The sequence below is a fragment of the Corynebacterium sputi DSM 45148 genome, from assembly GCF_000427865.1.
In the GTDB taxonomy this organism is placed as follows: domain Bacteria; phylum Actinomycetota; class Actinomycetes; order Mycobacteriales; family Mycobacteriaceae; genus Corynebacterium; species Corynebacterium sputi.
The window spans coordinates 1-57,671 of record NZ_ATYV01000004.1; the positions used below are offsets into that span (position 1 = coordinate 1).

Below are 57,671 nucleotides of genomic sequence, written 5' to 3' on the forward strand. Positions count from 1 at the left end.
CTGAAATCTTTGGGTGTGTCACCCATAGTGCTTTCCCCTTTGGTGGTTGGAGTGGGACTTTGTGGTCTTCTCTCCAACTTTTGGGGTTCACTTCAGTAGAAGAGGGCTCCATCCGCAACTACTGGCAAATAGAAGGTGGATCCGGACCCCAGATGCCTGATGTCGATATTGCCGCCGCCAAGTGTTGGCGGGATCGAGTTCCGGCTCTCATCGGTCAGATCGCCTTCGCTGGTGGTGGCGACGCCCATCATGCCCATGAACGGCCGGAGCGGGAACGTTAGCTCCAAGTCTCCCGAGCGCATGATACCGCGGTCATTTTCAGCGCGAGTGAATACCGAGACGTTCTCATCGGAGCCGATTGGAGGCATGACCTCGTCCTCAGAGATGCCGTCCGGGGCTCCTCCCTCCGGGGTCTTGCGCAATGCGCCCTTGCCGTGGCGGCTGGAGACGACTCCGTAAGGAACGCGCAGCGACGTTTCGAGAGTTTCGATCTTCAGCACATCCCCGGGTTCGGCGCCTTCCACATAGACCGGACCAGTGACGATGTGCGGACCGTCCTTGTCGAAGTCGCGCTCGGTGCGGTCGTAGTTCGCGGCGATGTCTCGGGCGTCGTCGAGCACCTCAGAAGGGTCCACACCATGCTCACCAAACCAGGCATCTGGGTCTCGCCCTTGGTCCTCCATGATTCCTTCGTGGCTGACGGTGTCCACAGTGACGGTCTCGCCCGAGCGCATTCGCAGCACCGGTGTGCTGTCCGTGGAGGGCACATATCCCCACAGCACCTTGTCCGGCTCCGACGCGAGGTAGTGGTCCGCCTGTATCGTCCCGACGCCTGATTGCAAGATCTGGCCTGCAGAGGCCGCTCGTGTGGGCGTTGACGCAGTTGCTGCCGCGTTGTGTCCGTTGTGCCCGCAACCGACCAATCCTGATCCGGCACCTGCGGCGCCCAGGGCTGCGGCCATTTGAAGGACGCGGCGTCGCCCGAATCGCCTAGCCAGAAGGTTTGCAGTGTCTTCGCCGGAGAGGTTGATCGATGATTTTCCCATGGAAAGAAACGCTATTGTGGATCGATTTCCCAGCAGTGTCTCGAAAGTTCCCGGGCCGTATAGATTTCCACAGCGAACGCTCACTTCGCCTCTGCACTGGTGACTCTGAGCCTTCCTGACATGACGAAAGACCCGGCCCCATCACTCGGTGTTCCGAGATCAAGGGCCAGGCCTCCAGCAGTCCGGCAGGCGAACTACGAGCTGCCGTCGATCGTCATCAGCGACATCCGCCGGTCGGGTTGAGCACACCATCGACCAGGCGAGCATCCGGGTTGAGGATGGCTGCCTTCTCCAGTTCCGCGATGGACTTGTAGCCGGTGCCGTCACCGAGCCGGCGGCCTTCCGGGCGCTCGTAGAGCGAATCGCCACCGTAGATCGCGTGGTCGATGCGACGCAGTCCGGAGATCTCACGGGCCTCGGCGAGGACGCGCCACTTGTCGGAGGCGTCCTGACCATCGAACTTCGCGACGGATGCGTAGAACGCCTCTGGGTGCAAGATCGCGACCAGTGCCGAGACGTGACCGAAGCCGAGAGAGGTCACCAGACCGGCCTTCAGCGGCAGGGTGTCGCCGAAGTTCAGCGGAGTCCGGGACCAGACCAGACGGCCGTGCTTGGACAGCACCGGGTCGACACAGTCCAGGGAGCGGTTCGCCGGGATGAGGCCGGAGCGCAGCACCTGAGTCAGACCGATCATCTGGAAGGCAGCAGCGCCACCCTTAGCGTGTCCGGTCAGGGACTTCTGGGAGACGATGAACAGCGGGTTGCGCTCATCGCGGCCGATGGAATCGGCCAGACGCTCGTGGAGCTCGGACTCGTTCGGGTCGTTGGCGTTGGTGGAGGTGTCGTGCTTGGAGATCACCGCCACCTCGTCTGCGCTGACGCCGTGCTTGTTGAGAGCACGAGCCAGTGCCGACTTTTCACCACCACGAGCGGCACCAAGTGCGCCCAGTCCCGGGGCCGGGATCGAGGTGTGTGCGCCGTCCGCGAAGGACGAGGCGTACGCCACGACACCGAGGACCGGAAGTCCCATGTCCCGAGCAACGGAACCGCGGGCCAGCAGGACCGTGCCGCCACCCTGCGACTCGACGAAGCCACCGCGACGGCGGTCGTTCGGACGCGAGAAGAACCTGCGGTCGATGCCCTTTCCGTCCATCGTTGCCGAGTCCGCAGTGGCGCTCATGTCGCCGAAGCCGGTAATGCCCTCAGTGGACAGGTCATCGAAGCCGCCGGCGACGACGAAGTCAGACTTGCCCAGGATGAGCTTGTCCAGGCCTTCCTCGACGGAGACCGCCGCAGTCGCACACGCGGCGACCGGGTGGATCATCTGGCCGTAGCCACCAACGTAGGACTGCATAACGTGCGCTGCGATGACGTTCGGCAGGGCCTCCTGCAGCACATCGCTGGCGCGCGGCTGGCCGAGGATTCCGTCGATGTACAGGCTGCGCAGCGACTCCATGGCGCCGATACCGGTGCCCTGCGTCGAGGACACCAGGCCCGGGTGGACGTTCTCCAGCAGCTCCGCCGGGGAGAATCCGGAAGAGAGGAAGGCGTCCACGGTGCAGACGATGTTCCACAGGGAAACGCGATCGAGATTCTCGACCATCTCCGCCGGGATGCCGTAGACCGTCGGGTCGAAGCCCTCAGGGATCTGGCCACCGACATAGCGGGACATCGCCATGCGGCGCGGTACCTGCACGTTGGTGCCGGACTTGCGGGTGACGATCCACTCGGCGTTGTCCTCGTCGTAACGCGCGGTGGTGTTCTCCGGGTCGGAGGAGACGAAGGTCTCCGCCTCGGAGCGGTCACGCACCGGGAAGGACAGGTCGCGGTCGAGGTAGACGGTGGTCAGCTCGGTCATGGTGTTGTCGACCAGGTCGCCGTCGTTGCCGTAACGGCGAACGCCCACGCGGGCGACAACCTCGTCGCGGAAACGCTCAGCGATGTCTTCCTCGTCGAGCTCGTTGCCCTCAGCGTCGAGCCAGCCCTCGTCCCAGGTGACCAGGCCCATGTTCCAGGCCAACTCGACGATGCCGGCGGCAGACAGGTCGCCGACCTCAGCCTCGAAGCGGGTACGAGAGGAACCGTAGGGTCCCAGCTCGCCGGCGCCAACGATGACGATCATGTCCTCAGGGGCCACGTCGACGGTGCTGAAATCCGGTGCCGTGGAGGTCAACGGCTTCAGTGCATTCGGCAGTGCGCGCAGGGCGCGGGTGGCCTCTGCCTCATCCTCAGAGTCTGCGGCGGCAGCCTCAGCGGCCTCTGCAGCTTCTGCGGCCAAAGCGGACATGTTCAGGTCCACGTCACCGAGACCACCGGTCAAGTCCACGACCACCGGGTCAGACGCAGCGATCAGGCGGGTACGTGCGGAGGTCTGACGGAGCAGCTGAGCAGCCATCTCGTCGGTGGACCAGGTCTGCACGCCCTTGCCCTCGACGATGTCGACCAGCGGGTCGTTGCCGCCCATCAGGCCCGTGCCACGGACCCAACCGATGAGGGCGTGGACCAGCGAAACGTTGCCATTCCAGGCATCCTCAACGTGCCAGCGGGACACCAACGCGTCAAGGGCAGCCTTCGACTCACCGTAGGCACCGTCGCCACCGAAGCGGCCACGGTTCGGGGAGCCTGGCAGCACCACGTGGAGGCGGCGGCCGATGTTTGTGTCTGCGTTGATCGCAGAGAGTCCGGCGACCAGGCGCTCAACGCTCCACAGCAACAGACGCATCTGCATCTCGGCAGCGGAGCCTGCATCGGCCAGGGTTCCCATGACGCGCGGCGCGGCGAACGGGAACAGCAAGGTCGGCTTCATGGCCGGCTTGAGCTCCACAGTGTCTGCACCAACGGTGGTGGTCCAAGCGTTACCGACCCAGTCGATAACGGCGTCCAGGTCCTGGTAGGAGGTCAGGTTCGCGGGGACGACCCACAGGGCTGCGCCCTCGGAGGCGTTGTCGCGGAAGAGCTCCTTGTAGAACGACAGACGATCATTCGACAGTGACGAGGTCGTTGCCACGACGGTCGCGCCACCGGCCAGCAGGCCTGCGGTCACGGCGGCTGCGATGGATCCCGGGGAACCTCCGGTGACGACGGCGACATCGCCGGCGTACTTGGTGGACTCACCGGACTTATCTGCGGCAGCAGCCTCGTCAGCCAGGGCACGGTAGGCCGCAGCCAGGCCGGTGTGGCCTGCCTTCTCGGCGCGCTCGGCCCACCAGGTGGCCTGACCGATAGCGGCACCGGTCACGCGCTTCGGAGCAGCGCCACCGGTCCACATGCGAGCAAGGTCCTCGCGCTCAGTGGCCCAACGGTCATCGATGAGGACCGTGCGGTTCGCATCGAAGGACGGGGTAACCAGGCGGGTCCAATCAGAGCCGAGCTCGGCGGTAACCAGGTCGACGATCTGGTCGTCGGCGTCGTCGGCAAGCAGGTCCACCGAGTCGGTGACCTGGTGCCCCAGCTGCTCCAAGATGTTGCGAGCGACAGTTGCCAGGACACCGGACTCACCGGTGACCTGCTCTGCGAACTCGCCGAGTGCTGCGGAGTCGACGACTCCACCGGCGGCTCCGCCGGCAGAGGGCATGGCCACGGTGATGCCGCGCTTGGAGCCGACGGACTGGACGGCGGCGTCGATAAGCGAATCAAGCTCTGCGCTTGACGACGGCACCGTCGTGGTCAGGTGGCCCAAGTCTCCGCCACGCAGCGACGCGCCTTCGCGCGAGCCCATGACAACCTCTGCGGTGACAGCGGCAACCCAGCCTTCGCCGAGCTCCCACGTCTTGGAGACTCGATCAGAGATCGCCGAGGCACGCGCACCGGCGGGACCGGTGATGCGGCGGATGCCGTCGGTCAATGCCTCGCCCAGGACCGGGCCCCACGGGGACCAGGAACGGACCATGCCGGAGACCTTGTCCTTCAACGAGGGCAGGTCGGCGTCGGCGGCACCGTCAATGGCGCCCAGTCCGAACTCCGTGCCCAGATCCAGCAGAAGCTGGTTCCGGCGGGAGGAGACACCGTCAACGAGGGTCTCGATGGAATCGGCGGCACCCATCTGGTCCGGGCGGACCTTGGTCCACAGAGCGATAAGCAGCTCAGTGGCGTCACCCGGGGTGATGGTCAGATCAGCAGGGCGCTCAGCACCTGCTGCGGCGACCGGAGCAGCCGGGGCTGCCTCGACCGGGCGGGACATCGGCTGTGCCGGGACGGAGGTCTCCTCCGGGGACTCGGTGAGGACCTCGTCCTCGTCAGCCTCCGGGCGGATCTCGTCGCGAGCGAAGACAGCGTCGGCGTCGCGCTCAACGTTGAGGACGGTGATGTCCAGGTCAGAAAAGCGCTCCAGACCTGCGGTGCGTGCGGCGAGGTTGGCGATCGTCGGTGCGGTAGCCACGCCGACCTCCACGATGCGGGTGACGTTGAGGTCACCGAGGACCAGGTCCTGGGTCTCGATCCAACGCACTGGGGAGCAGAACTGCCATGCGAGCAGTTCCATCAGCAGGGTGCGAGCGAGCTTGCCCGGCTTCTTGAGCTGCTTGTCGAAGTTGTTGAGAACCTTCGTGATAATCGGGGAATCGACAACCTCGTTGATCTGCTCCACGAACTCGCGGGTCAGCGCGAACTGAGTCGCGGTGAGGTTCGGGATGTAGCGGCCGACGAGGGCCTCCGGGTCGACCTCAGCCGGCAGAAGGCGGTCGAGGTGGTCGCGGAAGGCGTTGACGCCGTCGCGCAGGACTGCCGAGTGGAACGGCACGTCGATGCCGGGAATCCGGACCAAGCCCTTCTTACCGGCAACATCTGCCAGAGCCTGCAGGCCCGCGACAGTTCCGGCAACGGCGTACTGCTTGCCTGCCAGGTTGAGGTTAACGACCTCGAGGAATTCACCGGACTTCTCAGCGACACCGTTGACGAAGTCGACAACGTCTTCTTCAGCGACACCAATCTTGTCCGGGCGCAGTGCGGACAGGCCGTAGTTGGAGCGGCCGTTCTCATCGCGCGGCACCAGGGAGTGCATGGTCAGGCCGCGGTAGTACACGACCTCCAGGACCTCGTCCTGGCCGACGACACCGGCAAATGCTGCCAGTGCGTTGTACTCACCGACTGAGTGACCGGCGAAGTATGCCTCTTCGTCTAGAACGCCAGCCTCGCGCATCTGCGCGGTCTGAGCCATACCCAGGGTTGCCATGGCGACCTGGGTGAACTGGGTCAGGTTGAGGACACCTTCGGGGTGGTAGTAGCGCTGACCACGAACGTAGACCTCGGTCGGGTTGTCACGAACGATCGCGAGGACCGAAAAGCCCAGCGCGCTGCGGGTGTAGGCGTCCGCGGAGTCCCAGACCTTGCGAGCTGCGGCGGACTCGGTGCGAGCAGCCATGCCCATGCCCTGGGCCTGGATGCCCTGGCCCGGGAAGGCGTAGAAGGTCTGCGGTGCAGCGATGATGGCAGTGGCGGTGAGCACCAGGTCGCCGTCGACGGTGGCGGTGACCTCGCGGGCCTCGCCGTTGCCCGGGCGCGAATCCAGTCCGCGGCGCTCGACGGTGAAAGTCACGGTCTGGCCCGGCAGGACCGGCGCCAGCATCGTGGCGGTGAACTCGGTGATCTCCTCACCACAGGCGGCAGCGTGCTCAGCGGCGGCGGACAGCCACATGCCGTGGACGATAACGCCCTCCGGCAGTCCTGCCAGTGCTGCAGCGCGGTCGTCGACGTGGATCGGGTTGCGATCGCCGGAGACGGTCGCGAACGCCAGCATGTCCTTCGGTGCGTCAACGGTGACGGTAGCGCGGTGCGAGCGCGGGGTCTCGGTGACGGTCGGGAACGGGGTGGTGTTGGTCTTGGCAGTGTGTGCGCCGTTGCGGCCACGGATGGCAAAGCGCTCCGAGAGCGTTGCGACGTCCCGATCCACACCGTTGAGCTCACCTGAGACCTCAGCACGCACCACCACGAGGCGACCCATTTCGGTGTCGGCGACCTCATCGCAGTGAGCGGTGACGGTGAGAACCTCGCCGTCGGCGGGCAGGTCGCCCAGGAGCTTCACGTGGTGCTCCAGGTGGACCAGAGAGAGCATGCCCTCGACCACATCGATGCCGTCCTCGGTGGTCGCTGCGGCGACAGAGGCGAAGATGGCGGGCCAGGCGTAACCGACCAGCACGTCCGGTGCGGTGGCGCCGTTGGCACCGGTGACGGTGTCGTAGTCAGCGGTGTCCGCGGTGGACCAGGTGCTGGTCCAGGTGGCGATGCCGTCGGTGATCTCTGGCAGCTGCCCACCGGCAGCGATACGGGTGAGCTCACGCATTGCTCGAACGACGTCCTGGGAGGAGATCACAGCGGAGCGGCCGATCGACGCCGGGGCGCTGATGACAAGTTCCAGGCTGGCCGGCTCACCGACGCGTGCCAGCGGCACGGTCAGCAGAGCGGTCTTGGAGGAGTCGCGAGTTAGGGTCGCGCCGGTGTCCGGGTGGGTGGCGGAGCCGTCGGACTGCACGTCCCACTCCTCCAGTGCGCCGAGGCGATGCACCGGGTTGATGGTCTGGCGACCGGCCCAGGAGACGACGGGCTCTGCGAGCACGGCGGCGACCGGGTCTGCGTCGACCTCAGTGGCGGACTCACCGGAGGCGGTCAGCGCCTCGACGGTGGCGTCCTCGAAACGTCCGAGGATCTCGGCGACGGGCTCGTCGACCTTTGTGATGCCGGCGACCGCAGCGGTGCCGGGGATGATGCAGACGCCGTCGGCGTCGTAACGCTCATCGTGTGCCTGCCACAAGGAATCCGAGCGCCACCAGCGGCGAACCTCACCGTCGATGACGGGCACGAAGTTGACCGGCTTGCCGGGGATGCGGCAGGCGCGGAGGAAGAATCCGACGTCAGCCGGGTGCATGCGCACGTCGAGGTCATAGGCCTCGCGCACGGCATCCGCAGAGACCGGGGTGACCGGGCCTGCTGGACGCACGGAGGAGAATTCACCGGAGTCGGTATATGCGAGGCGGGACTCGAAACGGTCCAGCAGCGCGCCGAAGCGAGAAGCCCAGGAGGGATCGACCCACTCGCCGGTCGGTGCGGCAAGCTCGACGTAGCGGTCGATGATCTCCGCGTAGGTCATGGTCTCGATGTCACCGAAGTACGGCTTGGCGGTGCGGTTGATGGCCTCGATGATCTCATCGCGACGCTGTGCGACAGCCTCGTCATCACCGGCAACCTCATCGAGGAGGCGGCCGGCAACTGCGGCGGCATTGTCGATCTCATGGATGTCAGCACCGAGCTGGGAACGGCCCGAGGCCATGCCCTGGTTGGCGCCACCGGCGGCGACCCACTCCGGGGTACCAGCGGTGTCGACCAGCAACTGCTTCACTCCGCTGGATGCGGTGGACTCTTTGGCGGCCATCGCGGCGGTGCCGATGATGACGGCGTCGACCGGCATGGCCGGGAGGTTGTGGTTCTCAGCCCACGTACCGGTGAGGTAGTCCGCTGCCTGCTCGGACTCACCGATGCCGCCGCCGACTGCCAGGACGGCATTGTCGCGCTCGCGGATCTCGCCGTAGGTAGCAATCAGCAGGTCATCGAGCTCTTCCCAGGAGTGGTGTCCGCCGGCGCGGCCGCCCTCGACCTGGATGATGACGGTCGCGTCAGTGGAGTCAGCAATTTCCAGTACCTGGCGGATCTGCTTGACGGTGCCCGGTTTGAAGGACACGTGCGGGATGCCGGTGGCTTCAAGTTCCTTGATGATGGCAACAGCCTCATCGGTCTCCGGGACGCCGGCGGAAATGGTCACGCCGTCGATCGGGGTACCGGCGGCGACGGTGCGCTGCACCAGTCGGCGGTTACCCATGTGCATGCCCCACAGGTACGGGTCCAGGAACATGGTGTTGAACTGCGCGGATGCGCCGTCATCCAGCAGGTCCTTTAGGCGGGTCACGTTCTCCTGGAAGATCTCCGGTGTGACCTGTCCACCACCGGCGAGCTCGGCCCAGAAGCCAGCGTTCGCAGCGGCGGCGACGATGGCCGGGTCGACCGTGGTCGGGGTCATGCCACCGAGCAAGATCGGGGAACGGCCGGTAGCGCGGGTGAAGGAGGTCTCCACGCGGGCGCGACCGTCCTTCATCACGAGCTTCGGAGCGAACTCCGACCACGGGGTCGGCTTGACCGGGGCGCTGCCCGGCTCGAAGAGCTCAGCTTGGCCCTGGTCGACTGCTGCGGTGACGACGACACCGTCAGTGCCCTCCAGCAGCTCACGGGTCAGCGGGGCAACGCCCTCGCCGGGGCCCATCTCGATGATCCAGTCAGCGTCGAGGGAACCGATCTCGGCGGGCCAGTCGATCTGGTCCTGCAGCACGTGCTGTGCCAGCGGGCGGACGAAGTCCTCGTCCAGGCCAGCGGCGGTCGCCAGCTCGACGGACTCTTCAACAGCGGAAGCCATCACCGGGTGGTGGAAGCCGGAGCCGACCTTCAGCCACGAGGTACGCGGAGCGAACGGCTTTCCACCGCGCTCCTTGTTGTGCAGAGTCTCAGCGTCGGCCTCTGCGGCCTTGTCCAGGTTCTCGCGGGTGGCCTCAAGGTCGGCGGGGGTGCCGACGATGACGACGCGCTCGCGGCCATTGACCAGTCCGATGACTGCATCACCGGCCAGGTGCGGGGACACCGCTGCTGCGTCAGCACCATTGACAGCCAGCATCGGGGTGCGGCCGGCATTGTCAGCAATGAGTCCGTGGACGCGCCCGTGGCGTGCCACGGTGACACCGAGGATGCGGGCGAGGGTGAGGATCTCACCAACGCGCTCCGGGTTCTTGGCAACTGCCGCACCAAGTACGCCCTGCGAGTGGCCAATGGCGTCAGTGGCGCGGGAGGCGTCGATGCCTTGTGCGTCAAGCAGGTCGATCATGCCGATCTGAGCTGCGACGATGCCCGGGGCGGAGACAGCCGGAGCTTCCAGGTCCGGCAGGCCCGGAACCGGGATGAACTCGGGGGTTCCGGCGTCCTCGGTGAGGTCAGCGGTCGGATCCGCGACGGGGTTCGCGGCAGCGGCCTGAACACCTGCGGCCTCAGAAGCCCAACGGATCGGCTCGAAGCCGTCCGGGAGCTGTCCGGCCAGACGGTCAGCGACCGGCTCCAGACGACGGTCAGACTCACGCAGTGCATCACGGAGGCGTCCATCGACTCCGGCGGTCAGACACGTGGTCAGGGTCTGCAGCCACGGGTAGCCCTGTCCGGAGAAGACGAAGGCGAACGTCTCGCCCCCGGCTAACCGCTGTGCCAGCGTCGGTTCGATTCCGCGCTCATTGCCTTCGTTCCTCGAGGCCGAGCGGAAGACGGACAGCGCATCGGCTGCGGTACGCGAAGAGGGGGTGACGGTCACGCGGTGACTCCTTAGATCGGATGTAGCGACTGGGGCGACTCGCTTTGGTACGTATGTGCGCCTGCGAAAACACGCAGACATGGCGAAGCGCCCTAACACTGTTACTTCGGGGACCCAATATGCCACATAAATCGTGAGGGTTCCGTCATGTTTTGGATCACATGGCACCCCAATGGCCCGGAATCGCTACATTTTCATCTACACAACCGAATAACCCGCAGGTCACAGCTCGGCGCCGGAGGTCCCAATGTCGGACCACCTGTGATTAATGTCACCCCACGAAACTTATGCTGTTATCCGGTCTTATCGTGAAGTCATCCCCGGTCAACGCTGTTTCCCCGAACTCCGCGCCATCAGAGCCCCGAGCCGATTACCCCAACAAGTCTCGAACTCGCGCAGCCGTGTCATCCACTTCCCTGCGCAGTTCACCCTCAACCCTCCGAGGAAGCGAACCGTCGGCACGCTCCGCCAGGAGGCGCTCATCATGTTCAGTGGATCCGTCGAAGACCGCGCACGGGTCATCCACCACCACGGTGTCGTCCGGCTCGATCCCACGTTCTTCGAACCAGATGTCGATGTGCTGGGAAATGCTCATGCAAAAAGACTACGCCCGACCGCCCGGCGCGATCGTCCGATTTACCGCAACGGTGCGCCCGGCCCCAGCGGGATACCCGCCAAGTACCAGAGGACGAAGAAAAGGAACCAGCCCAGCATCATCGCGATCGAGTACGGAATGGCCAGCGCCATCAAGGTGCCGACTCCTGCTCCCTTGTAATACTTCTGCAGGAACGTCAGTGCCAGCGCGAAGTATGGCGACATCGGGGTGATGATGTTGGTCGGGGAATCTCCAATTCGATACAGCATCTGGGTGACCTCTGGGCTGATTCCCACATACATAAGCATCGGCACCACGATCGGTGCCATCAGTGCCCACTGCGCCGACCCCGGGGTAATCACCAGATTGATGAGGGCCACCATCAGGACGAACGCGGCAAACAGCACCAAGGGAGGCAGATCTGCCCGGGTGAGCAGCTCCGATCCCCTGATGGCAGTCCACTGCCCGAGGTTGGACCAATCGAAATGGGCGGTGAACTGGGATACCGCGAAGAACAGCACCATCATCGTCGTGAGGGTGCCCAGGCCCTTCTCCATAAACTTCGGCACGTCCGAGGAATTCCGGATCGACCCGTACGAGAGCCCGTAGGCAATTCCGATCGCCGCGAAGATCGCCGCAATGGACACGACAATGTTCTCCAGCAGCGGAGAATTCAAGATCCCGTCGCCCTCGCCACGCATCGGCGAGCCCGGAATGAGCAGGAGCGCAAACCATGCAGCCATGAAAACAAGTGCAGTCAGCCCCGCAATTTTGAGTCCCCGCTTCTCCGCATCCGCCAGCGCGAGTTCACCGGTGTCTGAGTGCGGTTTCCCGTCTTTATCGCCTGGCTCGGCGTCCACTACTCCGTGCTCTCCGGACTTCTGAGGCATGGTGAAGACCGCAGCCTCATGGTTGACCAGCTCATCAGGGATTGTCCTGCGGGTGTACTTCACAACGAATAGCTCGGTCACCGCGGTGATGATCGCTGCGAGCACCACCGAGGACGCCATCGAGAAGAAGTAGTTCGCCAACGGCGAGACCACATAGTCCTCCTCCACGAACTGGGCCGCGTTCGTGGAGATTCCTGCCAACAGCACGTCGGTGATGTTCAGCAGCAGCGAAGCATTAAATCCGGCCGAGGAGGCAGCAAAGGCGACCATGGCTCCTACGATCGGGCTTCGTCCCACCACACGGAAGGCTGCGGCGCCGAGCGGGATGATGATCACGTAGATCGCATCGGATGCCACCGAACCGGTTACACCAGCCAGAGCCAAGACGAACGTCAGCCACACCGGCGACTTCACCTTCGAGACCGCTCCCCTGATCGCCGCGCCGATGAAGCCGGAATACTCCGCAATCGCAACACCAAGCATGCAGACCAGAATTAGTCCGAGCGGGACGAAGCTGACGAAGTTGTCGACAGCATCGGTCACCATCCGCTGCAGGTTCGCGGTGGTGAGCAGACTCTCGACTTCAATTGTCTCGCTTTAGGACGGATCTTCCGCCGACATCCCCGCCAGCGATCCAATCCAGGATGCGACGATCACAATCCCTGCGAATATGACGAACAGCCAGAATGGGTTTGGCAGCGCATTGCCGACTCGCTCCAACGTGGCCAGCATCCCCTTCGGTTTGTCCGGCTTTCCCGACGCGCTACGGCCGGGTCCTTCATCCTTTACTTCAGTGTCTGAACCCATGCCATCTTCCGTTTCTCAGGGATGCCCTGCCGGAACGCAGGAACGGACGGAGGCATCCACCGGTCAGTGTCCGGCGCCGTCGCTGGCGCCGTGCGATCGGCGGAAGCCAATATCTATCGCAGATTCAGAACTGACGAATGGGTATAGCCTGATGCGCACCAGATACGCAGACCAGTAGATTCCCTGAGAAGCGGATACGATTCCCGGATGCGGATCGGACTGTTCACCGACACCTATCACCCAGCGACGAATGGCATCGTCACAGTCGTCGACATCACCCGGAGTCGACTGGAGGACGCCGGACATGAGGTGTAGGTGTTCTGCCCAGGCACCCGGGCGGATCGGCGGGCATGGACTGCGCATAACGACGACCACGTGATCTGGTTACCCGGCCTACCCGCGGGGATCTTTGAGGGAAGTCGCCCAGCTGTTCTCTTCCCTCCTCGGGAATTGCGGGATCCGGCACTGAAGCTGGACGTCATCCACTTTCTCACTCCCACCCAGGTCGGTTTGCTCGGTGTGTATGCGGCTCAGCGGACCGGTGCGGTGTTGGTCGTCCAGCACTGCACCGACCTGAATAGGTACGCGGCGCATTACCCATCGGCGCTGCCTGGTGTCCTCGCTCTCAGTGCGATGCTGCCATTTGTCTTCAAACTCACCGGCACGGATGTACGCACCCTGTTGTCGATGTACCGCCCGCGCCGTCGGATCAGTGTGTGGAACGCGGAGATCGCCTCCGCCACGTTGGCAATGGTCTACAGCCGCTGTGACCGGGTCATCGCATTGTCTCGCAAGAGCGTGCGCCAATTGGGGTCCACCACCGGCCCCTACGGCTTTGACGTGGAGCTGCTTCCTACCGGAGTCGATCCCCTGGCGGAGCCCTCCCTGGCGCAGATCGCTGAATTCCGTCAAACCTGGGGAATCGGTGGGGAGGATGAGGTGATCGGGTACGTCGGGAGGCTTGGAGCTGAGAAGAACCTCGAACTTCTTATCCAGACCTTCGCCCACCTCGCGCCCCAGCGGCCGAGGCTGAAGCTCCTCTTCGTCGGCGACTTCAATCACCGCGACAGACTTGAGGAATTGGCGCAGGACACCGGCCACGGAGACCGGATCATCTTCACCGGGAGGCTGCCGCGGAACACCCTGGGAGTCGCGTACGCCACGCTGGATGTGTTTTTGTTCCCCTCCGTCACGGGCACTCAGGGGCTGGTCCTTCATGAGGCAGCCGCAGCGGGATGTCCGCTCATCATCGTCGACGGAGAACTCAGTGAGGTCCTCACCGAGGGCGAAAATGGATACGTGGTGAGGAATGACAGTTCAGAGATGGCAGAGAAAACTGCCTCGCTTCTCGACGCCCCCATCCTCATCCAGAAATTCTCCCACCACAGCAAAAACCTGGCCGCCCGATTCAGCGAAAAGAATCAGGTGGCCAGGCAGATCGCCCTGTATGAGCGGCTAGCGTCAGTTGGATGACGCCGAAGAGGTGTCCTTGTCGTTCGAGGACTTCTCATCCGGCTCCGGAGAAGTTGCCTCGTCGGCAGCGGACGCTGCCTGCGGTTCACCGGTGAGTTCGTTGCTTCGACCGGCGGTCAGACGCAGTGCGCGAGCCTTCTCGGCTTCCTTCTGACGCTTCTCTTCCTTCTTCTCATACGCACCAGAGTCACGCACCGGAAGCTGGATCTCCCACTCTGCGGGCAGGCCTGCCTGCAGTTGGCGGCCGCGCTCGATCTCACTGTCCAGCACTGCACCGAAGAGCAGGATTGCGTTGATGATGTAGATCCACAGCAGCAGGATGATGACACCGGCCAGGGCACCGTAGGTGGCGTTGTAGTTGCCGAAGTTACGGACGTAGAAGAAGAAGCCCAAGGTCGCGAGCAAAGCAACAACAATTGCCAAGACGGCACCGGTACTGAGCCAACGGAACTTCGGCTGCTTCACGTTCGGAGTGGCGTAGTACAGCAGAGCGATCACCAAAATGACCACGCCACCGAGGATCAGCCACTTGCCGTAACCCCACACGTACTCAGCGGTCGAGCCGAGGCCCAACGCGTCCAGGGCCGCCTGTGCAATCGGGCCGGAGACCACGAAGATGATCAGCGCGATGACACCGAGGAACAGCAGGATGAACGTGAGGATGTACATCTGGATGGTGAACTTGATCGGGTTACGGCCCTCAGGGACCTGGTAGATCAGGTTCATCGACCGACTGAACGCCTTGATGTAACTGGACGCGGTCCACAGTGCAGTCAGCAGACCAAGGAACAGACCAAGGCCTGCCGCCGGCGCGGTCAGCACCGAAGACAGCGCAGGTTCAATGGTCTCGAACATGCTCGGGGAGGCGATCTTTCGGACCTCATCCATGATGGCCTCGACAGAGGACTCATCCTGGCCGAAAAGGCTCAGCATTGAGACCAGCGCGATCATCGCGGGGAACATGGCAAACAGGGAACGGTACGTCAGGCTCGATGCCAGGTCAGTGCACCCACGGTCGGTGTACTGACGGACGGTACCGGCGAGAATAAACTTCCACGACGGCCCGGTGATCTGCCGCAGGTTCTTCGGCTTCCGGCTGTCGTTGGGGTCCGCGGCATCCGCGAGCCCCTCCATGCGCTGGGATTCTCTTGACGGCATCGCGCGGTCCTCTCACTTCTGAGGGCCAGCCAGTTGGCTGACCCGGCGAGCAGCTGCTCAATCTGTCACGGCAATTCTTACTTCAGCCTAAACGACCCCTCAGCATAATGCCCTTTCCACTCACAGGATGTGTGGTGTTGGCTGGGGACGTCGGGAAGCGTTTATTCAAAAACCTTGGTATCTACTTCCTCAATCCTCGAAGTACGACCAGCGCTGAGCCGCAGCGCGCGGGCCTTTTCCGCCTGGATATCGCGCTTCTTCTCTTCCTCCTGATAAGCCGCCTTCGCACGAACGGGCAGCTGGATGTCCCATTCCGCGGCCAGCCCCGCCTGCAGTTCGCGGGCGCGTTCAATCTCACTATCAATGACGGCACCGAACAGCAGGATTGAATTGGCGATGTAGAGCCACACCAGGAAGATAATGACGCCAGCTAAGGATCCATAAGTCGCGTCATAGTCGCTGAAGTTACGCACGTAGATCGAGAAAATCAGCGTGGCGACGATGGTGATCACAATTGCGATGAATGAGCCGGTGGTCATCCAGCGAAACTTCGGCTGCTGAACGTTCGGAGTCAGCCAATACAACACCGCGGTCACGAGGACGATCACACCTGCCAACACGAACCATTTGAGGTACATCCACACATCCGCGGCCGATTCGCCAAGTCCAAAGTGACTGAACAACACATCAACCCACGGCCCCGACAGCACGATCGACAGCATTCCCAACGCCCCAAGCAACAGCAAGAACGCGGTCAATGCGTACATCTGGATGGTGAGCCTGATGCCTTTGCGGCCCTCCGGGACCCCGTAGATCCGATTCATCGCTTCACTGAACGCGGTGACCCACTTTGACGCGGACCATAGCGCCGCCGCTAAGCCCACCACGAGGCCAAAACCTGCTGCCGGCGCCGACAGCACCCCGCGCAGGATGGGTTCCACAATGTCCCAGGTGTCCTCCGAGGCAAGGCGCTGCAGATCATCCAAGAACAGATCCACCGACCGTTCGTCCTGCCCCACCAGGCTCAGCATCGACACCAACGCGACCATGCTGGGGAAGATAGCGAACAGCGCGGTATAGGTCAGGCTGCCAGCTAGGTGCGAGCATTCCTTCGCCTTGTACTGCGGGTAAGACGAACGGATGATGAATGCCCACGATGCTCGAGTGATCTTCTGCAGGTGCGCCGGCTTCCTCGCATCATTCGGCGCTGCCGCGTCAGCGAGTTCCTCAAGGCGTTCCCGGTCCGGCGATGGCATTGGTAGACCTCCCAGGTGTGGCTGTTGGATTCAGGATACGTAAAGAAAGTTTTGCCTAACGACGTTTACCTACCCACCAATTCCCCCCCACCCACGGGGCAAAGACACAAAACGCGGCACCTGGATAACTCCAGATGCCGCGTTGCTATGTGGTGCGCCCGGGGAGACTTGAACTCCCACGTCCTAAGACACTGGAACCTAAATCCAGCGCGTCTGCCAATTCCGCCACGGGCGCAAACAAACGGATCCCGAGACCGGGGTCCATTTACCAGGACTCAGTATAGGGGGTTAGGCTGGCGGCGTGACACCCAGTACCGGAAAGTCAGATTCGTCCCAGCAGACAACCGAGCAAAAGCACCCGATCAGCACACGCGTGCGGGTGGTTCAGCTCGTGTTCCTGACCATCGCAGTCGGCATCACGATGGGCATGGCCTACTGGCAATTTAGCCGGTGGGACTCCACGAACTCCTGGCAAAATCTCGGTTACGCCTTCCAGTGGCCTGCCTTCGGCATTTTCTTCATCTGGGCGTACCGCAAGTACATGGAGTACGAAAAGGAACGCGCCGCCGGCACCATCGACGCCGCCTACATCGTCCCCGAAGGCACGATGACTGAGATCCCGGACGACTTCCTCCCCGAGTCCAAGGCTGCGACCGCGGAAGTACCCACCGCAGTCGATGAACGACGCTCGTCCCGCCGTGGACCTAGCGCCGATACTTCTGGCCAGTCCGGAGCAACCGGAATCACCGGGAACTCCGCGCCGGATTCATCCGACCACTAGGCAGCACTCTCCATAACAGCCCGAGTATGTCGGGCCGCGAATTTTCAGGAGTTCATACCCGTGACCCACCCATCCTCCGACACCCCGGACGCAAGCGCAGGAAACCCTCCTACCGCTGACGGCCCTCCGCTGGACTCGCAGTCCGCTGCTCTCGGATCAATTCCGTCGGGAACGCCGACCGGTCCGTCGTCGATCAGCATCGTCCGCCGCCGCAGGGTGAAGTTGGCACTGATGTTCTTCTCGCTCACCGCGTACCTCACGGGTGTGCTGCTGCTGTCCCTGCTCGGTGCGATGATCGCCGTGTACGGATTCATGGGATTCAGCTTCGCCGACGGCCAGCAGAAGCCTTTCTGGTTCGCCCCGATCGCTATCTCCCACGGGTACGCCTACCTGGCGTTCATCATCTCGATCGTGAACCTCGGTGTGAAGGCCCGTTGGACTCCATCGAAGTGGATCATCACCGCTCTCGGTGGTGTCGTGCCGTTCCTGTCCTTCTACGTTGAGGCGAAGCGCCGCAAGGAAGTGGAAGTGCAGTTCGGAGTCAAGGAACTCTAGCCGCCCCGCTGCCCTACTACGGCAACTCAAGGCGACAGCCGACGACGCCCGAGCGAACCTGGATTGCGATGGTTCCCTCGGGCTTTGTCATGTGTGACGAGGTATCCTTGCCACTTTTCGACATGACGACCCCCCTTCCAACAGTTATCGATGCTGTTGGCAGGAGGGTCAGGGAAATCAGTTGCCGTCGGTTTCGACCAAGCGCTGAATCGTCGGGATCAGCTGACGCAGCGCGCGGCCGCGGTGGCTGAGCTCGTCCTTGTCCTCCGGATCGAGCTGTGCGGCGCTGCGGGGCTCCGGGAACTTGTCAGTGTCCCGGCCGGCCTTGACTCGCTGGTCTTCCTCGTGCGGAATGAACAGCGGGTCGTATCCGAATCCGTGCTCACCACGGAGTTCATCGGAAACGCGACCGCGCCATTCACCGCGGAAGGTGTAGATGCTGTCGCCGTGCCCGTCGTCAGTCGCGATGCCGTCGCCGGCGCTCTCCCCACCCGGGTTAACCAGGACCACGGCGGATACGAAGGCCGCGCCTCGGCGACCCGCAGGAATGTCGCGGAGCTGCTTGAGCAGGAGGTTGTTGTTCGCGGAGTCATCACCGTGGCCCCCGGACCAGCGTGCGGACAGGACGCCGGGCATTCCATTCATCTCATCGACCGAAAGGCCGGAGTCATCGGCGAAGCACGGCAATCCGGTCGCCAGAGCCCCGTCGAGGGCCTTAATCAGGGCGTTGTCCTCGAAGTTACGGCCGTCTTCCGGACGCTCGGGAAATTCCTCCACGTCATTCAGGCTCAGAAGTTCGATTCCTTCGATCTCTGCAGATTCCAGGACTCGCCGAAGCTCGATGAGCTTCTTGTCATTCCGCGTGGCCACCAGCAGTTTCATCGGAGTTCCTTCCATAATCTTTTCGTCTCGGTTGACCCGGCGCCTGAGGCCCCGGACCGAACGTCGTTAGTCAATGGTAACGAGAACAGGGCCTACTTTGCGTGAGGCAGGTCACCCGGGTACGGGGCGCGGAGAGCTTCCTGCTGCGCAGTAACGAGCTCCTTCAAGCCCTTTTCTGCCACATCGAGCATGGCGTTGAGCTGATCGCGGGAGAAGGTGTCCTGCTCACCGGTGCCCTGAACCTCAACGAGGCCGCCCTGTGCATTCATGACGACATTGAGGTCAACGTCTGCGCGGGAGTCTTCTTCGTAGGGCAGGTCCAGGCGGACTTCGCCGTCGATGATTCCGACAGAGACAGCTGCGACCGGGGACTGCAGCGGGTCGCCCGGAACGGCGCCGGCGGCCTTGAGGTAGGTCAGTGCGTCGGCAAGCGCGACGTAAGCCCCGGTGATCGCCGCGGTGCGAGTGCCACCGTCGGCCTGCAAGACATCGCAGTCGATGTTTATGGTGTTCTCACCGAGGGCCCGCAGATCCACGGCGGCACGCAGTGCGCGGCCGACGAGGCGGGAGATCTCCTGGGTACGACCCTTGACCTTGCCCTTGGTGGCCTCACGCTGCATGCGCTCGTGAGTCGACGCCGGGAGCATGGAGTACTCGGCAGTCAGCCAGCCCTCGCCGGAGTCCTTTTTGAAGCGCGGAACACGCTGTTCCACCGAGGCGGTGCACATCACACGGGTGTTGCCGAAGGTGACCAGCACCGAACCGGCCGGGTTACTGGTGAAGCCACGGGTGATGGTGACGGGGCGCATTTCATCGAAGGCGCGACCGTCCTTGCGCACGCTCGTACCGGATTTGTCGTTCACATCAGTCATGCGTCAAACGGTACATGGCGTGAGCGCCGTCTCAAGGCGGTACCGCAGGACCAGCTGAGGTACCCCTCTGTGCTAAAGCAGACTAGGGCAGATCGATGACCATGCCACGCTCGGCAACGATGATCTCTCCGTCGTAATGCCGCGATGCTGCTTCCACTGCGCCCTCAGGATCCCCATAAGGAGGGATGTGAGTGAGCACCAATGTAGTGACACCTGCCCGGCTTGCAGCCTCGCCCGCTTCGGCGCCGGACATGTGCATCTGCGGCGGAATCGTCGGGTCGTCGCTGTCCTTCGCGCACCACGTCGCCTCACAGATGAGGACATCCGCGCCACGGGCCATCTCGATGACCTCATCGGTCTTGGCAGTGTCACCGGTGTAGGCGAGAGAGCGGCCACCGACGTCGAGTCGGAAACCGTACGCCTCGATCGGATGCACCATCGGGAAGGGCGTAACGGTCACTCCAGCGACATCGAATGATTCGTGCGAAACCAGACTCCGCAGTTCCAAAGAGTCAGAGAGGTCATCAATGCCCTCCCCGATCTCTGCAGAGGCGTGTCCCACTCGCAGCGCGGTGTCTGCCGGGCCCCACAGCACGTTGCGGCTCTGAGCGGCACCGGTCGGGTGATAGCGACGCCAGATCATCAGGGCGGGGATGTCGAGGCAGTGGTCTGCATGCAAGTGAGTAAGCAGCAGGTCCACGGTCGACGGATTCGTGTACTTCTGCAGTTCGCCGAAAGTACCGGGACCCAGGTCCATGACGAACTGACCCGTGGGGCCGTCCACCAGATAGCCCGACGCCGGACAGTCAGGACCGCTCACGCTCCCTGAGCATCCGAGAACTGTGATCTTCATGCCTAACACTTTGCCACGCTCAGGCTTGGTTTACCTTGATCTGGGTCTATGGAAACCAAAATCACTCTCCGAAACCAGCAGTGACTTCGGTCACTGAGGGCCCTAAGAAACGGGTGGCCAGCCGGGTAAACGGCGCCGGATCGCCCGTCGATTCAAAGAGACGGGTCGGAGGAGTGGGGGGTGTGTCGGTGTCGATGGGGACGTCGTTAAGCAGGTCTTTTTCATACAGCACCCGCAGCACGTCATTAGCCGTCTCCTCTGCGGAGGACACCAGCGTGACTGACTCCCCCATTGCCAGCTGAATGACTCCGGAGAGCAGTGGGTAGTGCGTGCAGCCCAGCACCAAGGTGTCCACGCCCGCATCCTGCAATGGCGCCAAATAGCCCTCGGCCAAGCCAAGGATCTGCCGTCCAGAGGTGATTCCTCGTTCAACGAAGTCCACAAACCTCGGGCAATCCGCAGCGACAACCTCAACTCCGGGAACCGCCTCGAAGAGGTCCTGATACGCGCGGGAGCGGATCGTCGCGGAGGTGCCGATAACTCCAATCTTCCCATTGCGAGTGGTAGCCACAGCCCGACGCACCGCCGGCAAAATCACCTCAACCACAGGAACGGGATACCGCTCACGAGCATCGCGCAGGAACGCGGCAGAAGCGGTATTGCAGGCAATGACGATCATCTTGCACCCACGCTCAACCAGCTCATCGCCAATCGCCGTGGAAAACGTCCGCACGTCCGCGAGCTTGCGAGGCCCATACGGGCCGTTCTCGGTGTCACCAACGTAGAGCAGCGATTCGTGCGGCAGCTTCTCCGCGATCGCCCTGGCAACCGTTAGCCCGCCGACACCGGAATCGAAGATGCCGATCGGCGCGGTCCGGTCCGGGGTGCCGGCTGTGGTTGCGCCGTGCTCGCCCGTCTCCGTGTGCAGAATATCCATGCCCAAAGACTAACCAGGCTCGCCCTAACGCACGCCGGTGGCCACTCTCGGCCGCTTCGCTACCCGTCCGCGACCGGTCCGCAGGATCGATGCCGCCAGCACACCGCCGACCGCGCCGAACAAGTGCATCTGCCAGCTCACGCCCTGCTGAGTCGGGAACACGCCCCACAGCAGACCGGAGTAGAACACTGCCAGAACCACGCCAAGTGCCAGCTGCAGGAAGGACCGGTTCCAGATACCGCGGGCAATGAGGAACGCCAACCAGCCGTAGACCAGGCCCGATGCGCCGATGTGATTAGTTCCCAGTCCGCCGAGCAGCCAGGTCAGTACGCCGGAGACAATCATGACGATTGCCGTGACCTGGAACCACAACTTCTTCGAGGTAAACGCGATCAGACCACCGAGCACCGCCGCCGGCACGGTATTTGCCGTCAGGTGCGCGAAGTCACCGTGCAGGAACGGGGCGAAGAAGATTCCCAACAGTCCCCACGTGTCCCACGGGCGCACGCCTCCGAGTTGGGTCAGCATGCCACCGGTGAGATACGTGTCAATGAAATACACCAGCCACGTCACCACGGTGAATCCGATGGCGACAGTAATCGCAGAGCGGAAACCCCCGTCCGAGCTTTCCGGCAATGCGGGTTTCTTCGGGTTGTTCCTCTGCGGTACGTACGTCATGGCGGTGTCCCTTCGGGTTAGCCGTCTGTCTCGGAGATGTCCCGCCAGGCGGGCACTCCTCCTACTTCGGTGGCCGAGCTTACTGCGTCGACGATGGCGAAACGTGTGGCGTCTGCTGTGGCTGCGCTGAGAATCGCCAGTTCAGGGTCGGCCACGGTGCCGTCCTCGCCTGTCGCGAGTGCGAAGAATGTGTCCCCGTCCATTGGTAGGTGAGCCGGCCGCACGGCGATCGCCAGTCCGTCGTGTGCGGACATGGCCAGGCGTTTCGCCTGGGATGCGGTCAGCGGAGCGTCGGTGAGCACGGCGCCGATGGTGGTGTTCAAAGATTTCTTGCTTCCCGACGTCTCCGTCACCACCGGAAACTTCATCATCCCCACGAAAAACCGATCAAGTTTCTCGCGCGCCTCCGGTTGGATCGTGCCAGCATCAGGGTCCCCGTAGAGCCGACCGTCTGGGCCGACCACTGCTCCTGCTGGGTTCGCCACGACGATCACTGAGACTTCATAGCCGCCGGCCGATTCGAGCAGTTTCACTGAGGCCCGACCCACGCCGCCCTTGATCGCGCCAGCCATTGCCGCGGTACCGGCTCCGACGGATCCAGATGCGAGGGGCTCCGCCTGTACACCGGCTTCTCGGGCGGCGACGGCTGCGTCATACGCAGCACGTCCGGTCCCAGAATCCGGCAGGTCCGGCTCGCCGACGAGAAGATCGAAGATGACGGCAGCGGGAACCAAGGGAACGCGGATCTCAGGTCGAAGGTCGGATACTTGGATACCGAGGTGGGCGTCGGAAAGCGAGCGCATGACACCATCCGCCGCAGCGAGCCCGAACGCTGAACCACCGCACAGCGCGATCGCATGAACCTTGTCCATCGTATTCCACGGATCAAGCAGATCAGTCTCCCGGGTACCGGGGCCACCGCCGCGAACATCAACGGCCGCGGTAGTCGGCTGATCGCACAGAAGCAGGGTGGCACCGGTGTCCCCCACCTGCACCTGGCCCACCGACACCCCACCGGAGGAGCCAGGATCAAACAGCGTGTCACCGCCGACGCTCAACTGGCCTCCGAAGGGCTGGGTGGACCAGGTTCGTGTCATTCCCTCATCAACTCCTCCAGGAGGGACTCCTGGTTGTAACCGAGCCACTGGTACATCGCGTCGACTTGCTGGGACTGTTCCATCGGGCCTGCGAGGTTCTCCAAGGTCACATGGAGGTAGAGCCGGAGGTCATTGAGACCGGCGATCCAACTCTGGGCTTGCTCAGCGGTGAGGACGACCTCGCCATTGCCGGACGAATCCGCCAGGGCATCGAGAACAACCCGAAGCTGCTCGAGCTTGGCCTCAGTGATCTCCGACTCATTGAGCATCCGCAGCATCGCATTTTCACCGTCAGTCGGCTGATCGCTGTCCTGCTCGAAGTCCGGGAGCAACCGCGCAAGGCGAGGATCTTCCGGCGGCTCCGAATGTCCCGAAGGCATTCCGGTCAACTCCGCCAACTCGTCCTTGGGTCCGGACTGGACTCGTTCCATCAGGGCATCAGAGACACTGGCGGCTAGTTCACCAAGGAGCTGGACCTCCTGCATCTCCATTACGGTGTGGTACTTCGGCGTTCCGCGGAACATTCCCCGCTTGCGTTTCCACGGCTGCATGTCTTCTCGCTGTCCTTAAGTTCTGTGGATCGGGTGGTCCGGGCTGCGGCGCTGACTAGTCCGAGCGCTGCATCGTCGCCCACAGACCAGCTTTGTGGAGCTTCTTCACATCCGACTCAACCTTGTCGCGGTCGCCAGAGGTGACTACCGCCTTACCGTCGTTGTGCACCTTGAGCATCAGGTCGTGTGCCTGCTGCCGGCCCATCCCGAAGAGCATCTGGAACACGTAGGTGACGTAACTCATCAGATTCACCGGGTCATCCCAGACGAGGCACAGCCACGGCTTGTCCGCTTCGGTCGCCGTATCTGTCTCGGCGATTTCCATGGGCGAAGCGGCGGGTGTGGTCATGCAAACAAGGATAACGGCATCCTCAGACAGCCGTGCATGAACCCGACCTCGGACCGTGCCGGATAGACTCAGTCGGGTGACCGATTCGACTGCCCTTCTCACCGACAAGTACGAGCTGACGATGCTCCAGGCCGCACTGCGCGACGGCACCGCGCACCGGCGCTGCGCCTTCGAAGTTTTCGGCCGTCGGCTTCCCAATGAACGCCGGTATGGCGTCGTCGCCGGAACCGCCCGGGTCCTGGACGCGATCATGCGTTTCCGGTTCACCGAGGAGCAGCTCGCAACCCTTAACTTCCTCGATGCCGAGACCATTCAGTTCCTTCGGGACTACCGGTTCTCCGGTGACATCGATGGCTACCGCGAGGGTGAGATTTACTTCCCCGCCTCTCCATTGCTGACGGTCCGCGGCTCGTTCGCTGAGTGCGTCATCCTGGAGACGCTCATCCTGTCGATCCTCAACGCTGACTCCGCGATCGCCTCTGCCGCGACCCGCATGGTCACCGCTGCCGATGGCCGTCCGATAATCGAGATGGGCTCTAGGCGCACCCAAGAACAAGCAGCCGTGAGCTCCGCACGAGCAGCCTATCTCGCAGGTTTCGACGCGACCTCCAACTTAGAAGCTGCCATGCGGTACGGGATCCCGGCCTCGGGCACTTCTGCCCACGCCTGGACTCTGCTGCACACCAACCCGGATGGCACCCACAACGAAGCCGCCGCGTTCCGAGCGCAGGTCGAGTCCCTTGGCATCGGCACGACGCTTCTGGTGGATACCTACGACATCACCAATGGCGTTGCTACCGCTATCGAGGTTGCTGGTCCCGAACTCGGCGCCGTCCGCATCGACTCCGGTGACCTGGGTGTGCTGGCCCGACAGGTTCGCCAGCAGCTCGATTCCCTAGGTGCTCACAACACTCAGATCGTGGTCTCCTCTGATCTCGACGAATTTGCCATCGCCGCTCTTCGCGCTGAGCCTGTCGACGTCTACGGAGTCGGCACCTCCGTCGTCACCGGCTCCGGCGCCCCGACCGCTGGACTGGTCTACAAGCTTGTGGAGGTCGACGGCACCCCGGTCGCGAAACGCTCGCTCGACAAGCGCAGCCACGGTGGCGCCAAGTCAGCCGTCCGCGCCTGCCGACGCTCCGGTACCGCCGTCGAGGAAATCGCCTTCCCGATTGGCACTCCGATTCCCGATGTCGGACACCTAGAGATCACCGAACTGACCGTTCCGATGGTCCGTGACGGTGACATTGTCGATGGCCAGCCGACCCTGCGCGAGTCCCGCGAGCACCTCGCCAGAGCTCTGGTTTCCCTGCCGTGGGAGGGCCTTGCTCTCTCCCGCGACGAGCCTGTGCTGCACGTGCGTTACCACAATGTCTGAGTCGACGACCGACAGCACAACCGAGTCCACCCCGGCTGATGAGGCTGCGGGAGGTGGAGCAGGGAACGTCGAGAAACTGCTCTCTGAAGCGGTAAGCGCTCTTGGCGGTTCGCGCCGTGACGGCCAGGTCCGGATGACCCGCGCCGTGCACGGAGCCTTCGCGAACGAACGGCACCTGGCTGTCCAAGCCGGCACTGGTACCGGCAAATCGCTGGCATACCTGGTGCCAGCGATCGACCGGGCGATGTCAACGGACTCGACAGTGATCGTTTCCACGGCGACCATCGCGCTGCAGCGCCAGTTGGTGGACCGAGACCTGCCCAGACTTACCGAGGCTTTAACGCCGCACCTGAAGCGCAAGCCGACTTTCGCGATCCTCAAAGGCCGCAACAACTACCTCTGCCAGCGCAAACTCGGAGAAACTCCTGAGGATGATGGGCAAGAGGAGATCATCGATGAGGCCCAACTGAGCCTCACCGCCAAGCACGTGATGCGGCTGCGCGAATGGGCGCAGGAGACCGAGACCGGCGACCGCGACTCCTTGGAGAAGGGTGTGCTCGACCAGGCCTGGCGGCAGGTGTCGGTGACCTCCCGCGAATGTGTCGGCGCGACTCGTTGCCCGTTCGGCGATACCTGCTTCGCAGAGGTCGCGAAGATGGAGGCGTCCGAGGTAGACGTGGTTGTCACCAATCACGCGATGCTCGCCATTGACGCCATGAGTGACAGCACTGTCCTGCCTGAACACGACTGCGTGGTTATCGACGAGGCCCATGAGCTCGAGGGCCGCATCACTTCCATGAGCACCGAGGACATCTCCCCCGCCGCTGTCACCGTGGCGGTGCGCCGTGCCCGCAAACTCGGTGCGGACGAGCAGATCGCCGATGTCGAAGAGGCGATGGACCTGCTTCGGGAAACCCTTGGATCGCTTCCCGACGACCACATCGGCCGTTGGATCCACCTGCCCGACCGGGTCGGAGACGCACTTGTAGCTGTTCGCCAGGCACTGTGGAACGCCCAGACGGCACTGCAAACCTCCCAGCAAGGTGATGCTTCCGAGCGCCAAGCCGTGCGAGTGACCTTCGAGAATCTCCATGACACTGTGGTGCGAATTCTCGCCCAGGTCGGCGGCGACGACTCAAAGAAGAATGGCACCGGCCCGGACGTGGTGTGGATGACGGACAACCGGGTCATCTCCGTGGCTCCACTGTCGGTGGCCGAGATGCTTCGCAATCGACTATTCAGTGAGTCGACTGTTGTGTTGGCTTCGGCGACGCTGGCACTTGGCGGCAACTTTGGGGCGATGGCTGCCTCTTGGGGGCTGCCTAAGAATTCGTGGGATTCAATGGACGTGGGTACCCCATTTGAACCAGGAAAATCCGGGATCCTCTACACCGCGCGGCATCTGCCTAAGCCAGGGCGCACCGGTGCTGACCCGGCTGTCTACGACGAAATCGAGGCTCTCATCCGCGCCGCCGGCGGCCGTACCCTAGGCCTATTTAGTTCCCGCCGAGGTGCCGAAATGGCTGCCGAGGAGATGCGCAAGCGCCTGCCGTTCGACGTCCTTTGCCAAGGCGAAGACTCCACCGGCAACCTCGTCGATAAGTTCGCCGCCAGTGAGAACACGTGTCTCTTTGGAACTTTGACACTCTGGCAGGGCGTCGATGTGCCGGGACCATCGTTGTCCCTGGTCCTCATCGACCGAATCCCGTTCCCGCGGCCGGATGACCCGCTTTTATCTGCACGCGCCGACGCCGCCGATGCCGCCGGCCGCAGCGGATTCATGGAAGTCTCCGCCACCCACGCTGCTTTGCTGCTGGCGCAGGGAGCCGGGCGGCTTCTTCGCTCCGTCGGAGATCGTGGTGTCGTGGCGGTGCTTGATCCCCGGCTATCGACTGCCCGCTATGGACCCTGGCTGGCCGCGTCGATGCCTCCGTTCTGGCGAACCACGAACAAGAAGGTGGCCCTCGGGGCCCTGGAGCGGTTGGTCCAAGCGCGCCACAAACGCTGACGCACTGTCCGGCCCTCCACGGATCAACGCACCTTGCCCTCGCCCTCCGGTCTTCCGTCCCACCCAGCCCCCTCCGTTCGTAGGTCTCAAACCTCGTTTTCCCAGGTAGCCGATTCCCTTCGGCTACATACGGGGGTATTCAGTGAGTGCCCGCACGGCCCTCTGGGAACCGAAGGGCTAATTCGATGCGTCTAACTAGGTGTGAAGGGGAACTCCAATAATCAGGTCCATCCAACGACGACCACATCACACCACGACGGCATTGCCGGGCTGCACAAGTCCGGGGTCATAAAGATTGCTTCCGCAGATGGCAAGGGTCGTGCACGATGGGCCAACAAGGTCAACAATGGTCAAGCAATTCGACTCCTGCCCGGTTGCTTCATTCGGACCAGGTTGTGGTCCGGCGCGAAGCCATGGGAACGGTTCCGTTATCTCTGCATCGCAGCTTCTCTGAAGTATCCGACGAGGTTTCTCACTCTCGATGCAGCGGCGTCACTTCATGGCATTCCCCTAATCCGCACCCCACGCCGAATTGTCCTCGGATCTGCGAACAGCAAACGTTCCTAATCCACTCCAACCCATGATCCGTTGGTCCGAGTGGACCTTCGCCGGAGGACGGTACCGGGTGGAGAGGTGGTGGTCGTGGATGGATTCGCGACGACATCGCTGCCATGGACCGCCGCCGCAATCGCAGGAAGAGCGATCACCGGGCCGAACGCTGACTACGGAACAGCGCTGGTTGCCCTCGAAGGAGCTCTGCGGAATCTGTCACCGACGGGCAACATAAAGCAGGCCATACTCGACTGCGTCGCGAAGATGCATCGAGGTCGGGCTGCTGCAACCATCAACCAACTGGTTAATCTCGCCGATTCGCGTTCAGACAGCCCGGCGGAATCACTCATGCGTCTCGTTCTGTTCGAACTTGGATTCATCGACCATAAGCAGCAGGTCATCATCGGTGATGACCATGGCAACTTCATTGCTCGGGTCGATTTCATGCTCATCGCCTACAACATCGTCATTGAGGTCGACGGCGAAGGTAAGTACAACGGCACATTCGGCGATCCGTTTGAGCAACTCAACCGAGAACGAAGGCGCCACAACGCCATAACGAATCTCGGGTACCAAGTGATCCGAATCTCCTGGAAGCAGCTGCAAAGCGGAGAGGCGAAGCAATTGATCATGAATGCGGTTAATGCACCGAACTCGACCAGCCGAACGATCCGTGGGACCCGGCGTCTCGCCGAAAAGATCCGAACGATGTCCGAGTATGGGAAAGAAGAAATCCGCTGGACGAACATGCCATGAGGCCACAACCCCCTATCGATACCTCGGTTCGTGGGAGTTAAACCCCCGCTACGCAGAGCCTGAACCGAATTTCCCCAGGTAAAGAGGCGCTCTGGTCTACGACCAGGGGTGGCGCACTCTTTATGTCTCGCCGGAACCGTCATAACCAACCCCTGATGCATGCATTAATGCATGCAAGAGCGTAGCGTCCGATCACATGAACTCGATTACGCGGTCAGCAGCACCTGCAAACCACCCGGATTCTCCAACGAGCCTGCCGTGGGCAGCGGAACAAACGGAATCGGCAACCACTCCCATCGCTGTAGTCATCGCCGCAACTACCGCCCGTCGGATTGTCGAGGGTGAGCACCCACCCGGCACGATCCTCACGGAAAAGGTCATTGCTGAGGCCGAAGGAGCGAGCCGGACACCTGTGCGCGAAGCTATGCTCCAGCTGCAGAGGTGGGGCCTCGTTCGACTCGCTCCAAAAAAGGGTGCCGTGGTCACTGCCCCGACGCCTAAGGAGAAGAGTGAACTACTGCAAGTCAGAGTGATGCTTGAAGAATCGGCGTTCCGCGAAGTTGTGAACGGCGACGCGAACCTCACCGCCGAACTTCTTCAGAAGCTCCGCATCGAACTCGATAACCAGCGATCAGCCGCGGACAATGGCGATCCCCTTGCTTTCGCCGAAGCGGACCACCGTTTCCACTCGCACATCATTCACGCTATGGGCAACCGAGTTGTCGATGACATTTTCCTCAACCTCGCACCCCAGTTGGCCAGACTCACCCATGAAGTGATGTCGAACCAGCCAGAGAAGCACTTCAGCGTGATCGAAGAACACGAGAGCCTGTTGGTTCAGTTGTCCAATGGCAGCCCGGAATCCTTCGCCAAGCAGCTGCGCCATCACATCACTGCCAGCCACGACACACAATTCACCAGAGCAGAGAAGAGCAGGACCTCACCGAGACAATGACTTTCAAGTCCAAGAAACAAGGCACGAGAGCCAACCGCACTTCACGGAAAATGACGCCGGGAGCAGAACAGAAAAGTCCAGCCAGCGACACTGTGAAGCGATTCCCTTACTGGGCACTCGTCGTACCCGGCACCTTCATGATGGCGTGGGGAGGCAATCACTTCACGCCACTTCTGCACATGTACCAAGAGCTCGGCGACTACGCCCGTTGGCAGGTGAATCTACTGCTGGGCATGTACGTGTTCGGCCTAGTTCCGGGTCTGATGATGGCGGCGAACCTGTCTGACCGACATGGCAGGAAGATCGCGTTCATCGGCGGGTTACTCACCACGATCGTGGGCAACCTCATTCTCGCCCTAAGTCTCGAATCGTTCACCCTGATGTGTATCGGACGTGTCATCGCTGGCGTCGGAGTTGGAGTCGCGATGTCCGTGGGGACTACGTGGGTCAAGGAATTGTCGTGCCCTCCTTTCGACATGAAAGCTGGCGTCGCAGAAGGGGCCCGCAGGCCGTCACTGACGCTGACGTTGGGTTTCGCCATTGGCGCCGCAGTTTCAGGTATTTGCGCCCAGTACATCCAGTTCCCCCATCTGGTCCCGTATTTCGTACTCATCACGATCACCGCCCTATGCATTCCGGCGGCTCTAGCCGCTCCAGAAACTCGCGGCAGAGTCAAGGAGTCCAATTCACTGTGGAAGGCCTTTCATGTTCCTTCCGCGCTGGACAAAAGGTTTACCCGGGTACTTCTTCCAGCTGCTCCGTGGGCGTTTGCTGCGGCCGGAGTCGCCTACGCGGTCATTCCATCCAGTGAGGAGAATGAACTCGGGGACTCCACCACGATCTACGCCACTGTGCTCACGGTCCTGACTCTGGGTACTGGTGCGGTCATACAGGGCGTCGCGATGCGGATCGACAGGGCCTGCGGAGGACGCGGACTGCAACTCAGCTTACTGGTTATGACCGTTGGCATGGCGCTAGCGGCAGTGGCGACCTGGTGGAAAAACCCCTGGTTGGGCGTATTTGTGGCGATGCTCCTCGGCTCCGCATTTGGATTGTCCGTGATTTGTGGGTTGGGCCAGGTGCAGAGGATCGCGACTCCCGACAACCTTTCAGCATTAACGGGCGCGTACTACGCCGTGGCATACACCGGCTTCCTTCTGCCGACAGTTCTCGCCGCGCTGCTGCCGGTAGCCCCTTATCCCGTGAGCCTCAGCGTCGTCACCGGTATCTGTGCCCTGTGTTTGGTGCTGTCCCACCGAGCGATGCGGACTCAAAGAGGGCGGGCATGACCGTCCCCTCTGCCGCCTAAATCCTTTGTTCCAGGAAGTCCTTGAATTATTCAAAGTTGAGCCTCCCCCATCCGTCAAAAACCCCGCGCTGTAGTGGGTTAGGTCACTACGATGGCAAAAGATTCACAGATAGTGACCGCCCATAAACATGGAGGCCCCATGCCGCTGAAGAGCAAGTTCCAGAACATCGAGATCCCCGAGTGCTCCATTTTCGACCTTCTGTTCTCCGATCTCTCCGAGGAGGATGCAGGGCGGAACGCAATCGTCGACTCTGGTTCGCACATCACCTTCGGGGAGTTGAAGGAGAAGGTCGAACTCTTCGCCGGTGCACTGGTGGCCCGCGGGGTCACCCCCGGTGACGTAGTCGCGCTTCATTGCCCGAACTCCACCACTTTCGCCGTCGCCTTCCACGGAATCCTCCGTGCGGGCGCGACCGTCACCACGGTGGCAACGCTCTCCACGGCCGATGACATTGCCAACCAGCTGAAGGCCTCCGGTGCTTCCAAGCTGCTGACCACCTCGTCCATCGGCTGGGGCGGCGCTGTGGGCGCAGGTCGAGCTGGGCTGGCTGAGGATGATGTCATTGGACTGACGGGCATCGAGGGCATCGCAACTCTCATCGCTGAAGGGCACGCCGCTCCGGACGTGGAGATCGACCCGTACTCCGTCGCCGTGATTCCGTTTAGCTCCGGTACGACCGGCAAGCCGAAGGGCGTCCAGCTGACGCACCACAACCTAGTCTCGAACATTCTGCAGACCGCGGCTGCCCTGGGTCCGAACATGGACCGCGACACTCGCGTCATCACGATCCTGCCGTACTTCCACATCTACGGAATGAACACGCAGCTCAACCATTGCCTGTACCAGCGTGCGACGCAGTACACCTTCGGCAAGTTCGGTCTGCCGGAGTTCCTCTCGGTGATCCAGGAGGCGAAGATCAACTTCGCATTCATCGCCCCGCCGATCGCGGTCGCGCTGGCGAAGCACCCGGTGATCGACAAGTTCGACCTCTCTTCCCTGCAGACGATCATCTCCGGCGCAGCGTCGCTGCAGCTGGAGCTGGCGTCCCAGGTCGAGCAGCGTATCGGCTGCACCGTCGGACAGGGCTTCGGCATGACCGAATCCTCCCCGGTTACCCACATCCGCCTCGGCATCAACGCTCCGCTGAACTCCATCGGTCAGGCTGTGCCGAACACGGAGTACAAGATCGTGGACGTCGCCGATGATTCTCTTCCGGAGATCCCCACCCCGTCCGAGGGCCAGTCTGAGTCCGGCGAACTGTGGGTCAAGGGCCCGCAGGTCATGAAGGGCTACTTGAACAACGAGGAAGCTACCTCGGAGACTCTCGTCGACGGTTGGCTGCGCACCGGTGACATGGCTGAGCTCGATGCTGATGGCAATGTCTACATCGTTGACCGGCTCAAGGAGCTCATCAAATACAAGGGCTACCAGGTCCCGCCGGCGGAGCTCGAGGACCTGCTGCTGCAGCACCCGGGTATTGCGGACGCCGCTGCTGTCGGTGTTATCCGTGAGCACGATGGTGAGGAGATCCCGAAGGCGTTCGTCGTGACGAACCCGAACACCGAGCTCGCTGAGCAGGATGTCATGGACTACATCTCGGACCGTGTCGCTCCGTACAAGCAGATCCGTATGGTCGAGTTCATCGATGAGATTCCGAAGTCTGCGACCGGAAAGATCCTCCGTCGCTTGCTTCGTCAGAAGTAAAAGACGTCGCTTTCCGACGTCCTAAACCACACCCCGCCCTCCCCATTCGGGACGGCGGGGTGTGGTGTCTGGTGGACCGGAATTAGTTTGGCATCGTGGCGCACACGGTAACCGATCCGGGCCGGACTTCCGTGAAGCCAGCATCGCGGACGCTGACTACTGCGCGGCTCATGATTGCGGTGAATTCGGCGGTAGACACCTCTCGCACAGCCAGTGCGTAGCCGGTCTCTGCCCATGTCCAAGCCTTTTCTACCGACAGTTCCTTCGCCAGGAGCATCGAGGCGTGGCCCACCTGTGCGGCAGCCTTACCGACGGTCATCTCTAATCCACTATCGATCCAGATCACCGGGATATCCGCTGGCGGTGGACCGGGCTCATCACGCTCTAGTTCGGTGCCACCGATCTGGAGTTTCTTCAGCTCCTGGGGAACTTCAGAGACAGCTCCAGGCGGGTACGCACGAGCCGAGCACTCACCGACGGTCGCGGTGACACCCGGTAGCGTCTGTGCGCGTTCCCACTGGACACCACGGGCCCGTCGAGCGACTTTACGGATCCGATGGTCGTACCAATTGCCCAGTGCTCGAGAGAACTCTGTGTCCTCCCCTGCTCGCGGGTCCAGGCAACATGCCACGACCGACTGAGCGGCGGCTTCCAGTAGCGGCGTGCGAGGCGGCCGTGGGTTTTTCGGAATCAGCAATGCTATCTGCATTGCCTGGACGCTTCCCGGGTCTGCCGGATCCTCGTGACCAGAGCGCGAGTCCAGTGCGGATAGACGCCGATGAGCCACCCGGAAGGTGTCGGGGATGGTGTGGGTTGGGGTGAGGGGGACGTCGGGAAGCAAATGCTTTTCCATCACGGTTCCAGCGGTACGCGGCGGAACGTGCCGTCCTCCAGGTCTGCGGATTCGATCTCGTTGCGGGAGATGCCGAGGAAGAACAACACTTCGTCGAGGAACGGGTAGTTCACGGAGGTATCTGCCATTTCCTTCAGTGCAGGCTTGGCGTTGAATGCGATACCGAGGCCAGCCACTGAGAGCATGTCAATGTCGTTGGCGCCGTCACCGACAGCAACAGTCTGATGCATGTCCAGACCGTACTCACGGGCGAAGTGCTTCAGGCTGCGTGCTTTCTCTTCTCGATCGATGATGTCGCCAATGACACGACCGGTGAGCTTGCCGTCCTTAATCTCCAGTGTGTTTGCGCGGTAGAAGTCCAAGTCCAGTTCGTCGGCGAGGCCTTCCAGGATCTGAATGAAGCCACCGGAGACTGCACCGATCTTGTAGCCCAAACGCTTGAGCGTACGAATGGTCGTGCGAGCTCCCGGCGTCAGCTGGATGGAATTCCCGACCTCGGTGAGAACAGATTCAGGCAGACCTTCGAGGGCCTTTACTCGCTCATGCAATGACTGGGAGAAATCAAGTTCACCACGCATGGCCCGCTCGGTAACCTCAGCGACTTCTGCCTCACGGCCAGCATGGGCAGCGAGCATCTCAATGACTTCACCAGTGATCAGCGTCGAGTCAACATCGAAGCAAATCAGACGCTTCGAACGGCGCTGCAGGCCGTCGCGCTCGATGGCGACATCGACGTTCTGCTCCAGCACCAACTCCGCCAGCGCCTTACGAAGCGGGATGCCTTCACCGGGAGCAGGGTTCGCGATGGTGAGCTTCAATTCCAGTCCTGTCACCGGATAGTCCGCGATGCCGCGGATGGTGTCGATGTTCGCGCCGTAGTTTGCCAGCGTCTCGCCGATGCGAGAGATATCCAACGCCTCGAGCGGGTTACCAAGCACAACCATGGCGTGGGTGGAGCGAGGATGCGCGCTAGCGATTCCTTCGGTGAGAACCCACACAGACATCCCTTGGAAATCCATGGACTTACGCAGCTCGACCTCGCAGTCGGCCAACTTGTCCTCTGGAACTCCAACAAATGCTTCGAGGGAAAGCTGCCCGCGGAAGACCCGCTGCTCCACGTCTAGGAGCTGCGCTCCGTGATCGCTCAGCACTCTAAAGAACTGGGCCGAGACACCGGGATGGTCGGGTCCGGCGGTAGTAATGACCGCTTCGACGTAGCCTTCCGGCAGCGCGATGGAGACTGTCTGGTCGCTATTCACATCATCCTGATTCAGCACCTGGAAAGTATCCCATGAAGAAACCTGTTCGGGCCATTCGGGGGCCACCTATCGGACATGCAGAAGCCCTCCCCGGCCAGGTGGGCCAGAGAGGGCTTCTGTGCGTAGTCAGAGGCGGCACCGGTGAGGGTGCCGGCCATTGGACCGAAGAGTTAGATCTGCGGTCCGACGTGGTGCTCTTCGCGCATGCGCTTCACCATGTGCGGGTAGTGCAGCTCGAACGCCGGGCGCTCGGAGCGGATTCGCGGCATCGAGGTGAAGTTGTGGCGCGGCGGCGGGCAGGAGGTGGCCCACTCGAGGGAGTTTCCGTAGCCCCACGGGTCATCGACAGTGACGACCTCGCCGTAGCGGAGGGACTTGAAGACGTTCCACAGGAACGGCAGCACGGATACACCAAGGATGAACGCACCCACTGTGGAGATCATATTTAGGCCTGTAAAGCCGTCTGTCTCCAGGTAGTCAGCGTAACGACGCGGCATGCCCTCGTTGCCCAGCCAGTGCTGAACCAGGAAGGTCATGTGGAAGCCGATGAAGGTGGTCCAGAAGTGAACCTTTCCGAGCTTCTCGTCCAGCATGCGACCGGTCATCTTCGGGAACCAGAAGTAAACACCCGCGTAGGACGCGAACACCAGGGTTCCGAAGAGGACGTAGTGGAAGTGGGCGACCACGAAGTAAGAATCGTGGACGTGGAAGTCCAGCGGCGGGGAGGCCAGCATGATGCCGGTCAGACCACCGAAGAGGAAGGTCACGATGAAGCCGAGTGCGAACACCATCGGAGTCTCGAAGGTGATGCGGCCCTTCCACATGGTTCCCAGCCAGTTGAAGAACTTAACACCGGTCGGAACCGAGATCAGGAACGTCATGAAGGAGAAGAACGGCAGGAGGACAGCGCCGGTGGCGAACATGTGGTGCGCCCAGACAGCCAAGGACAGGCCAGCAATCGACAGGGTCGCGAAGATCATACCCGAGTAACCGAACAGCGGCTTACGGGAGAATACCGGAACGACCTCTGTGATGATGCCGACGAACGGCAACAGCAGGACGTACACCTCAGGGTGACCGAAGAACCAGAACAGGTGCTGCCACAGCAGGGCGCCACCGTTGGCCGGGTCGTAGATATTGCCGCCAAGCTTGCGGTCGTAAAGGATGCCCAGTGCCGCAGCGGTGAGGATCGGGAAGATCAGCAGCGACAGAACCGAGGTCACCAGGATGTTCCAGGTGAAGATCGGCATACGGAACATGGTCATACCCGGTGCACGCAGGCACAGCACGGTCGTCGTCATGTTGACGGCGGAAGCGATGGTACCGACACCACCGACACCGACACCGACGATCCACAGGTCAGAACCAATACCCGGGGAGTGGATGGAATCCGACAGCGGGGAGTACATGGTCCAACCGAAGTCGGCTGCACCGCCCGGGGTCAGGAAGCCCGACAGCATAATGATGCCGCCGATCGTGGTCAGCCAGAAGCCGAAGGCGTTCAGACGCGGGAATGCCACGTCAGGAGCGCCAATCTGCAGCGGCAGAATGTAGTTAGCGAAACCCCAGACGATCGGGGTACCGAACAGCAGCAGCATCACAGTGCCGTGCATGGTAAACAGCTGGTTGAACTGTTCGTTGGACAGGAACTGAAGTCCCGGCTGGAACAGCTCCGCGCGGATGAGCAGGGCCATGAGGCCACCAATAAAGAAGAACGTGAAGCTCATCACGATGTACATGATGCCGAGCTTCTTGTGATCCGTGGTGGTCAGCATGTCCCAGGCCCAGTTGCCCTTACGAGAGTGCCCGAAAGGCGCAGGACGCTCGGCCTCGGTCACCCCGTGACCGGGTCGTGGCGCTACTGCAGTCATTCTTCCTCCTGACTACGCGACAACCTTGGGTGAGTTAAGAGTTGTCAAAGGTCTTTGCTGCCTAGATGTTAGCTGAGCCCTCGACGCGGTTGCGAGTCAGACTCTAGATACTCGGCCAAGTGTAGCCGCAGCCTGTGTAAATGTTAAGGGCAGGGTCCGCTTAAGGCGGTGCGCATGACCGGTTCGATCAGCGCCACTATCTTAGAATCCCCTTAAACTGCGGCTATGGACCTCAGCTGTCACTGTAGTCCCATTTCCGCCTAAGCCGGCCGTACCCCCATTGGGGTGCTGCGCCGGACGGAGGGCTCTGCCCGGAGTACCGCTAGCGGATAGCGATGTCCTCAGCGCCGTTATCAATCGGGAGATCTCCGTCGACCACCGCAGTTACCGTCGCTGCATTGAGTGACAGCATTCCGCCATGGTTATCCAAGAATGCTGTGTCCGCGGCGTCTCTGCCGGTGGCGATGCGTAATAACGATTGGCGTGGCGCAAGGGCGGTGGTGTCGAGGCAGTGCCAGTGGCCGTCGTAAAGCACCTCGGTGACCGCGTGGAAATCCATCGGATCGCAGCCCGGCGCGTAGACGGCGACAAGCCGCGCGGGGATGTTCGCAGCCCTCAGCAGCGCTACTGTCAGATGAGAATAATCCCGGCACACTCCGGCGCCGCCGAGAAGAGTGTCCGCTGCTCCATCGGTAGGGGTGCTGGAGCCTGGTTCGTAGATGAGACGTTCGGAGACGAACCCCGCAATGTCCCTCGCCAGCGCAGCCGGGGTTTGATCCAGAGCGAATTGACCGGCGACGAAACCGAACATCCGGTCGCTATCGGCGTATCGGCTCGGTCGCAAGTATGTCGAGCGGTCCAGCGGCAACGCCGGTTGAGGAGCTGCCTGGCCGCTAACACCGGCTCGGTAGGCGACAGTGAGTTTGGAGTCGGTCGCAGATAGTCGGTGAATTCGCCCTCCCACGTTTGAGGACAATTCCTCCGGGTCCACCGGGTTGCCGTCCAGGAAGATCTCCAGCGTCTCATCCAGATCGAGTCCTGGGAGTTTCGCTACTGCGATCTGCAATTCAATCTCGGAAGTGCCGGTGATGTCGGCGTCGATGAAGGCGGAGACGACGCGGGGAGGTGTGCTCATGGCGCCGACGATACGAGCAGATGTGAGCGAATCCGGCGCCGGCAAACGAATGTTGACCGGCTGTTAACCGGCACAGGAATTAGGGGGTTCGTCGGCGCAGCGACGCGGCCGCCAACACCAGCACGACAATCAGCACAATGCAGACGATAAGGATCGGGCGCCACGCATCCCACCCGGTATCGCCTGCGGTGACCGCATTGACTGCCTCCACTGCGTAGGTCAACGGCAACCAATCAGAGATAGCCGTCAGTACCGACGGCATCTGGTCCCTGGGCATGAACACCCCGCTGAGGATGAGTTGCGGGAAAACAATCAGCGGCATGAATTGCACTGCCTGGAATTCGGTCCGGGCAAAGGCACTGGCCAGCAGCCCGAGGACGGTGCCGAGCATGCCGTCGATGACTCCGACGCACACCAGCAACCACAGCGGGCCCTCCACGTGCAGATCGCAGACGATGACAGAAAAACCTACTGTGACCACGCCTTGAATGACAGCAACAAGGCCGAGAACAAGCGCGTACCCGAGAATGAAGTCACCTTTGCCCAGCGGAGATGTCATCAGGCGCTCCAGGGTCCCTGAGCGCCGCTCCCGAAGAGTCGCCACGGAGGTGATGAGGAACATCAAGATAAAGGAGAAAATCGCCAGAATCGGCCCGCCGATGCGATCGAAAACTCCTTCGCTGCCGCTAAACAGCCTCGCAAATAGTCCGATAAACAAGCTCGGAGCCAACAGCAGCAGAGCGACGGACCTCGGATCGTGGCTGAATTGCCTGAGCACCCGTCCGGCTGTCGCGAGCGTTCTGCGGGGAGTCATCACTGTGTTCATGTCCGATCCTCCGAGTTCTCGATGACCGCCAGGAATGCCTTCTCGGGGTCGGTGGTGCCGGTGCGGGTAAGCAGGTCATCAGGGGTGGTCTGCATCAGCACACGCCCCTCCCGCATGAGTACGAGGCTCTCGCACCGCAGCGCCTCATCCATCACGTGACTGCTGACCAGCAGTGTCACGCCGCCCTCCGCCAAGGTTCGGAAGAGTGACCACAGCTCCTCACGGAGCACCGGGTCGAGCCCGACGGTCGGCTCATCCAGAACCAACAATTCCGGCGGTCCGAGCAGCGCTGTGCCCAGCGACACTCTGTTGCGCTGGCCACCGCTGAGGGATTCAACCCGGGTATTGGCGACACCTTGCAACCCGACGCTTCTAAGTACCCGGTCGACATCCGATGTCGGCGCCCCGAATACTCCGGCGAAGTAACGGAGGTTCTCCTGGACCGACAGGTCCTCGTAGACAGAGGCGCCCTGCGTCGCGTAGCCAACACGATGCCGCAAAGCGCGCGATCCGGCCGGCTCCCCCAGAACATGAAGGTCCCCGGTCACCTTCGCCTGGCTACCGACGATCGCACGCATCAATGTGCTCTTCCCGCATCCCGACGGCCCCAGCAGCCCTGTCACTGTCCCACTCGGGACCTCCAGCGCGATGTTATGCAGGACTTCCCGCTTCCCGCAGGTCACTGTCAGACCGGACGCCTTGACCGCTTTATTCATCATACGATGAATAAAAGAACGCGCAGCTCAGCCATGTCAAGGGTCAAAGGAATCATTCCTCAAATAGGTATCGCTGGATGGTGGGTCCGATGATGGGGACGAGGTCGTCGATAAGCGTCTCTGAGAGCGGCGGAAGCCGCAATACATAGCGGGCCACGAGCAATCCCATGATCTGCGAGGCGACAAGCTCAGCCCTCAGTTCGGCGTCCGGCGCGTCCAGCAGCGATGCCACCTGCGGCAGCACCTCATCCCTGAGGAACTGGACAAACATCGATTCCCCGGGCTCTCCACCAATGGCAGTGCGCAGCAGAGCCACCGCCCGCGGCCGAACGTCCTCATCATCCACAAGCTCCAGCACCTCCCGGACGAGGCGCTCCCCTACCTGTTCCTGCGGCCCGGCCAACACCTTCGGCACGATCAGGTCCGGGCGCAGCGGAACATCCGCAGCCTCGGCAAAGAGCTCTGCCTTCGTCCCGAAATAATGGTGGACCAGGGCCGCATCAACCCCGGCGCGACGAGCAATAGAACGGACCGTCGCACCGTCATACCCGCGCGCACCGAACTCCAACGCAGCGGCATCAAGAATTTTCTGCCGAGAGTCAGAAGTACCCTTCGGCCGGCCACGTCCGCGTGATGATGTCATGGACCGAGGCTACCCAGGGGCTCCCCGCTCCGGCGCACATTGGTGTTCACTCTGAGGGAGGTGCGCGACTCATTAGATGTCGCCACCGGATGACCGCCCTAAGACACAAGGAGCAACACCACATGCGAACCGTCAAGGCATACGGCGCCACCGACGCCACCGGCCCACTTGTCCCGATGGAGATCGAACGACGCGATCTCCTGCCCCATGATGTCCTCATCGCGATCGACTACGCCGGCATCTGCCACTCGGACATCCACACCGTCCGTGGAGACTGGGGCCCGATCCAGTATCCGCAAGTGGTTGGCCATGAAATCGTCGGCCGTGTCGTGGAAGTTGGCACCGACGTGACCAAGCACAAGATCGGCGACACCGTCGGCGTGGGCTGCCAGTCGAATTCCTGCCGCGAATGTGAACCGTGCCGGCAAGGCCAAGACCAGTACTGCCTCAAGGGAAATACGCAGACCTACTGCGGGCTCGACGTTGACGGCACCATCACCCAGGGCGGCTACTCCCAGGCCGTGGTCACCAACGAGGACTTCGTACTTTCCATCCCCGAGGGCCTCGATCCCGCCAAGGCCGCTCCCCTGCTGTGCGCGGGCATCACCACCTACTCGCCGCTTCGGCATTGGAATGTCGCGCCGGGCACTCGGGTTGGCGTCATTGGCATGGGCGGCCTCGGCCACATGGCAGTGAAGATCGCGGCTGCTATGGGCGCAGAAGTCACTGTCCTCTCCCGTGGCACCAAGAAAAAGGACGATGCCCTGAGGTTCGGCGCGACCCACTACGTCGACACCAATGACACCGAGGCGATGGCCGAGATGGCAGACAGTCTCGATCTGATCATCAACACCGTCTCGGCAGGAATGAAGATCACCACGTACCTTGGCCTGCTGGCGCTCAACGGCACGCTCGTCAACGTTGGCGCACCAAACGAGCCATTCGCGGTGCCAGCATTCGCGCTGATTCCTCGCCGTCGCTCCTTCGCCGGCTCCATGACAGGCGGAATTCCCGAGACCCAAGAGATGCTCGACTTCTGCGCTGAGCACGGTATCCACCCGGAGACCGAACTAGTCGGCGCCGACGGCATCAATGAGGCCTGGGAACGCGTGCTCAACTCTGAGGTTCGCTACCGCGCAGTTATCGATACTCACACGTTGTAGATCCGCGAACCCCTCGTTGCCAGCGCCACCGTGGACAATCCCGGATAACGCTGGAACCCTGGGTGCTGGAGCAGCCGGGTCAACCCCGACGACGATCCGCTCTCACACCCAGACGAGGAGCCACACTGTGCATATCGCGATCCTAACCAGCGGCGGCGACTGCCAAGGGCTCAACGCCGTCATCCGTGGCATCGTCCGCGCATCCGCCGATCATGGCGCCACCGTTACCGGCTACCAGGACGGCTGGAAGGGCCTGGTGCAGGACAAAAAGATTTCGCTTCACGACGGCCCCGATATCGACCGTCTCCTCCTCCGCGGCGGAACCGTACTCGGGACAGGACGGATGAAGACTGCAGACTTCACCAGGTGTCTCGATGTAATCAAAGACAATCTCGCCGCTGCCAAGGTCGACGTGCTCATCGCTATCGGTGGCGAGGGAACGCTCAAAGGCGCAAAGTGGCTGCATGACAATGGTGTCCCGGTGATCGGAGTGCCCAAGACCATCGACAATGACGTCGATTCGACGGACTTCACCTTCGGTTTCGACTCCGCCGTTGCTATAGCCACGGACGCGGTGGACCGGCTCCACACCACCGCAGAATCACATAAGCGAGTGATGGTCGTCGAGGTCATGGGGCGCCACGTTGGCTGGTTGGCAATGCAGGCGGGCATGGCTGGCGGCGCCCATGACATCCTCATCCCGGAGGTCCCCTTCAACATCGATGAAGTCTGCAAACGTATGTCGCGCAGATTCGCTATGGGTGAGACGTACGGGATCATCGTCGTCGCCGAAGGTGTCGAGCCCGTGGAGGGAACCTTCGATATGGGCGAGCCGGAATATGACAGCTTCGGCCACCGAAAACTAGAGGGTATTGGCGCGAAGATCGCCGACATCATCGGCGCCCGGCTCGACATTGACGTCCGGTCCACCGAACTCGGATACGTCCAACGCGGCGGGACCCCGACAGCATTCGACCGCGTCCTGGCCACTCGCTATGCAGTCAATGCCACCCGAGCAGCGATGAATGGGAATGTCGGCTCGGTCGTTGTCCTTCGTGGAGAGCAGATCGAATTGGCGTCCTTTGAGGAAGCCGTCGGCAGGCTCAAGACCGTCCCCCAAAGCGACATCGACTCGATGACCGCACTACTGGGCTGACTACGCCTCTCGCAGAAAGTTCTCAGTGGACACTGTCAGGTCAGTAACGAAGTCATCGAACTGACCCAGGAGCTCATCGAAGTAGCCGTCCATCATCTGCCCAAGGTGTTCGGCCAATGGCTGGAAGAAAGCGTCCGCGATGTCGCGCACCCCAGGTGTTGCTTGCAGTGTCACAATCCGTCGATCAGCGTGGATCCGCGTCCGCTCAATATGGCCACTTTTCTCTAAGCGATTCAGCAGTGACGAGGTAGCGCCGGAGGTCAAGCCGATCCGCTCTGTTCATCACCGGCGTCATCGGATTCGGACTCACCAGCCTCATGGCAGGGCTTGCTGGCAGCGGCGAGATCCTAATTCTCGCCCGCTTCCTGCAGGGCTTCGCCGCAGCGCTGATTCTCCCGACGTCCCTCGCCCTGCTCAACCGCATGTTCACCGGCAAGGCCCGTGGCCAGGCATTCGCAGTCTGGGGGTCGACCATCGGTGCTGCTACTGCACTGGGACCGGTCCTCGGCGGCTGGCTGTCGGAAAACTGGAGCTGGCGTTGGGCGTTCGGCATTAACATCCCGGTCACCGTCGTGATCCTCGTACTATCTGCCCTGTTCCTGGTGCCGACTCCGGGCAAGCCCGGTCGCATCGACGTGCTCAGCGCAGTTCTGTCCATCGCAGGACTCGGCCTGCTGGCCTTCGGTCTGATCGAGGGACGCATTTACGGTTGGGTCACCAGGCAGAACCCATTCCACATCTTCGGCTTCACCTGGAACTCCGGCCTCTCCCCCGTGTTCGTTGGCCTGATTCTGTCGGTTGTTCTACTTGCCCTGTTCGTGTGGCGTCAGTTCGTCATGAGCCGCCCGAACAGCACCCGCGAACCGTTCATGGACATGAAGCTGTTCTCTATCGGATCGTTCCGCAACGGCAACATCGCGACCATGATCATCGGTCTTGGTGAGTACGGCATCATCGCTGTGCTTCCGCTGTGGCTCGTGTTCACCATGGATTACACCGCGCTTCAGGCTGGACTTGCTCTGGTCCCGATCGCAGTCGGTAGCTTCGTCGCCAGCGGAATCAGTTTCCCGCTGATGACGAAGGTCTCCCCGCTGGGACTGGTCCGGCTCGGTCTGGTGCTCGAGTTCATTGGCTTGGCAGGCCTCGGGGCCGTCGCAATGTTCACCGCGTCCACTTGGTGGAAGATCGCCCTGGTGCTGTTCTTCTACGGCGTCGGTGTCGGGTTTGCCACCTCGCAGGTGACAAACGTCGTGCTTGCCGACATCCCCGAAGGCGAAGACGGCCAAAGCTCCGGAATCCAAAGCATGTTCCGCCAGCTCGGCTCCGCCCTCGGTATCGCCGCTCTGACCACGGTCTTCTTCTCCACGCTCGGATCTAACCTGCAGAACCGCCTGACGGACCAGGGTGTCCTGACCGATCATGCTGCGGAGCTCAGTGACTCGGTCACGAACAGTGCCGGCGCAGCCATCAGTGGCCTATCCGCTGATCCGTCGACCGCGTTCATCGCCGATGCTGCCCGCGAGGCAATGACCCATGGCATTGCCCTTGGTTCCTACCTGGCAGCAGGCTTCCTGGTGCTCGGCGTGATAGCAACCGCGTTCATCCCGAACACACAGAAGGTTCAGCCCGCAGATGCGGAGCAGGAATCGGTGCCGGCCTAATCGGCTAAGCACATCCACGTGCAATCGCGCTGTCCCCACTGTGGGGCAGCGCGATCACACATATGTACCCCTCGCAGCGCGTTGTCACTTACAGGTGACAACGCCAAGCAGACACTCCCCCTGCCGAAGAACCACCGAATCCTGCAATACTCAATGCCACCCCCAGACCCGTCGACCCGGGAGGCCCCATGGACGGCCACACGATTCAACGACTCACAGCTGAGCGCGCACAGGAATTTCCCGCGACCACCGTGGAGCATCCGTTTGGCCCGGACTGGGATGTATTCAAAGTCCGCGACAAGATCTTCATGGTGCACACGGAGTTGCAGGGCGTGCCGATCGTGAATCCCAAAGCAACTCCCGACGACTGCCATCGCCTCCGCTCGACCTACTCCCAGATCACGCCTGGCTATCACATGAACAAAAAACACTGGATCACTGTGCGCCCAGGCGACCAGATCGAAGAGAGCCTTGTGCAGGACCTCGTCACCGACTCCTATCTGCTGGTTATCGAGAACAACCTCCCCAAGAAGGCCTGGCCAGTGAACCCAGCGACATTCGCACAGAGAGAACTTAGCGGCATCTCCAATGAGGAGAAGCCATGACCACGTCTGTGCGAAAGGCCTCGCCTACCGACGCGCCCGTTCTCGGCCAGCTCCTCTTCGACTTCAACACTGAATTCGAGGTGTCCACTCCCCAGGCGGCCTCGTTCGCAGAGCGATTCGAGCGGCTTCTGGCCGGCTCTGATCTCGTGGCATTTCTTGCCGAGGACACGCATGGACGGGCCACCTGCTTCGCCCTACTGACGCTGCGGCCCACGCCGTACTTCGATGGCCCGCTCGCGCAGCTGGAAGAGCTCTACGTGCTTCCTCACCTCCGGGATCAGGGCATCGGGACATTGCTTCTCGACGCCTCCCTCTCCTACATCCGCTCTCTCGGATTAGAAGAAATCCACATTGGGGTGGATGAGATCGACACCGACACCAGGCGATTCTACGAACACCACGGCTTCGTCAATGTCGAGCCTGGGCAGGGCTACCGGATGCTGATGTACCTGCGGGAGCTCTAGAGCCATTGCGGTTGTCGCTGCGCAGGCGTACTTTACGATCATAATCCTTTCATAAGTGAACACAGAGACGGCGCGGTCATGCAACAGGAGCAAGGTACGCAGGAATCCCCGCAGCACGAGTCCGCAACGACAGCCGAAAAGACCATTGTCATGACCGGAGCAAGCCGAGGCATCGGTCGGATCGCGGTCACGCACCTGCGGACACTTCAACCGGGAGCCCATCTCATTCTCGTGGCTCGCGGCGACATCAGTGACTTGGTCGACGAACTACAGTCCATCGCCGGCGGCTCCGTGACAGTTGTCCACGCCGACCTTTCGTCGCTGCAGAGTCTCGCCGATGCCACCGATGCCATCGCCGACCTCATCCGCGCCAAGGGTTTACCGCCAATCGGCACACTTGTCTGCAATGCCGGACTTCAGCACACCTCTGCCCTGATGAAGACAATTGACGGGTTCGAATCCACCATCGCGGTTAATGTCCTCGCCAATCACGTTCTGATCCGCAGACTCCGCGACCATATGACTCCGGACGCCCGCCGTATGCCGTCGACATGGACCGTGGTCGGGTACAATCCAGGGTTTGTGGCCGGGACTGATTTAGCGCGCGACGCCGATGTCTTCTCTAGATTCGCCATGCGCCGGGTATTGCCGGTGGTGGCGAGGATGGGGCTGGGAACGTCGTTAAGCGAGGCTGGTCAATCCCTGGCTGAGGCTGCACTCGGAGCAATCGATGCACCAAGCGGTGGCTATATCGACCGCACCAAAGTCGCGCGATCCTCGCCTGAGTCGTACGACCGCATCCGCGAACGCCAGGTCTGGGACGCGGTAGAGACGTTGACCACCGAATACCTACCATCGACGGCAGACACCGACAGGAGCCCACATGCGCATAATCGTCATCACCGGAGCCAGTGACGGGATCGGGGCGGAGGCTGCCAAACAGCTCGCCACCTGCGAGGACCGCTTGGTCCTCGTAGGACGCTCTCCGGAGAAGACAAAGGCAGTCGCCGACGCCACTGGCGCTGAGTACTACCTCGCGGACTTCACATCACTCGACCAGGTCCGTCGACTCGGCGCCGAACTGAACGAAAATCTAGACAGAATCGATGTACTGGCGAACAACGCCGGCGGAATTTTCTCTGGCCCGACCATCACCGGCGACGGATTCGAAAAGACCTTCCAGGTCAATCATCTTGCGCCGTACCTGCTCACGCATGAGTTGCTGAACACATTGATTGCAAGCAACGCCTCGGTCATCAACACTGCCAGTATCGCGGCGAAATTGATGGGCAACGTTGAGCTGGACAATTTCGATGGCCGTGATGGATTCACTTCGAACACGGCCTATGGCACCGCGAAACTGGCGAACATTCTGTTCGCCAAGGGACTGCACCAGAGATTCCACGATCACGGTGTCTCAGCGGTTGCGTTTCATCCGGGGGTCGTCGCCACGAACTTCGCCTCTGACACCGACAGTTACTTTGGGCGCCTCTATCACGGTGCCCTCAACAGGTTCATGACATCACCACAGCAGGGCGGGCAGCGCCTTCGGCATTTCATCGATGGCTCGCCCGGCGCCACGTGGGTCTCCGGAGAATATTACCGGACGCCGAAGCGGATCGGTCGGACTAATAAGCAGGCATATGATCCGGCGATGGTAGAAGAACACTGGCGTCGTAGTGCAGAGATGCTCAATCTCGATTGGTGAGGCGCTGAGACCTCCCCCATGCAATACAGAAGGGCCCTGAACTGCAACGACATGCAATTCAAGGCCCTATGTGAAGGCAACCGGGTTAGAAGTCCCAGTCGTCGTCGACGGTGGACTCAGCCTTGCCCATGACGTAAGACGAGCCGGAGCCGGAGAAGAAGTCGTGGTTCTCATCGGCATTCGGCGACAGTGCCGAGAGGATCGCCGGGGAGACACGGGTCTCGTCAGCCGGGAACAGACCTTCGTAGCCGAGGTTGTTCAGGGCCTTGTTGGCGTTGTAGCGCAGGAAACGCTTGACGTCCTCGGTCCACCCGAGCTCGTCGTAGAGGTCCTCGGTGTACTGGTTCTCGTTGTCGTAGAGCTCCAGCATGAGGTCGAAGGTGTAATCCTTCAGGTCTTCCTGCTCAGCAGAGGTCAGCTGCTCCATGTTCCGCTGGTACTTGTAACCGATGTAGTAGCCGTGGACAGCCTCGTCGCGAATGATGAGGCGGATGATGTCCGCGGTGTTGGTCAGCTTGGCGTGGCTGGACCAGTGCATCGGCAGGTAGAAGCCGGAGTAGAACAGGAAGGACTCCAGGATGACGGAGGCGGCCTTCTTCTTCTGCGGGTCTTCGCCCTCGTAGTAGTCAAGGATGATCGAGGCCTTGTTCTGCAGGTTCTCGTTTTCCTCGGACCAGCGGAAGGCGTCGGTGATCTCTGGGGTGGAGGCCAGCGTCTGGAAGATCGAAGAGTAGGACTTGGCGTGCACCGACTCCATGAAAGCGATGTTGGTGTACACCGCCTCCTCGTGCGGAGTCAGCGAATCCGGCAGCAGCGAGACGGCGCCGACGGTGCCCTGAATCGTGTCGAGCATCGTCAGACCGGTGAAGACGCGCATAGTCGTGCGCTGCTCCAGCTCGGTGAGGGTGTTCCAGCTCTTGATGTCGTTGGACAGCGGGACCTTCTCAGGCAGCCAGAAGTTGGCGGTGAGGCGGTCCCAAACCTCAGAGTCCTTGTCATCCGGGATGTTGTTCCAGTCGATCGCGGAGATCGGACGGTTCTTGTTCGCCGGGTTGCTGATGCGGTGCGCCGGGGTGTTGATGGGGTTCGTACGTGCCATATTCACATTCCTTGACTGTTCTGCTGAGGGAGGTTCTGGGGAGGCCTTGCGGCCGTACCCGCTACAGCATGCAGCTGACGCAACCTTCGACTTCGGTGCCTTCCAGAGCGACCTGGCGCAGGCGGATGTAGTAGATCGTCTTAATACCCTTGCGCCATGCGTAGATCTGAGCCTTGTTGATGTCACGGGTGGTAGCGGTGTCCTTGAAGAACAGCGTCAGCGACAGGCCCTGGTCGATGTGCTGGGTCGCAGCAGCGTACGTATCGATGGTCTTCTCGTAACCGATCTCGTACGCATCCTGGAAGTACTCCAGGTTGTCGTTATCCATGTGCGGCGCCGGGTAGTAGACGCGGCCGATCTTGCCTTCCTTGCGGATCTCGATCTTAGAAGCGATCGGGTGGATCGACGAGGTGGAGTGGTTGATGTACGAGATGGAGCCTGTCGGCGGGACCGCCTGCAGGTTCCGGTTGTACAGGCCGTGCTCCTGAATCGCCGCCTTCAGCTCACGCCAGTCATCCTGCGTCGGCAGGTGGACAGTGGAGTTCTCGAAGAGCTCACGAACGCGTGCGGTCTTCGGGAGCCACTCGGCGTCGGTGTACTTGTCGAAGAATTCACCGGAGGCGTACTTGGAGTCCTCGAAGCCACCAAAGGTGACCCCACGCTCACGAGCAATGGTGTTGGAGGCCTTGAGCGCCTCGAACAGCACGGCGTAGAAATACATGTTCGTGAAGTCGACGCCCTCCTCTGAGCCGTAGAAGATGTGCTCCCGGCCGAGGTAGCCGTGCAGGTTCATCTGGCCCAGGCCGATGGCGTGGGACTTGTCATTGCCCTTACGGATCGACGGCACCGAGTCGATGGAAGTCTGATCTGCCACAGCGGTCAAGCCACGGATTGCAGCCTCAATCGTCTTAGAGAAGTTAGGCGAATCCATCGCAGCAGCGATGTTCATCGAGCCAAGGTTACAGGAGATATCCTCGCCGACCTCGTTGTAAGTCAGATCCTCGTTATACGTGGAGGCCGTAGAGACCTGCAGAATCTCCGAGCACAGGTTCGAGTGGGTGATGCGTCCCTCGATCGGGTTCGCGTTGTTCACCGTGTCTTCGAACATGATGTACGGGTAACCGGACTCAAACTGGATCTCAGCCAGAGTCTGGAAGAAGCCACGGGCGTTGATCTTGGTCTTGCGGATACGCGGATCCTCGACCATGTCTTCGTAGTGGTCCGAGATGTTCACGTCAGCGAAGGGCTTGCCGTAGACGCGCTCGACGTCGTAGGGGCTGAACAGATACATGTCGTCATTGCGCTTGGCCAGTTCGAACGTGATGTCCGGGATGACCACACCGAGGGACAGGGTCTTGATGCGGATCTTCTCGTCCGCGTTCTCTCGCTTGGTGTCTAGGAAGCGCATGATGTCCGGGTGATGCGCGTGCAGGTACACGGCGCCGGCACCCTGGCGTGCACCGAGCTGGTTGGCGTAGGAGAAGGAGTCCTCGAGCAGCTTCATCACGGGGATGACGCCGGAGCTCTGGTTCTCGATGTGCTTGATGGGAGCACCCATCTCACGCAGGTTCGACAGCAGCAGTGCGACACCGCCGCCGCGCTTGGAGAGCTGCAGAGAGGAGTTCACGGCGCGGCCGATGGACTCCATGTTGTCCTCGATGCGCAGTAGGAAGCAGCTCACCGGCTCGCCGCGCTGGGCCTTGCCGGAGTTGAGGAAGGTCGGGGTGGCCGGCTGGAAGCGGCCTGCGACGATCTCATCGACCAGGTCACGGGCGATCTGCTCGTCACCGTCGGCAAGCGTCAGAGCAACGAGGCACACACGGTCCTCGTAGCGCTCCAGGTAGCGCTTTCCGTCGAAGGTCTTGAGCGTGTACGAGGTGTAGTACTTGTACGCACCCAGGAAGCTCTGGAAGCGGAACTTGTGGGCGTAAGCCTGCTTGAAGAGGGACTTGGTGAACTCGAAGGAGTACTTGTCCAGGACTTCAGCGTCGTAGTACTTGTGCTCGACCAGATAGTCCAGCTTCTCCTGCAGATTGTGGAAGAAGACGGTGTTCTGGTTGACGTGCTGAAGGAAGAACTGACGGGCCGCCTGGCGGTCCTTCTCGAACTGGATCTTCCCCTCATCGTCATAGAGGTTCAGCAGTGCGTTCAGTGCGTGGTAGTCCAACTGGTCGTCGCCGATCGGTTCCGCGACGGTCCTGCCCATTTCAGTCAAAGCCAAAGCCTTCTGCTCCCTATTCTGCGGCGCTCTGCACGCCGTCGATGCGGTGGGTGACCTTACGCCATCCACCACGTCATCCTTGTGTGTGGGTCGTGTTGGATTCGTGGCCACGACAGCCACAATGTTGTGTCCCTGAACCGGTGTGGGTCAGGCAGAGCCGTTCGCCGGTGCACCACCGGAGACTAGTCCGACTTCCGACATTCGCGCGTTCTCGGAAAGTCTCTGCTCGAACTCGTCCAGCCCCTCCCTGACTCGGGCCACGTCATAATCAGTGCCCATCAGTTCGAAGCGGTACAAGTACGGAACTTTGCACTTGCCAGAGATCACGTCTCCAGCCAGTCCAAAGTCCGAACCGAAGTTGGTGTTTCCAGCTGCGATCACTCCGCGGATGTATCCACGGTTGTGCTCGTTGTTGAGGAATCGGATCACCGGAAGGGGGACGGGCCGGGAGTTCTCGCCCGTCACGGATACGCCGCCGCCGTAGGTCGGGCTGATGAGCACGTACGGCTCATCGACCGACAGTGGCTCCGCGTCTTTGCGGTGGGGAATCGCCGCGGACGGCAACCCCAGCTTCTCGACGAACCGGCGGGTGTTCCCCGTCGCTGACGAATAGTAAACAACGAGCACGGGTTCCCCTTCCCCTCGTGTGTTCCGCGGGTGTTCCTTCACGAAAGGCCGTGACCGGAACGAACCCGGGTCACGGCCTGCGCCTTGGTGATGAGCGCGGTTACGCCGCCTGCAGGCCCTTGATCCGCTCGGGGCGGAATCCGGACCAGTGGTCGGCGCCATTGACGACGACCGGGGCCTGGAGGTGACCCAGCGCCATGACGTAGTCACGAGCGGAGTCATCCATGGAGATATCGATGACGTCGTAAGCGATACCGGCCTTGTCCAGGGCACGGGTGGTGGCTCGACACTGAACGCAGGCGGGCTTGCTGTAAACGGTGATCATGATGCTCTTCCTTCGACGGATTTTCCAGCCTGAACCAGGCTTTACCAAGAGTTTTCCGCACCCCTTGGCGACAAGACGAAACACTACACTTGGGCACGGAAAAAGGCTAGTGGCACAACATGTTGTGCCGATTCCATCAAACAGCCAAGTAAACGACACCACTGTCACTACATGTTGCGCCTCCACCAGAGCCCTCCGGCTGACATCCTTGTAATTTCCCCCGAAATTCCTCGGAAGCCCGTTCAGGAATCACCCGTCGACTCGGACACCCGAGCGCTTCCACCGTTAGCCCAAAGGCCAACTAGCTCAACAGATCCCAGCGCCCATCACGCTTCGGACCCACCCCACATACCGACTTGAGTCGTGAAATGAGAAAAGGCCGCACCCCCGGATTTTCACCCGGTGGTGCGGCCTCCGCCCCCTCTTAGGGGAGCTCCACGATCAGCCCTGACGAGCCTTGAAACGCGGATCCTTCTTGTTGATCACGTAGACCTTGCCACGACGACGCACGACCTGGGCGCCCGGCTTGTTCTTCAGCGACCGAAGGGACTTACGGACCTTCATTCGGGCGCTCCTTTCTGCTCGGCTCGGAGAGTGGACAGCGGATGCGCCAAACAATATGGCCCGACCGTCCCGCGTGACTCCCGATAGGCGTCACGGCACGAGGGCTGATGTTACCGCAAGTACACTCGGAAGATCAAAAGCCCTATGTCTGGACCCGCTTCTTCTCCATGAGTTTCTGGATCTCAGCGAGCGATCGGCCCGTAGTTTCTGGCACAAATCGCAGCGTGAACACCAGCGCGACCGCTCCGGTGACCGCGAAGAAGACGAAGGACCACGAGCCGCCAACGACATCAACCATCGGAAGAAACGCCTGGGCAACAAACCAGTTAGCGGTCCACAGGGCGAGGCCGGCAAGCCCCATGCCGGTGCCTCGGACCTGAGCCGGGATGATCTCTGCAATCAGGAGCCATGTCACCACGGATACTGCCGCCTGCTGGAAGGCGATGAAGAGGGCCATGAGGCCCAGGGCAAACAATGCAGCCGTCGAAGAGCCAGCCGCCAGTGAATAGACAGGAGCGAGGATCAACAGACAGGTGGCACATCCAGCCAGTCCGATCAGAAGGAGCCTGCGCCGGCCGACCCGGTCAACGATGAACATTCCCACCGCACACATGACCACGGAGACCACTCCGATAAGAATCGAGGTGTACACGGAGTTCTGCGTCGACATTCCCACCTGGTTCATCATCGTCGGCGCGAAATACACGATGGCATTGGCGCCGGTGATCTGCTGAGTAATGCCAATGGCCATCGCGATGATCACGGCCCGACGGATCCACGGGGTCTGAAGGGCCTCCCGCTCCTGCCTACGGACCTCAGCGTTGGAGGAACCCTCGGCGATTTGGATGTCGGTAAGCGTCGCATTTGGTCCGCGCATCGAGCGCAGCACCCGGATTGCTTCCTCAGTGCGTCCCCTACGCGCCAAGTACGCGGGAGTGTCAGGCAGGAACATCAGGCCGATCAGCAAGATAATGCCGGGCACTGCACCGAGGCCCAGCATCCACCGCCAGGATCCGGAGGATGCCAACGCTGAGTTGGTCAGGAAGGCGACGAGCTGTCCGACCACAATCATCAGTGAATTCAGCGTGACCAGGCGGCCGCGGACGCTTGGCGGCGCCATCTCCGAGATGTACATCGGCACCACGATCGAGACGGCACCAATGCAAAGTCCAAGGACGGTCCGAGCCATCCCGAGTGACATCACGGAGCCCGCCCAGGCGCACCAGAATGAACCAAAGATGAAGCCGATGGCTCCCATCCGGATGGTGCTGCGTCGGCCAATGGCATCGGCAACTCGGCCGCCAACAAGGGCGCCGATGGCTGCGCCGACCAACAGCATGGCGGTGATGGTGCCCTGCTGGGTCGGGGTCATCGGGAAGTCGCGCTCAATGAAGAGCAACGCCCCGGAGATCACTCCGGTGTCGTAGCCGAACAACAAGCCGCCGAGCGCCGCCACAGCCGCGACGAATATCAATTTGCGGCTCGACCACTCGGTCGCCGTGGCGGCTCCTGCCCCGGACTTTTCCGGAGCGTTTCCGTCGCCTGGGTGCGAGGAAAAATCTTCGTTAAACGGTTCTGATGGCGATGTGCTCACCGTGGACATCATGCCAGTCGTCCGTACGATTGCAGCATGTCAGCCTTACAGCAGCAGATCATCACCGAACTCAACGTCAAACCAACCGTTGATCCGGCCCAGGAAGTGGAGACTCGCGTCGCGTTTCTCTGTGACTACCTGCGCGCTACCGGGGCAAAGGGGTTTGTGCTGGGCATCTCCGGGGGACAGGACTCAACTCTGGCCGGCACGCTGTGTCAGCGTGCCGTAGAAAAGCTGCGTTCCGACGGTCACGACGCCACATTCACCGCCGTCCGCCTCCCTTACCGAATCCAGGCCGATGAGGATGACGCCCAGAAGGCGCTGACGTTTATCAATGCCGATGAACTGGTGACGGTGGATATCGCGCCCGGTACGGATGCGGTGTCGGAGTCGGTGGCAGGAGCCGTCGGGAAGCAATCTTTGGGCGATTTCAATAAGGGAAACGTGAAGGCGCGCATGCGGATGATCGCGCAATACGCGATCGCCGGGGAGCGCGGTCGGCTGGTTGTCGGCACCGATCATGCGGCTGAAGCGGTGACCGGTTTCTACACCAAGTTCGGTGATGGCGCGGCAGATCTGCTGCCCCTGGAGGGCCTGAGTAAACGTCAGGGTGCGAGTTTGCTGGAGTATCTCGGCGCGCCCAAGGAGACCTGGCTGAAGGTGCCTACCGCAGACCTGGAGGAAGACCGCCCCGCGCTTCCCGACGAAGAGGCACTCGGCGTCACCTACACCGCCATCGATACCTATTTGGAGGGTGGGACCGTCGATACGAAGGACGCTGAGCGGATTGAGCATCTCTTCACGATCACTCGGCACAAGCGGACCACTCCCCCGGGCCCGTCGGCGACGTGGTGGCACGAAAAGCCGGGTGAATAAGAGGTTCTAAAGCACTAAAAGGGTGGACCCAATCGGGTCCACCCTCAACTGTCACAACTGACCTGTGACGAAAGCCGTTATTCGCCGGCTGAGGCGATCTCCGCGTCAGCGGCGGCCTGGAACGCTGCAGCACCGGCGGCCCAGATACCGTCGACGTCCACATCCTTGTCCTGGACCAGCTCAGCGTTGATCAAACCATGCGCGAACGCCCACATCGCCAGGCCAGCAACCGGGTTGTGTGTCACCTGCGTGAACGGCTCGCGGATGCGCATATCGAGCTCATCGGGGTTCGTGATGTCGACGGCCTTCGAGCGGAAGATCAAGCGGTAGCCATTGCGATCCGCCAGGGCGTACTCGCGGTACGCAGCCAGGACGGAACGGGCAGTGGGCTCAGCCGCGTACGCCTCATGGAGCGCATCGGCGAGGCTGGTCAGCATCTCATCAAGCAGGAATCGGAACAGTTCGTCCTTGCCGCTGATGTGCTTGTAGAGGGAGGGAGCTTTCACTCCCAGACGCGCGGCAAGACGACGCATCGACACGGCGTTCCAGCCAGACTCACGCAGCATGGCACGAGCTTCGTCGAGGATCTTGCGCACGCGAGGTGACTCGGAGCCAGTCGCGGACGACGGCGAAGCGACGGCCTCGGACTCGAAACCGTCCGCAACGGGAGCCTCGCTTGACTCCGCTTGTGCGGTCAGTCGGGGATCTATGTTGTCAGTCACAGGATAACCCTAGCGTGACCGCGACCCTATTTTCTAGTGGCCTGGGTAACACCATTCTCGAAAAAGGTTATGCCACTGCACTTTCACCAGCTCTAACACTATTCACAGCAAGCCCATCGACATTACCCCATATACCCCCGTTAATTCTAATTAAGTCCCTCAATGGCCACTGGCAGCGGGGGCGGTGCACACCCGGATCACGTTTGAGACGGCCAACTGACATTGGGCGAATGCAACGCGTTCCAACCGATTTCGAGACATGCTGCACCTGGCTCAAACCTGCCTCGACGCTTGTTGCGCAGGTCCTCATTCACGGCGAACTAGATAGCTCAGGTGAAGCACTCGATTACCCGAAATGACTATGTCGGGATTCTCTAAGAGGTGCTGCATGTCGACCGAACCGAAGTAACGTTTTCCTGACCCAAACACGACCGGCGCCACGTCCATTCGCACCTCATCTATCAGGCCCGCAGCAAATGCCTGACCACCGACATCACCAGCAGAAAACTCGACGATCCGATCACCTGCAAGCTTTTGGGCTGTGGACATAGCCGCCTCAATATTGTCGACAAAGCGAAACGGCGCCCCGGAATCCCAACCGTTCGGTGCAGGCCGATGCGTCACAACGACCACGTGATCCACACCGCCTGGCGGGATACCGCCCCATCCTTCGGTGAGGTCGAAGACATGGCGGCCGACGATCGTCACCCCAACTTGATCCCAATACGGCCGGATATGCTCGTAGGACACCTGACTCACTTTGAGAATGCCGCTGTCATCCAGGGGCACATCACCACTGACTAACCATTCAAACAATGGCCCGGGATCATCCTTGTCATCGGCAATAAAGCCATCCACTGACGCGGACGCATTCATGACTACTTTCCCCATGTGATCCTCCTCTGGTGTGAGTCCCAAGACTAATGAGGAAGGCACCGGCCCCCTAGGGAACGGTCTGCCTGAGGCGCTGTCAGGCTTCGACGCGCTGCGTCGCGATGAGCCGGCTGAGCGCAGATAATTTGTCGTAGATGTGCTTCTGCCACCAGCAGCCCCAACGGGCTGCAGCGTCCGGATCCCAACCTAGCTAGCTCCTCGCCTAACGTAAGAGCCCAGAAGAAGGCCAACGATGTCCACGCAGTGGCGTCAAGGATGTCCACTGACGGTTACCGCATCGTTCATCTGGGCAGACATAGAGCCTTGACGCCCACAAAGTCCGACAAAGCCCGTCAAAACGAGAAAGAAGGGGCACCCTCCGAATCGGAAGATGCCCCTTCAAAAGTGGAGCTAACGGGATTCGAACCCGTGACCCCCACACTGCCAGTGTGGTGCGCTACCAGCTGCGCCATAGCCCCGTGAGGTATGAAATTGAGGTACCTAATCAGCACTCCAAAAAGGGAATGCGACAAGGAGTGGAGCTAACGGGATTCGAACCCGTGACCCCCACACTGCCAGTGTGGTGCGCTACCAGCTGCGCCATAGCCCCTCAAAAGACAAGCCCTAAGGCTCTCCTTCGACTTCAATGAACCTACACGCTACGGCGGAGGTTCCCCAAATCACCAGGTACCTGTCTCTGGACCCCAGTCCGGTGCCCACTTTGGAGCCACTTCTGCACCACTATTGGCGCTTCCCTCGAAGCTCCAAAAGGGGCAACCAACGAGAACGGCCCCACCCTTCCAGGTGGAAGGAGCGGGGCCGAATCAGTTCACGAACCGCGTGGGCTAGTTTTCGGAGTTCTCCGCGTCTTCAGACTGTGCGTCCTCCGGCTCAGACTCAGTCTGGTCTGCGTCAGCGGAATCGGCACCTGCATCAGACTGACCGACCTCGAGAGCAACCATGACCCAGGAGCCGAGGTTGCTGCCGATGACATCCATCAGGCTCTGGCCGTCGACGGAGAGTGCCGGGGTGGCAACCTGGCCGTCGTTAAGCGCGCGAATTCCATCTTCGTTCACGGCTGCAGCAGCCTTGGTGTCCTCCAGGTCCAGGCCGTCGCGGACCTGGTCAACGATGGAGGAATCTGCACCCATGACCTCGAGGCGATCTGCCATGTCATTCCAGTCCCAGCGCATTGCGTTGGTCTGGTCTTCCATCAGCAGGGTGTGGAAGTTCCAGAAGACGTTGGCGTCACCGTTCTCGGCGAGCAAGCGCAGGATCGCGGTTGCCTGGGTCGAGTGTCCGTCCGCGCCCTGGTCGAGGAATACGACCGGGCGGAACTCGATGATCAGGTCGCCACCTTCAAGCGCCGCGACCTGGTCAGAGTGGCTCTGGGTTGCCATGTCCGCACAGACGTGGCAGGAGACGTCTTCGTACAGGACTGCGGTCACCGCATCGTCGCCAGCGTTCGGCGACTGCAAGGTGATGGCGTCACCGTCGAGGGAGACGGTCAAGTCGACCTCTTCATCGGGAAGGCCTTCGATCGGCTGGTTGCGGCCGATGTACAGCATCACGCCTACAACCAGGACGACGATGGCAATCAACGCACCGACGCCGATGAGGAAGCCCTTGTTTGACTCATTTGGATTCTTGATCTTCGCGCTCACGGGTTACACGGTAGCCCCTAACCCTGAGCAGCGGGTAACACACGCCCGAGCATCAGTTCATGTTGGTGCCCCACAGCAGTTCAACGACCCCACCCCAGAGCATGGGTGCCGACATCTATCAAATGGAGGTCACCGAGCCTGGCGCGGAGAACGCTGCAGGTTAAGCCCCGATCACCTCGTCGACGATGACCTTCGCTTCGCGCTGGACCGTCTCCACGTGGTCCTGCCCGAGGAAGGATTCGGCGTAGATCTTGTACTTGTCTTCGGTGCCG

Annotated in this window: 48 protein-coding genes, 3 tRNA genes and 2 pseudogenes (1 of these 53 running past the window's edge); 17 read left to right on the forward strand and 36 right to left on the reverse strand. The window is 61.5% G+C overall.

Annotation, left to right across the window (positions count from 1 at the left end):
• Positions 1–92: 92 nt before the first annotated feature.
• From YWU_RS14840 to YWU_RS14845, 4 genes and pseudogenes are all read right to left on the reverse strand, one after another.
• The gene (locus YWU_RS14840; protein ID WP_034646937.1) at positions 93–1,046 is read right to left on the reverse strand and encodes an acetamidase/formamidase family protein; all 954 of its coding nucleotides are present in this window, start codon (positions 1,044–1,046) and stop codon (positions 93–95) included.
• 217 nt (positions 1,047–1,263) lie between these two features.
• Complete coding sequence (locus YWU_RS0103030) at positions 1,264–10,290, reverse strand: type I polyketide synthase (RefSeq protein WP_051260000.1); 9,027 nt, start codon at positions 10,288–10,290, stop codon at positions 1,264–1,266.
• 457 nt (positions 10,291–10,747) lie between these two features.
• Entirely contained in the window at positions 10,748–10,972 is a 225-nt protein-coding gene (locus tag YWU_RS0103035) for a hypothetical protein (RefSeq protein ID WP_027019310.1), read from the reverse strand.
• Positions 10,973–11,013: 41 nt separating this feature from the next.
• Positions 11,014–12,594 (reverse strand): annotated as a pseudogene (locus YWU_RS14845) (AbgT family transporter).
• A 390-nt stretch (positions 12,595–12,984) separates the two neighbouring features.
• On the opposite strand from YWU_RS14845, the gene YWU_RS0103050 reads away from it, so the two are divergent.
• Positions 12,985–14,142 carry a glycosyltransferase gene (locus YWU_RS0103050; RefSeq protein ID WP_205618282.1) on the forward strand — a complete coding sequence of 386 codons (1,158 nt, stop codon included), beginning with the start codon at positions 12,985–12,987 and terminating at the stop codon, positions 14,140–14,142.
• Here YWU_RS0103050 and YWU_RS14850 read toward each other — a convergent pair.
• The 3 genes from YWU_RS14850 to YWU_RS0103065 all read right to left on the reverse strand — a co-directional run bounded on the left by YWU_RS14850 (position 14,131) and on the right by YWU_RS0103065 (position 16,791).
• Complete coding sequence (locus YWU_RS14850; protein WP_084141658.1) at positions 14,131–15,300, reverse strand: YihY/virulence factor BrkB family protein; 1,170 nt, start codon at positions 15,298–15,300, stop codon at positions 14,131–14,133. The genes YWU_RS0103050 and YWU_RS14850 overlap by 12 nt on opposite strands.
• 161 nt (positions 15,301–15,461) lie before the next feature.
• Complete coding sequence (locus YWU_RS14855; RefSeq protein WP_051259962.1) at positions 15,462–16,556, reverse strand: YihY/virulence factor BrkB family protein; 1,095 nt, start codon at positions 16,554–16,556, stop codon at positions 15,462–15,464.
• Between the two features lie 150 nt (positions 16,557–16,706).
• Positions 16,707–16,791: transfer RNA gene (locus tag YWU_RS0103065), tRNA-Leu, on the reverse strand.
• 66 nt (positions 16,792–16,857) lie between these two features.
• Between YWU_RS0103065 and YWU_RS14860 the strand changes: the two genes are divergently transcribed.
• Entirely contained in the window at positions 16,858–17,337 is a 480-nt protein-coding gene (locus tag YWU_RS14860) for a hypothetical protein (RefSeq protein WP_205618283.1), read from the forward strand.
• A 159-nt stretch (positions 17,338–17,496) separates the two neighbouring features.
• On the forward strand, positions 17,497–17,892 hold the full coding sequence (locus YWU_RS0103075) for a DUF3817 domain-containing protein (protein WP_420805288.1): 396 nt from the start codon (positions 17,497–17,499) through the stop codon (positions 17,890–17,892).
• Between the two features lie 177 nt (positions 17,893–18,069).
• Here the strand turns inward: YWU_RS0103075 and YWU_RS0103080 are convergent, their stop codons facing one another.
• From YWU_RS0103080 to clpS, 8 genes are all read right to left on the reverse strand, one after another.
• Positions 18,070–18,774 (reverse strand): non-canonical purine NTP pyrophosphatase, encoded by a 705-nt coding sequence (locus YWU_RS0103080; protein ID WP_034646906.1) that lies wholly within the window; start codon positions 18,772–18,774, stop codon positions 18,070–18,072.
• Between the two features lie 92 nt (positions 18,775–18,866).
• Positions 18,867–19,646, reverse strand: coding sequence for a ribonuclease PH (gene rph, locus YWU_RS0103085; protein ID WP_034646908.1), 780 nt, complete (start codon positions 19,644–19,646; stop codon positions 18,867–18,869).
• An 82-nt stretch (positions 19,647–19,728) separates the two neighbouring features.
• Positions 19,729–20,499: an MBL fold metallo-hydrolase gene (locus tag YWU_RS0103090; protein WP_027019315.1), complete on the reverse strand. Its 771-nt coding sequence runs from the start codon at positions 20,497–20,499 to the stop codon at positions 19,729–19,731.
• Between the two features lie 61 nt (positions 20,500–20,560).
• Positions 20,561–21,436, reverse strand: coding sequence for a glutamate racemase (gene murI / locus YWU_RS0103095; protein WP_034646910.1), 876 nt, complete (start codon positions 21,434–21,436; stop codon positions 20,561–20,563).
• Between the two features lie 24 nt (positions 21,437–21,460).
• Positions 21,461–22,114, reverse strand: coding sequence for a rhomboid family intramembrane serine protease (locus YWU_RS0103100; RefSeq protein WP_027019317.1), 654 nt, complete (start codon positions 22,112–22,114; stop codon positions 21,461–21,463).
• Positions 22,115–22,131: 17 nt separating this feature from the next.
• Positions 22,132–23,211 carry a P1 family peptidase gene (locus YWU_RS0103105; RefSeq protein WP_084141664.1) on the reverse strand — a complete coding sequence of 360 codons (1,080 nt, stop codon included), beginning with the start codon at positions 23,209–23,211 and terminating at the stop codon, positions 22,132–22,134.
• The gene (locus tag YWU_RS0103110; protein ID WP_027019319.1) at positions 23,208–23,762 is read right to left on the reverse strand and encodes a DUF2017 domain-containing protein; all 555 of its coding nucleotides are present in this window, start codon (positions 23,760–23,762) and stop codon (positions 23,208–23,210) included. The genes YWU_RS0103105 and YWU_RS0103110 overlap by 4 nt, the downstream gene beginning before the upstream one ends.
• A gap of 55 nt (positions 23,763–23,817) precedes the next feature.
• On the reverse strand, positions 23,818–24,111 hold the full coding sequence (clpS, locus tag YWU_RS0103115; protein WP_027019320.1) for an ATP-dependent Clp protease adapter ClpS: 294 nt from the start codon (positions 24,109–24,111) through the stop codon (positions 23,818–23,820).
• Between the two features lie 76 nt (positions 24,112–24,187).
• On the opposite strand from clpS, the gene YWU_RS0103120 reads away from it, so the two are divergent.
• The 6 genes from YWU_RS0103120 (at position 24,188) to YWU_RS0103145 (ending at position 32,774) form a co-directional block, all read left to right on the forward strand.
• The gene (locus tag YWU_RS0103120) at positions 24,188–25,489 is read left to right on the forward strand and encodes a nicotinate phosphoribosyltransferase (RefSeq protein ID WP_034646913.1); all 1,302 of its coding nucleotides are present in this window, start codon (positions 24,188–24,190) and stop codon (positions 25,487–25,489) included.
• Positions 25,482–27,497, forward strand: coding sequence for an ATP-dependent DNA helicase (locus YWU_RS14865; RefSeq protein ID WP_084141667.1), 2,016 nt, complete (start codon positions 25,482–25,484; stop codon positions 27,495–27,497). The genes YWU_RS0103120 and YWU_RS14865 overlap by 8 nt, the downstream gene beginning before the upstream one ends.
• Positions 27,498–28,139: 642 nt before the next feature.
• Entirely contained in the window at positions 28,140–28,805 is a 666-nt protein-coding gene (locus tag YWU_RS0103130; RefSeq protein ID WP_156892695.1) for an endonuclease domain-containing protein, read from the forward strand.
• A 196-nt stretch (positions 28,806–29,001) separates the two neighbouring features.
• Entirely contained in the window at positions 29,002–29,760 is a 759-nt protein-coding gene (locus tag YWU_RS14870) for a GntR family transcriptional regulator (protein WP_084141669.1), read from the forward strand.
• A 92-nt stretch (positions 29,761–29,852) separates the two neighbouring features.
• A complete protein-coding gene (locus tag YWU_RS14875) occupies positions 29,853–31,049 on the forward strand; it encodes an MFS transporter (protein ID WP_205618284.1) in 1,197 nt (398 codons plus the stop codon).
• Between the two features lie 159 nt (positions 31,050–31,208).
• Positions 31,209–32,774: an AMP-binding protein gene (locus YWU_RS0103145; protein WP_027019323.1), complete on the forward strand. Its 1,566-nt coding sequence runs from the start codon at positions 31,209–31,211 to the stop codon at positions 32,772–32,774.
• A gap of 82 nt (positions 32,775–32,856) precedes the next feature.
• On the opposite strand, the gene YWU_RS0103150 is transcribed toward YWU_RS0103145, so the two are convergent.
• The 7 genes from YWU_RS0103150 to YWU_RS0103180 form a co-directional block, all read right to left on the reverse strand.
• A complete protein-coding gene (locus YWU_RS0103150; protein ID WP_084141672.1) occupies positions 32,857–33,627 on the reverse strand; it encodes a peptidyl-tRNA hydrolase in 771 nt (256 codons plus the stop codon).
• Positions 33,627–34,901 carry a phosphoserine phosphatase SerB gene (serB, locus tag YWU_RS14880; protein ID WP_034646951.1) on the reverse strand — a complete coding sequence of 425 codons (1,275 nt, stop codon included), beginning with the start codon at positions 34,899–34,901 and terminating at the stop codon, positions 33,627–33,629. Before serB ends, YWU_RS0103150 begins: the two co-directional genes overlap by 1 nt.
• Before the next feature lie 155 nt (positions 34,902–35,056).
• Positions 35,057–36,757, reverse strand: a complete 1,701-nt coding sequence (ctaD, locus tag YWU_RS0103160) for an aa3-type cytochrome oxidase subunit I (RefSeq protein WP_027019325.1) — start codon at positions 36,755–36,757, stop codon at positions 35,057–35,059.
• Between the two features lie 322 nt (positions 36,758–37,079).
• Positions 37,080–37,892 carry a transglutaminase-like domain-containing protein gene (locus YWU_RS0103165; RefSeq protein WP_027019326.1) on the reverse strand — a complete coding sequence of 271 codons (813 nt, stop codon included), beginning with the start codon at positions 37,890–37,892 and terminating at the stop codon, positions 37,080–37,082.
• A 79-nt stretch (positions 37,893–37,971) separates the two neighbouring features.
• Positions 37,972–38,718 carry an ABC transporter permease gene (locus YWU_RS0103170; protein WP_205618285.1) on the reverse strand — a complete coding sequence of 249 codons (747 nt, stop codon included), beginning with the start codon at positions 38,716–38,718 and terminating at the stop codon, positions 37,972–37,974.
• Positions 38,715–39,437 carry an ABC transporter ATP-binding protein gene (locus YWU_RS0103175; RefSeq protein WP_027019328.1) on the reverse strand — a complete coding sequence of 241 codons (723 nt, stop codon included), beginning with the start codon at positions 39,435–39,437 and terminating at the stop codon, positions 38,715–38,717. Before YWU_RS0103175 ends, YWU_RS0103170 begins: the two co-directional genes overlap by 4 nt.
• A 49-nt stretch (positions 39,438–39,486) precedes the next feature.
• Complete coding sequence (locus tag YWU_RS0103180; RefSeq protein ID WP_027019329.1) at positions 39,487–40,077, reverse strand: TetR/AcrR family transcriptional regulator; 591 nt, start codon at positions 40,075–40,077, stop codon at positions 39,487–39,489.
• Between the two features lie 122 nt (positions 40,078–40,199).
• On the opposite strand from YWU_RS0103180, the gene YWU_RS0103185 reads away from it, so the two are divergent.
• Entirely contained in the window at positions 40,200–41,240 is a 1,041-nt protein-coding gene (locus tag YWU_RS0103185) for an NAD(P)-dependent alcohol dehydrogenase (protein ID WP_027019330.1), read from the forward strand.
• A 127-nt stretch (positions 41,241–41,367) separates the two neighbouring features.
• The gene (locus YWU_RS0103190) at positions 41,368–42,396 is read left to right on the forward strand and encodes a 6-phosphofructokinase (RefSeq protein WP_027019331.1); all 1,029 of its coding nucleotides are present in this window, start codon (positions 41,368–41,370) and stop codon (positions 42,394–42,396) included.
• Here the strand turns inward: YWU_RS0103190 and YWU_RS18545 are convergent, their stop codons facing one another.
• On the reverse strand, positions 42,397–42,570 hold the full coding sequence (locus YWU_RS18545) for a hypothetical protein (RefSeq protein WP_240484042.1): 174 nt from the start codon (positions 42,568–42,570) through the stop codon (positions 42,397–42,399).
• Between the two features lie 45 nt (positions 42,571–42,615).
• A pseudogene (locus YWU_RS18895) lies at positions 42,616–42,660 on the reverse strand (hypothetical protein); the annotation flags it as partial.
• An 11-nt stretch (positions 42,661–42,671) separates the two neighbouring features.
• Here YWU_RS18895 and YWU_RS14885 point away from each other — a divergent pair.
• From YWU_RS14885 to YWU_RS0103220, 5 genes are all read left to right on the forward strand, one after another.
• The gene (locus YWU_RS14885) at positions 42,672–44,057 is read left to right on the forward strand and encodes an MFS transporter (protein WP_084141682.1); all 1,386 of its coding nucleotides are present in this window, start codon (positions 42,672–42,674) and stop codon (positions 44,055–44,057) included.
• 188 nt (positions 44,058–44,245) lie between these two features.
• Entirely contained in the window at positions 44,246–44,662 is a 417-nt protein-coding gene (locus tag YWU_RS14890) for an MmcQ/YjbR family DNA-binding protein (RefSeq protein WP_051259966.1), read from the forward strand.
• Positions 44,659–45,126 carry a GNAT family N-acetyltransferase gene (locus YWU_RS0103210; RefSeq protein WP_027019332.1) on the forward strand — a complete coding sequence of 156 codons (468 nt, stop codon included), beginning with the start codon at positions 44,659–44,661 and terminating at the stop codon, positions 45,124–45,126. Before YWU_RS14890 ends, YWU_RS0103210 begins: the two co-directional genes overlap by 4 nt.
• Before the next feature lie 78 nt (positions 45,127–45,204).
• Positions 45,205–46,041 carry an SDR family NAD(P)-dependent oxidoreductase gene (locus tag YWU_RS0103215; protein ID WP_051259967.1) on the forward strand — a complete coding sequence of 279 codons (837 nt, stop codon included), beginning with the start codon at positions 45,205–45,207 and terminating at the stop codon, positions 46,039–46,041.
• Positions 46,010–46,834: an SDR family NAD(P)-dependent oxidoreductase gene (locus YWU_RS0103220; protein WP_027019334.1), complete on the forward strand. Its 825-nt coding sequence runs from the start codon at positions 46,010–46,012 to the stop codon at positions 46,832–46,834. The genes YWU_RS0103215 and YWU_RS0103220 overlap by 32 nt, the downstream gene beginning before the upstream one ends.
• A gap of 85 nt (positions 46,835–46,919) precedes the next feature.
• On the opposite strand, the gene nrdF is transcribed toward YWU_RS0103220, so the two are convergent.
• The 6 genes from nrdF to YWU_RS14900 all read right to left on the reverse strand — a co-directional run bounded on the left by nrdF (position 46,920) and on the right by YWU_RS14900 (position 53,264).
• Entirely contained in the window at positions 46,920–47,933 is a 1,014-nt protein-coding gene (nrdF, locus tag YWU_RS0103225; protein ID WP_034646918.1) for a class 1b ribonucleoside-diphosphate reductase subunit beta, read from the reverse strand.
• A gap of 61 nt (positions 47,934–47,994) precedes the next feature.
• A complete protein-coding gene (gene nrdE, locus YWU_RS0103230) occupies positions 47,995–50,139 on the reverse strand; it encodes a class 1b ribonucleoside-diphosphate reductase subunit alpha (protein WP_051259968.1) in 2,145 nt (714 codons plus the stop codon).
• 162 nt (positions 50,140–50,301) lie between these two features.
• Positions 50,302–50,781, reverse strand: a complete 480-nt coding sequence (gene nrdI, locus YWU_RS14895) for a class Ib ribonucleoside-diphosphate reductase assembly flavoprotein NrdI (RefSeq protein WP_051259969.1) — start codon at positions 50,779–50,781, stop codon at positions 50,302–50,304.
• Positions 50,782–50,881: 100 nt separating this feature from the next.
• On the reverse strand, positions 50,882–51,106 hold the full coding sequence (gene nrdH, locus YWU_RS0103240; RefSeq protein ID WP_027019337.1) for a glutaredoxin-like protein NrdH: 225 nt from the start codon (positions 51,104–51,106) through the stop codon (positions 50,882–50,884).
• 441 nt (positions 51,107–51,547) lie between these two features.
• Complete coding sequence (gene ykgO, locus YWU_RS0103245) at positions 51,548–51,670, reverse strand: type B 50S ribosomal protein L36 (RefSeq protein WP_003852698.1); 123 nt, start codon at positions 51,668–51,670, stop codon at positions 51,548–51,550.
• Between the two features lie 142 nt (positions 51,671–51,812).
• Positions 51,813–53,264: a sugar porter family MFS transporter gene (locus YWU_RS14900; RefSeq protein WP_276201913.1), complete on the reverse strand. Its 1,452-nt coding sequence runs from the start codon at positions 53,262–53,264 to the stop codon at positions 51,813–51,815.
• Positions 53,265–53,300: 36 nt separating this feature from the next.
• Between YWU_RS14900 and nadE the strand changes: the two genes are divergently transcribed.
• On the forward strand, positions 53,301–54,140 hold the full coding sequence (nadE, locus tag YWU_RS0103255; protein WP_027019338.1) for an ammonia-dependent NAD(+) synthetase: 840 nt from the start codon (positions 53,301–53,303) through the stop codon (positions 54,138–54,140).
• Between the two features lie 77 nt (positions 54,141–54,217).
• Here the strand turns inward: nadE and YWU_RS14905 are convergent, their stop codons facing one another.
• From YWU_RS14905 to pgm, 6 genes are all read right to left on the reverse strand, one after another.
• Entirely contained in the window at positions 54,218–54,862 is a 645-nt protein-coding gene (locus YWU_RS14905) for a TetR/AcrR family transcriptional regulator (protein WP_051259970.1), read from the reverse strand.
• Between the two features lie 306 nt (positions 54,863–55,168).
• Positions 55,169–55,753 (reverse strand): dihydrofolate reductase family protein, encoded by a 585-nt coding sequence (locus tag YWU_RS0103265; RefSeq protein WP_027019339.1) that lies wholly within the window; start codon positions 55,751–55,753, stop codon positions 55,169–55,171.
• Positions 55,754–56,141: 388 nt separating this feature from the next.
• Positions 56,142–56,214, reverse strand: a tRNA-Ala gene (locus tag YWU_RS0103270).
• Positions 56,215–56,272: 58 nt separating this feature from the next.
• Positions 56,273–56,345: transfer RNA gene (locus tag YWU_RS0103275), tRNA-Ala, on the reverse strand.
• A gap of 235 nt (positions 56,346–56,580) precedes the next feature.
• Entirely contained in the window at positions 56,581–57,399 is an 819-nt protein-coding gene (locus tag YWU_RS14910; protein ID WP_051259971.1) for a DsbA family protein, read from the reverse strand.
• 160 nt (positions 57,400–57,559) lie between these two features.
• Positions 57,560–57,671 carry the 3' portion of a phosphoglucomutase (alpha-D-glucose-1,6-bisphosphate-dependent) gene (gene pgm / locus YWU_RS0103285; RefSeq protein ID WP_027019340.1) on the reverse strand. 1,556 nt of this gene lie beyond the right edge of the window, so only the last 112 of its 1,668 coding nucleotides appear in the window; its start codon lies off the right edge, out of view; its stop codon occupies positions 57,560–57,562.

Bases quoted from the DNA above. Each gene is read 5' to 3' on its own strand.
- YWU_RS0103035 (WP_027019310.1), bottom strand. From the start codon at position 10,972: ATGAGCATTTCCCAGCACATCGACATCTGGTTCGAAGAACGTGGGATC.
- nrdE (WP_051259968.1), bottom strand. From the start codon at position 50,139: ATGGGCAGGACCGTCGCGGAACCGATCGGCGACGACCAGTTGGACTAC.
- YWU_RS14855 (WP_051259962.1), bottom strand. From the start codon at position 16,556: ATGCCATCGCCGGACCGGGAACGCCTTGAGGAACTCGCTGACGCGGCA.
- nrdF (WP_034646918.1), bottom strand. From the start codon at position 47,933: ATGGCACGTACGAACCCCATCAACACCCCGGCGCACCGCATCAGCAAC.
- YWU_RS0103150 (WP_084141672.1), bottom strand. From the start codon at position 33,627: ATGGAAAAGCATTTGCTTCCCGACGTCCCCCTCACCCCAACCCACACC.
- YWU_RS0103265 (WP_027019339.1), bottom strand. From the start codon at position 55,753: ATGGGGAAAGTAGTCATGAATGCGTCCGCGTCAGTGGATGGCTTTATT.
- rph (WP_034646908.1), bottom strand. From the start codon at position 19,646: ATGACTGATGTGAACGACAAATCCGGTACGAGCGTGCGCAAGGACGGT.
- YWU_RS0103210 (WP_027019332.1), top strand. From the start codon at position 44,659: ATGACCACGTCTGTGCGAAAGGCCTCGCCTACCGACGCGCCCGTTCTC.
- YWU_RS0103220 (WP_027019334.1), top strand. From the start codon at position 46,010: ATGCGCATAATCGTCATCACCGGAGCCAGTGACGGGATCGGGGCGGAG.
- YWU_RS0103090 (WP_027019315.1), bottom strand. From the start codon at position 20,499: ATGAAGATCACAGTTCTCGGATGCTCAGGGAGCGTGAGCGGTCCTGAC.
- YWU_RS0103165 (WP_027019326.1), bottom strand. From the start codon at position 37,892: ATGAGCACACCTCCCCGCGTCGTCTCCGCCTTCATCGACGCCGACATC.
- YWU_RS14890 (WP_051259966.1), top strand. From the start codon at position 44,246: ATGGACGGCCACACGATTCAACGACTCACAGCTGAGCGCGCACAGGAA.
- YWU_RS14840 (WP_034646937.1), bottom strand. From the start codon at position 1,046: ATGGGAAAATCATCGATCAACCTCTCCGGCGAAGACACTGCAAACCTT.
- YWU_RS0103170 (WP_205618285.1), bottom strand. From the start codon at position 38,718: ATGAACACAGTGATGACTCCCCGCAGAACGCTCGCGACAGCCGGACGG.
- YWU_RS0103110 (WP_027019319.1), bottom strand. From the start codon at position 23,762: ATGCAGCCGTGGAAACGCAAGCGGGGAATGTTCCGCGGAACGCCGAAG.
- YWU_RS14850 (WP_084141658.1), bottom strand. From the start codon at position 15,300: ATGCCGTCAAGAGAATCCCAGCGCATGGAGGGGCTCGCGGATGCCGCG.
- YWU_RS0103185 (WP_027019330.1), top strand. From the start codon at position 40,200: ATGCGAACCGTCAAGGCATACGGCGCCACCGACGCCACCGGCCCACTT.
- YWU_RS14870 (WP_084141669.1), top strand. From the start codon at position 29,002: ATGAACTCGATTACGCGGTCAGCAGCACCTGCAAACCACCCGGATTCT.
- nrdH (WP_027019337.1), bottom strand. From the start codon at position 51,106: ATGATCACCGTTTACAGCAAGCCCGCCTGCGTTCAGTGTCGAGCCACC.
- YWU_RS0103175 (WP_027019328.1), bottom strand. From the start codon at position 39,437: ATGATGAATAAAGCGGTCAAGGCGTCCGGTCTGACAGTGACCTGCGGG.
- murI (WP_034646910.1), bottom strand. From the start codon at position 21,436: ATGGATATTCTGCACACGGAGACGGGCGAGCACGGCGCAACCACAGCC.
- YWU_RS0103105 (WP_084141664.1), bottom strand. From the start codon at position 23,211: ATGACACGAACCTGGTCCACCCAGCCCTTCGGAGGCCAGTTGAGCGTC.
- YWU_RS0103100 (WP_027019317.1), bottom strand. From the start codon at position 22,114: ATGACGTACGTACCGCAGAGGAACAACCCGAAGAAACCCGCATTGCCG.
- ykgO (WP_003852698.1), bottom strand. From the start codon at position 51,670: ATGAAGGTCCGTAAGTCCCTTCGGTCGCTGAAGAACAAGCCGGGCGCC.
- YWU_RS0103145 (WP_027019323.1), top strand. From the start codon at position 31,209: ATGCCGCTGAAGAGCAAGTTCCAGAACATCGAGATCCCCGAGTGCTCC.
- clpS (WP_027019320.1), bottom strand. From the start codon at position 24,111: ATGACCACACCCGCCGCTTCGCCCATGGAAATCGCCGAGACAGATACG.
- YWU_RS0103180 (WP_027019329.1), bottom strand. From the start codon at position 40,077: ATGACATCATCACGCGGACGTGGCCGGCCGAAGGGTACTTCTGACTCT.
- YWU_RS14865 (WP_084141667.1), top strand. From the start codon at position 25,482: ATGTCTGAGTCGACGACCGACAGCACAACCGAGTCCACCCCGGCTGAT.
- nadE (WP_027019338.1), top strand. From the start codon at position 53,301: ATGTCAGCCTTACAGCAGCAGATCATCACCGAACTCAACGTCAAACCA.
- ctaD (WP_027019325.1), bottom strand. From the start codon at position 36,757: ATGACTGCAGTAGCGCCACGACCCGGTCACGGGGTGACCGAGGCCGAG.
- YWU_RS0103080 (WP_034646906.1), bottom strand. From the start codon at position 18,774: ATGAAACTGCTGGTGGCCACGCGGAATGACAAGAAGCTCATCGAGCTT.
- YWU_RS0103215 (WP_051259967.1), top strand. From the start codon at position 45,205: ATGCAACAGGAGCAAGGTACGCAGGAATCCCCGCAGCACGAGTCCGCA.